Annotated in this window: 46 protein-coding genes, 1 pseudogene and 1 riboswitch (1 of these 48 cut by a window edge); of the genes and pseudogenes, 29 read left to right on the forward strand and 18 right to left on the reverse strand. The window is 68.4% G+C overall.

The window, feature by feature from the left end:
• The 5 genes from G4D83_RS37655 to G4D83_RS37675 all read left to right on the forward strand — a co-directional run.
• Positions 1-3,004 (forward strand): non-ribosomal peptide synthetase (locus G4D83_RS37655; protein ID WP_163869751.1); only part of this gene is annotated, 3,004 nt, incomplete at its 5' end.
• Positions 3,005-3,012: 8 nt separating this feature from the next.
• Complete coding sequence (locus G4D83_RS37660) at positions 3,013-4,227, forward strand: aminotransferase class I/II-fold pyridoxal phosphate-dependent enzyme (RefSeq protein ID WP_163869752.1); 1,215 nt, start codon at positions 3,013-3,015, stop codon at positions 4,225-4,227.
• Between the two features lie 20 nt (positions 4,228-4,247).
• The gene (locus G4D83_RS37665) at positions 4,248-5,138 is read left to right on the forward strand and encodes an aldolase/citrate lyase family protein (RefSeq protein ID WP_205522816.1); all 891 of its coding nucleotides are present in this window, start codon (positions 4,248-4,250) and stop codon (positions 5,136-5,138) included.
• The gene (locus tag G4D83_RS37670) at positions 5,135-5,662 is read left to right on the forward strand and encodes a MaoC/PaaZ C-terminal domain-containing protein (protein WP_163869753.1); all 528 of its coding nucleotides are present in this window, start codon (positions 5,135-5,137) and stop codon (positions 5,660-5,662) included. Before G4D83_RS37665 ends, G4D83_RS37670 begins: the two co-directional genes overlap by 4 nt.
• Positions 5,649-6,647 carry an NAD(P)H-quinone oxidoreductase gene (locus G4D83_RS37675; protein ID WP_163869754.1) on the forward strand — a complete coding sequence of 333 codons (999 nt, stop codon included), beginning with the start codon at positions 5,649-5,651 and terminating at the stop codon, positions 6,645-6,647. Before G4D83_RS37670 ends, G4D83_RS37675 begins: the two co-directional genes overlap by 14 nt.
• Before the next feature lie 3 nt (positions 6,648-6,650).
• Here G4D83_RS37675 and G4D83_RS37680 read toward each other — a convergent pair whose 3' ends face one another.
• Both G4D83_RS37680 and G4D83_RS37685 read right to left on the reverse strand, forming a co-directional pair.
• Positions 6,651-7,721, reverse strand: a complete 1,071-nt coding sequence (locus tag G4D83_RS37680; protein WP_240357045.1) for an ornithine cyclodeaminase family protein — start codon at positions 7,719-7,721, stop codon at positions 6,651-6,653.
• A gap of 187 nt (positions 7,722-7,908) precedes the next feature.
• Positions 7,909-8,943, reverse strand: coding sequence for a formylglycine-generating enzyme family protein (locus tag G4D83_RS37685; RefSeq protein WP_163869756.1), 1,035 nt, complete (start codon positions 8,941-8,943; stop codon positions 7,909-7,911).
• A 275-nt stretch (positions 8,944-9,218) separates the two neighbouring features.
• Here G4D83_RS37685 and aspD point away from each other — a divergent pair, with 275 nt between their 5' ends.
• From aspD to G4D83_RS37705, 4 genes are all read left to right on the forward strand, one after another.
• A complete protein-coding gene (gene aspD, locus G4D83_RS37690) occupies positions 9,219-10,892 on the forward strand; it encodes an aspartate 4-decarboxylase (RefSeq protein ID WP_163869757.1) in 1,674 nt (557 codons plus the stop codon).
• Positions 10,893-10,929: 37 nt separating this feature from the next.
• Positions 10,930-12,078 carry a type II asparaginase gene (locus G4D83_RS37695; RefSeq protein ID WP_163869758.1) on the forward strand — a complete coding sequence of 383 codons (1,149 nt, stop codon included), beginning with the start codon at positions 10,930-10,932 and terminating at the stop codon, positions 12,076-12,078.
• On the forward strand, positions 12,078-13,229 hold the full coding sequence (locus tag G4D83_RS37700; RefSeq protein ID WP_163869759.1) for a hypothetical protein: 1,152 nt from the start codon (positions 12,078-12,080) through the stop codon (positions 13,227-13,229). Before G4D83_RS37695 ends, G4D83_RS37700 begins: the two co-directional genes overlap by 1 nt.
• Before the next feature lie 108 nt (positions 13,230-13,337).
• Positions 13,338-14,228, forward strand: coding sequence for a bile acid:sodium symporter (locus G4D83_RS37705; protein WP_163869760.1), 891 nt, complete (start codon positions 13,338-13,340; stop codon positions 14,226-14,228).
• A 9-nt stretch (positions 14,229-14,237) separates the two neighbouring features.
• Here the strand turns inward: G4D83_RS37705 and G4D83_RS37710 are convergent, their stop codons facing one another.
• Together G4D83_RS37710 and G4D83_RS37715 are read right to left on the reverse strand one after the other, a co-directional pair.
• Entirely contained in the window at positions 14,238-17,150 is a 2,913-nt protein-coding gene (locus G4D83_RS37710) for a patatin-like phospholipase family protein (protein WP_163869761.1), read from the reverse strand.
• A 111-nt stretch (positions 17,151-17,261) separates the two neighbouring features.
• Entirely contained in the window at positions 17,262-19,139 is a 1,878-nt protein-coding gene (locus G4D83_RS37715) for a SulP family inorganic anion transporter (RefSeq protein WP_163869762.1), read from the reverse strand.
• Between the two features lie 269 nt (positions 19,140-19,408).
• Here G4D83_RS37715 and G4D83_RS37720 point away from each other — a divergent pair, with 269 nt between their 5' ends.
• The 3 genes from G4D83_RS37720 (at position 19,409) to G4D83_RS37730 (ending at position 22,353) form a co-directional block, all read left to right on the forward strand.
• The gene (locus G4D83_RS37720; RefSeq protein WP_163869763.1) at positions 19,409-20,737 is read left to right on the forward strand and encodes a DUF1254 domain-containing protein; all 1,329 of its coding nucleotides are present in this window, start codon (positions 19,409-19,411) and stop codon (positions 20,735-20,737) included.
• A gap of 114 nt (positions 20,738-20,851) precedes the next feature.
• Positions 20,852-21,715, forward strand: a complete 864-nt coding sequence (locus G4D83_RS37725) for a transporter family protein (RefSeq protein WP_163869764.1) — start codon at positions 20,852-20,854, stop codon at positions 21,713-21,715.
• An 89-nt stretch (positions 21,716-21,804) separates the two neighbouring features.
• Complete coding sequence (locus G4D83_RS37730) at positions 21,805-22,353, forward strand: alpha/beta fold hydrolase (protein ID WP_163869765.1); 549 nt, start codon at positions 21,805-21,807, stop codon at positions 22,351-22,353.
• Here G4D83_RS37730 and G4D83_RS37735 read toward each other — a convergent pair.
• Positions 22,322-24,154, reverse strand: a complete 1,833-nt coding sequence (locus G4D83_RS37735) for an aspartate:alanine exchanger family transporter (protein WP_163869766.1) — start codon at positions 24,152-24,154, stop codon at positions 22,322-22,324. The genes G4D83_RS37730 and G4D83_RS37735 overlap by 32 nt on opposite strands.
• Positions 24,155-24,263: 109 nt before the next feature.
• Complete coding sequence (locus G4D83_RS37740; RefSeq protein WP_163869767.1) at positions 24,264-24,980, reverse strand: porin family protein; 717 nt, start codon at positions 24,978-24,980, stop codon at positions 24,264-24,266.
• A gap of 212 nt (positions 24,981-25,192) precedes the next feature.
• Between G4D83_RS37740 and G4D83_RS37745 the strand changes: the two genes are divergently transcribed.
• The 6 genes from G4D83_RS37745 (at position 25,193) to sugE (ending at position 31,287) form a co-directional block, all read left to right on the forward strand.
• Entirely contained in the window at positions 25,193-26,944 is a 1,752-nt protein-coding gene (locus tag G4D83_RS37745; protein ID WP_163869768.1) for a SulP family inorganic anion transporter, read from the forward strand.
• 91 nt (positions 26,945-27,035) lie between these two features.
• On the forward strand, positions 27,036-28,106 hold the full coding sequence (locus G4D83_RS37750; RefSeq protein ID WP_163869769.1) for a putative zinc-binding metallopeptidase: 1,071 nt from the start codon (positions 27,036-27,038) through the stop codon (positions 28,104-28,106).
• A 2-nt stretch (positions 28,107-28,108) separates the two neighbouring features.
• On the forward strand, positions 28,109-29,137 hold the full coding sequence (locus G4D83_RS37755; RefSeq protein WP_163869770.1) for a D-alanine--D-alanine ligase family protein: 1,029 nt from the start codon (positions 28,109-28,111) through the stop codon (positions 29,135-29,137).
• A gap of 476 nt (positions 29,138-29,613) precedes the next feature.
• A complete protein-coding gene (locus tag G4D83_RS46570; protein ID WP_240357046.1) occupies positions 29,614-30,027 on the forward strand; it encodes a DUF6310 domain-containing protein in 414 nt (137 codons plus the stop codon).
• Positions 30,024-30,782 (forward strand): DUF5953 family protein, encoded by a 759-nt coding sequence (locus tag G4D83_RS37765; RefSeq protein WP_163869771.1) that lies wholly within the window; start codon positions 30,024-30,026, stop codon positions 30,780-30,782. Before G4D83_RS46570 ends, G4D83_RS37765 begins: the two co-directional genes overlap by 4 nt.
• 102 nt (positions 30,783-30,884) lie before the next feature.
• Positions 30,885-30,942, forward strand: a riboswitch (guanidine-III (ykkC-III) riboswitch).
• Between the two features lie 18 nt (positions 30,943-30,960).
• Entirely contained in the window at positions 30,961-31,287 is a 327-nt protein-coding gene (gene sugE / locus G4D83_RS37770; RefSeq protein ID WP_163869772.1) for a quaternary ammonium compound efflux SMR transporter SugE, read from the forward strand.
• 9 nt (positions 31,288-31,296) lie between these two features.
• Here the strand turns inward: sugE and G4D83_RS37775 are convergent, their stop codons facing one another.
• Positions 31,297-32,358, reverse strand: coding sequence for a hypothetical protein (locus G4D83_RS37775; RefSeq protein ID WP_163869773.1), 1,062 nt, complete (start codon positions 32,356-32,358; stop codon positions 31,297-31,299).
• A 198-nt stretch (positions 32,359-32,556) separates the two neighbouring features.
• Between G4D83_RS37775 and G4D83_RS37780 the strand changes: the two genes are divergently transcribed.
• From G4D83_RS37780 to G4D83_RS37790, 3 genes are all read left to right on the forward strand, one after another.
• Entirely contained in the window at positions 32,557-33,915 is a 1,359-nt protein-coding gene (locus G4D83_RS37780; RefSeq protein WP_163869774.1) for an amidohydrolase, read from the forward strand.
• A 115-nt stretch (positions 33,916-34,030) separates the two neighbouring features.
• Complete coding sequence (locus G4D83_RS37785; RefSeq protein ID WP_163869775.1) at positions 34,031-34,330, forward strand: hypothetical protein; 300 nt, start codon at positions 34,031-34,033, stop codon at positions 34,328-34,330.
• A 281-nt stretch (positions 34,331-34,611) separates the two neighbouring features.
• Positions 34,612-36,144 carry a methyl-accepting chemotaxis protein gene (locus G4D83_RS37790; RefSeq protein ID WP_163869776.1) on the forward strand — a complete coding sequence of 511 codons (1,533 nt, stop codon included), beginning with the start codon at positions 34,612-34,614 and terminating at the stop codon, positions 36,142-36,144.
• Positions 36,145-36,173: 29 nt separating this feature from the next.
• Here the strand turns inward: G4D83_RS37790 and G4D83_RS37795 are convergent, their stop codons facing one another.
• Complete coding sequence (locus G4D83_RS37795; protein ID WP_163869777.1) at positions 36,174-37,673, reverse strand: MFS transporter; 1,500 nt, start codon at positions 37,671-37,673, stop codon at positions 36,174-36,176.
• 186 nt (positions 37,674-37,859) lie between these two features.
• Here G4D83_RS37795 and G4D83_RS37800 point away from each other — a divergent pair, with 186 nt between their 5' ends.
• The 3 genes from G4D83_RS37800 to G4D83_RS37810 are packed head-to-tail and all read left to right on the forward strand — an operon-like array spanning position 37,860 to position 39,983.
• Positions 37,860-38,858: a polyprenyl synthetase family protein gene (locus G4D83_RS37800; RefSeq protein ID WP_163869778.1), complete on the forward strand. Its 999-nt coding sequence runs from the start codon at positions 37,860-37,862 to the stop codon at positions 38,856-38,858.
• Complete coding sequence (locus G4D83_RS37805; protein WP_163869779.1) at positions 38,855-39,448, forward strand: GbsR/MarR family transcriptional regulator; 594 nt, start codon at positions 38,855-38,857, stop codon at positions 39,446-39,448. The genes G4D83_RS37800 and G4D83_RS37805 overlap by 4 nt, the downstream gene beginning before the upstream one ends.
• A gap of 10 nt (positions 39,449-39,458) precedes the next feature.
• Positions 39,459-39,983, forward strand: a complete 525-nt coding sequence (locus tag G4D83_RS37810; protein WP_163869780.1) for a gamma-glutamylcyclotransferase — start codon at positions 39,459-39,461, stop codon at positions 39,981-39,983.
• 43 nt (positions 39,984-40,026) lie between these two features.
• On the opposite strand, the gene G4D83_RS37815 is transcribed toward G4D83_RS37810, so the two are convergent.
• The 7 genes from G4D83_RS37815 to G4D83_RS37845 all read right to left on the reverse strand — a co-directional run bounded on the left by G4D83_RS37815 (position 40,027) and on the right by G4D83_RS37845 (position 50,065).
• Positions 40,027-40,611, reverse strand: coding sequence for an imm11 family protein (locus G4D83_RS37815; protein ID WP_163869781.1), 585 nt, complete (start codon positions 40,609-40,611; stop codon positions 40,027-40,029).
• 6 nt (positions 40,612-40,617) lie between these two features.
• Complete coding sequence (locus tag G4D83_RS37820) at positions 40,618-41,733, reverse strand: PAAR-like domain-containing protein (RefSeq protein ID WP_163869782.1); 1,116 nt, start codon at positions 41,731-41,733, stop codon at positions 40,618-40,620.
• Between the two features lie 357 nt (positions 41,734-42,090).
• Positions 42,091-42,300 carry a hypothetical protein gene (locus G4D83_RS37825; protein WP_163869783.1) on the reverse strand — a complete coding sequence of 70 codons (210 nt, stop codon included), beginning with the start codon at positions 42,298-42,300 and terminating at the stop codon, positions 42,091-42,093.
• A gap of 564 nt (positions 42,301-42,864) precedes the next feature.
• Positions 42,865-45,069 (reverse strand): 1,4-alpha-glucan branching protein GlgB, encoded by a 2,205-nt coding sequence (gene glgB / locus G4D83_RS37830; RefSeq protein WP_163869784.1) that lies wholly within the window; start codon positions 45,067-45,069, stop codon positions 42,865-42,867.
• On the reverse strand, positions 45,066-46,400 hold the full coding sequence (locus G4D83_RS37835) for a maltokinase N-terminal cap-like domain-containing protein (RefSeq protein ID WP_163869785.1): 1,335 nt from the start codon (positions 46,398-46,400) through the stop codon (positions 45,066-45,068). Before G4D83_RS37835 ends, glgB begins: the two co-directional genes overlap by 4 nt.
• Positions 46,397-48,055 carry a maltose alpha-D-glucosyltransferase gene (treS, locus tag G4D83_RS37840; RefSeq protein ID WP_163869786.1) on the reverse strand — a complete coding sequence of 553 codons (1,659 nt, stop codon included), beginning with the start codon at positions 48,053-48,055 and terminating at the stop codon, positions 46,397-46,399. Before treS ends, G4D83_RS37835 begins: the two co-directional genes overlap by 4 nt.
• Positions 48,056-48,070: 15 nt before the next feature.
• Positions 48,071-50,065, reverse strand: a complete 1,995-nt coding sequence (locus G4D83_RS37845) for an alpha-1,4-glucan--maltose-1-phosphate maltosyltransferase (RefSeq protein WP_163869787.1) — start codon at positions 50,063-50,065, stop codon at positions 48,071-48,073.
• A 220-nt stretch (positions 50,066-50,285) separates the two neighbouring features.
• Between G4D83_RS37845 and G4D83_RS37850 the strand changes: the two genes are divergently transcribed.
• From G4D83_RS37850 to G4D83_RS37860, 3 genes are all read left to right on the forward strand, one after another.
• Entirely contained in the window at positions 50,286-50,888 is a 603-nt protein-coding gene (locus G4D83_RS37850; RefSeq protein ID WP_163869788.1) for a sigma-70 family RNA polymerase sigma factor, read from the forward strand.
• Between the two features lie 105 nt (positions 50,889-50,993).
• Positions 50,994-51,668, forward strand: a complete 675-nt coding sequence (locus G4D83_RS37855; protein WP_163869789.1) for a response regulator transcription factor — start codon at positions 50,994-50,996, stop codon at positions 51,666-51,668.
• Positions 51,665-53,353, forward strand: a complete 1,689-nt coding sequence (locus G4D83_RS37860; RefSeq protein ID WP_240357047.1) for a sensor histidine kinase — start codon at positions 51,665-51,667, stop codon at positions 53,351-53,353. Before G4D83_RS37855 ends, G4D83_RS37860 begins: the two co-directional genes overlap by 4 nt.
• Here the strand turns inward: G4D83_RS37860 and G4D83_RS37865 are convergent.
• From G4D83_RS37865 to G4D83_RS37875, 3 genes and pseudogenes are all read right to left on the reverse strand, one after another.
• Positions 53,341-54,201: an SMI1/KNR4 family protein gene (locus G4D83_RS37865; protein WP_420826691.1), complete on the reverse strand. Its 861-nt coding sequence runs from the start codon at positions 54,199-54,201 to the stop codon at positions 53,341-53,343. The genes G4D83_RS37860 and G4D83_RS37865 overlap by 13 nt on opposite strands.
• A gap of 3 nt (positions 54,202-54,204) precedes the next feature.
• Positions 54,205-54,579 (reverse strand): annotated as a pseudogene (locus G4D83_RS47345) (ankyrin repeat domain-containing protein); the annotation flags it as partial.
• A gap of 66 nt (positions 54,580-54,645) precedes the next feature.
• The gene (locus G4D83_RS37875) at positions 54,646-54,999 is read right to left on the reverse strand and encodes a hypothetical protein (protein ID WP_163869792.1); all 354 of its coding nucleotides are present in this window, start codon (positions 54,997-54,999) and stop codon (positions 54,646-54,648) included.
• A 274-nt stretch (positions 55,000-55,273) separates the two neighbouring features.
• Between G4D83_RS37875 and G4D83_RS37880 the strand changes: the two genes are divergently transcribed.
• Both G4D83_RS37880 and G4D83_RS37885 read left to right on the forward strand, forming a co-directional pair.
• On the forward strand, positions 55,274-57,208 hold the full coding sequence (locus tag G4D83_RS37880) for a patatin-like phospholipase family protein (RefSeq protein WP_163869793.1): 1,935 nt from the start codon (positions 55,274-55,276) through the stop codon (positions 57,206-57,208).
• Positions 57,209-57,338: 130 nt separating this feature from the next.
• Positions 57,339-57,406: the beginning of a hypothetical protein gene (locus G4D83_RS37885; RefSeq protein WP_163869794.1), read on the forward strand. 628 nt of this gene lie beyond the right edge of the window; the window shows 68 of its 696 coding nt (coding positions 1-68); its start codon is at positions 57,339-57,341; its stop codon lies off the right edge, out of view.

The following is a 57,406-nucleotide window of genomic DNA, read 5'->3' on the forward strand; positions in this document are numbered from 1 at the left end:
GGGGGACAGGGTGGGGCTGTGCATGGAGCGCTCGCTGGAGCAGATGGTGGGAGTGCTGGGGATATTGAAGGCGGGGGCGGCATACGTGCCGCTGGACACGAAGTACCCGGCGGAGCGGCTGGGGTACATGGTGGGGGATGCGAAGGTGGTGAGGGTGTTGACGAAGGTGCGTCAGCGAGAGGCCCTGCCGAAGTGGGCGCGCGAGTTGGCGCTGTGCGTGGATGAAGAAGCGGGGGAGGTGGCGAAGCGGCCGGACATGACGCCACCGAGGGCGGTGCCACCGGGAGGCACCTGCTACGTGGTGTACACGTCGGGGAGCACGGGGAAGCCGAAGGGCGTGGCGCTGTCACACGCGGCGCTGTGCAACCTGCTGCTGTGGCAGCGGGCGCACTCAGTGAAGGCGGAGGCCACGACGTTGCAGTTCGCGTCGCTGAGCTTCGATGTGTCCTTCCAGGAAATCTTCTCGACGTGGAGCGCGGGAGGGACGCTGGTGGTGCCACCAGCGGCGCTGAGGCAGGACGTGCCGGCGCTGCTGGACTTCATGGTGAGTCACCGGGTGGAGAGACTGTTTCTGCCCTTCGTCGCGCTGCAGGCGCTGGCGGACGCGGTGGCGCACGGGGCGAGCGTGCCGTCGTCGTTGAAGGAGGTGGTGACGGCGGGAGAGCAGTTGCAGGTGACGCCCGCGGTGGTGGCCTTCTTCGAGAAGCTGCCGGGGTGCGTGCTGGAGAACCAGTACGGCCCGTCGGAGACGCACGTGGTGAGCGCGCACCGGTTGAAGGGGCCACCGGCGAGCTGGCCGAGGCTGCCGCCGATTGGAGTGCCGCTGCCGGACACGAAGCTGCTGGTGTTGGACGGGCAGGGGAGGCTGTGTCCGATTGGAGTGGCGGGAGAGCTGTACATCGGCGGGGCGCAGTTGGCGCAGGGGTACCACGAGAGGGCGGAGCTGACGGCGAGGCGCTTCGTGCCGGACGGGTACACGAGGGAGGCGGGGGCGAGGCTGTACCGGACGGGAGACAGGGCGAGGTGGAGAGGGGACGGGGTGGTGGAGTTCCTGGGCCGGCTGGACGCGCAGGTGAAGGTGCGGGGCTTCCGGGTGGAGTTGGGGGAGGTGGAGGCGGCGCTGCGGGAGTTGGCGGGAGTGAGGGACGCGGCGGCGGGGGTGCACGAGGACGCGCCGGGGGACAAGAGGTTGGTGGGGTACGTGGTGTTGAGGGCGGGGGCGGCGTGGGAGCCGGAGGTGCTGAGAGAGGCGCTGGCGAGGAAGCTGCCGGAGCACATGGTGCCGCCAGCGTTGATGAAGCTGGAGGCGCTGCCGCTGACGCCGAGTGGGAAGCTGGCGCGAGGGAAGTTGCCAGCGCCGAACGTGGAGAGTCTGCGCGGCGCGGCGCCCTTCGTGGCTCCACGAGACGAGATGGAGACGCGGTTGGCGGAGGCGTTCGCCTCGGTGCTGAAGCTGCCGCGTGTCAGCGTCACCGACAGCTTCTTCAGCATGGGCGGCCACTCCCTGCTGGCGACGCAGCTGGTGTCCCGCCTCCGCTCCCAGCTCAAGGCGGAGGTGCACCTCAAGACGTTGTTCGAGGCGCCCTCCGTCGCCGCGCTGGCCAGACGACTCGAGTCTTCGCCGCGTGAGCCGCTGAGCGTGCTGCCGCCGCTGGTGCGTGCATCGCGTGATTCACTCCCGCCGCTGTCGTATTCCCAGGAGCGGCTGTGGAGGTTGTTCAAGGCAAACCCCACGTCCACGGCCTACAACCAGCCCGCGGCGTACCGGTTCAAGGGCGCGCTGAAACTGGATGCACTCCGCGCCGCGGTCCAGGGCCTGGTGGACCGCCACGCGTCGCTGCGCACCACGTTCAGCGAGGTGGACGGCAGGCCGGTGCAGAAGGTCGCGGAGTCGATGCGAATCGACCTGCCGCTGGAAGACTTCCGAGGGCGGGAGGACGCGGAGACGGAGTTGCTCCGGCGAATCGCCGAGGACGCACGCCGGCCCTTCGACCTCACCCGTGGGCCGCTCGTGCGCGGCTCGCTCATCCGGCTGGCGGATGACGAACACCTGTTCATCTTCAGCAAGCACCACATCCTCTCGGACGGCTGGTCGGAGAGCATCATCACCCGCGAAGTGGTGCACCTGTACTCCGCCTTCGCGCGGGGCGAGACGCCCAGGCTGCCGCCGCTCGACATCCAGTATCCGGACTACGCGGCCTGGCAGCGCCGATGGCTCTCCGGCGCCGAACTGGAGACGCGGCTGGACTACTGGCGCGGTGCCCTGGCCAAGGCCCCGAAGCTGCTGAACCTCCCTGTCGACAAGCCCCGGCCCGATACCCGCACCTTCAACGGCACGTCGATCTCCGTCTCGCTGGGACGCGCGCGCAGCGACGCCCTCAACCTGCTCTGCCAGCGGGAGCGGGTGACGCCCTTCATGGCGCTCCTGTCGCTCTTCGGCACCCTGCTGTGTCACCGGGCGCGCCAGGAGGAGATCGTCATCGGCTCGCCCATCGCCAACCGGGCGCTGCCGGAGCTGGAGTCGCTCATCGGCCTCTTCGTCAACACCGTGGCCCTGCACGTGGACCTGCGCGGCAACCCGAGCTTCCGTCAGCTCCTGTCGCGGGTCCGCGACGTCACGCTGGGCGCCTACGCGCATCAGGAGGTGCCCGTCGACCAGGTGGTGGACACCCTCGTCCCCCAGCGACAGCTGAACCGGGCGCCGCTCTTCCAGGTGATGTTCGTCCTCCAGAACACGCCCATGGAAGCGCTGGTGCTCCCGGAGCTGACCCTGGTCCCCATGCCCGCGGACCGGGGCGCGTCCATCTACGAACTCACGCTGTCGCTGCAGGAGCGCGCGGATGGCTTCTCCGGCTTGCTGGAGTTCAACACCGACCTCTTCGAGCCCGACACACCCAGACGTCTGCGCGAAGCCTTCACCGTGCTCCTCGAGCGGGTGCTGGCGTCGCCGGACCTGTCGGTGGGAATCGATGCGGTGGTCCCCGGATTCGAAGTGCAGGAGTGAGCGCCGTCATGGAACTCAAGAATCGCTATCGCAACACCGAGTCGATGATTGGCCACGGCAATCCATCCTTCACCGCCGCGAAAGAGGCGGGGCTGCTGGACTTGTCCGTGCACAACACCGGACGCGGCTCGCTCTCACTGCCGGATGGCCGTGAGTTCATCAACACCTGCTCATGTTCGTACCTGGGGCTCGATTCGCACCCGGACGTGCTCCAGGGCGCCATCGACGTCCTCCAGCGCGAGAAGACGATGACCATGTCCATCTCCCGTCTGCGCGTGCGACTGGCGGACCTGGATGCGCTCGAGGAGGAGCTGACCCACCTCTGGCGCGTGAAGACGGTGGTCACCAACTCCGCCAGCTCCGCCAGCGCGGGCCTGCTGCCCCTCATCGCCTCCGGACACCTGCTGCCGGATGGACAGAAGCCCATCCTCGTCTTCGACAAGTCCGCGCACTTCTCGATGAACCTCATCAAGCCCATCTGCGCGGATGAAACCCACGTCGTCACCGCGCCCCACAATGACTTGAACTTCCTGGAGGACCTCTGCCGCAAACACGCGCGCGTCGCGTATGTCGCGGATGGCTTCTACTCGATGGGCGGCGTGGCCATCGTGAAGGACCTGTTCGCCCTCCAGGACAAGTACGGCCTGTTCCTCTACTTCGATGACTCCCACTCGCTCTCCATCTACGGCGGCGCGGGAGAGGGCTACGTGCGCGCGACGATGGAGGGCGAGGTCAACCCTCGCACCATCATCATCGGTTCGCTGGGCAAGGGCTTCGGCACCGCGGGCGGCGCCATCATGCTCGGGCCCAAGCACCACGCGGACCTGGTGGGCCGCTTCGCGGGACCGCTCGGCTGGTCACAGAGCCTGGCGATTCCAGCCATTGGCGCCAGCGTGGCCTCCGCCCGCCTCCACGGCGCCCCCGAACTGGCCGCGCGGCAGAAGGCCCTGCGCGCCAACGTGCGCTACTTCGACGAGCGGGTGCGCACCCGGACCTCGGGCGAGGACTTCCCCATCAAGATCATCGACGTGGGGCCCGAGGCTGTCGCCGTGGAGTACTCGCGCAAGCTGATGGAGCGGGGCTTCTACTCGTCGGCGGTGTTCTTCCCCATCGTCCCGAAGGGGCGGGCGGGGCTGCGCATCATGCTTCGCTCCAACATCTCTTCCGAGGACCTCCAGCGACTCTGTGACGTCGTCCTGGAGCTGACCTCGCCCGGCACCTGAGCCAAGGAGCCACGCGCATCATGACCATGCCCTTGCAGTGCAGGTCCTTCCTGGTGACTCCCGCCATCGACCCCTCGCGCTTCGACAAAGCGCTGGAGGTGGGGGCGGACATGGGATTGCTGGACCTGGAGGATGGCGTCCCCGAAAGCCTCAAGAACGAGGCGCGCCGACTGGCCATCTCCTACCTCTCCACTTCGAGACCGCGCGGGCCCCTGTGCCTGCGCATCAACAGCCTGCGCACCGAGGCGGGCCTTCGCGACGTGCTCGCCCTCCTGGACTCCAACGCCCGGTTGGAGGCCCTGCTGCTGCCGAAAGTCGAATCCCCGTCGGAGATTCATCAAGTGGAGGCGCTGCTCGGCGAGCGCTTCCCGGAAATGTCCCTGCTCGCCATCATCGAGACGGCGCGCGGCGTGGAAGCGGTGGACGCCATCGCCATGTCCACCCCCCGCCTGCGGGGCCTCATCTTCGGCGCCGCGGACCTGTCCGCGCAGCTCGGCGTCCCCCTGGCCTGGGAGCCGCTGCTCTACGCGCGCTCCCGCATCGCCATGGCGGCGACCATCGCCGGGGTGAGCGCCATCGACTCGCCGTTCTTCGACCTGGAGGACCTGGCGGAGCTGGAGGACGAGACGCGCCGGGTCTGCGCGCTGGGCTACACCGGGAAGATTGTCATCCACCCGGACCAGGTGGGCGTCGTCCACGCGGCGCTGCGGCCCACCGCGCAGATGGTGGCCCATGCGCGGCGCGTGCTCGCACAGGCGGGGGACGGAAAAGGCGGCATCCACGTCGTCGGAGGGAGCATGATTGGTCCTCCGCTGGTGACGGTGGCTCGGCGCGTCCTGGCCAGCGTCCAGCTCGAGGAGGCCCTGTCACCCGTCCAACTCCGGGCGGGCTCCAGGAGTGGAGACTCATGAAGAAACTGGTGGCCGCCCACAAGAAGGTGGGCAAGCAGCGCTACCGTGAGACACACGGCCTCTTCTACGAGGACTTCGAGGTGGGGGACGTCTTCGAGCATCGTCCGGGGCGCACCATCACCGACGTGGACAACATGTGGCAGTCCCTGCTGAGCCTCAACACCCACCCGCTCCACATCGACGCCGTCTACGCCAGCAAGACGGAGTGGAAGCAGCCGCTCATCTCCAGCCTCGTCACGCTGGCCATCGTCGGGGGGATGAGTCTGAACAGCACCAGTGCCAAGGGCGTGGCGAACCTCGGGTGGGATCGCATCCGGTTGACGGCCCCCGTCTTCGTGGGGGACACCCTGTACGCGGAGAGCCGTGTGCTGGCGAAGCGGAAGTCCCGCTCCCGCCCGAAGCAGGGAGTCGTCACCGTGGAGACCCAGGGCCTCAAGGCGGACGGCACCGTCGTGATGACCTTCGAGCGCTCCTTCCTCGTGCCCTTGCGGCGCCATGGCGTGGATGTGGATGCGAACTACTGAAGTGATGACGGCGGTGGTGGTTCGGACCCCAGGTGGTCCAGAGCAGCTTCACCTGGAAGAGATGCCCCGCCCCACTCCCGCCCCTGGTCAGCTCCTCGTCAGGGTGCGCGCCTCCGCTCTCAACCGCACCGACACCACGCAGCGCGCGGGCGGCTATGCGCTGCCTCCAGACGTCACCAGTCCGCTGCTCGGCGTGGAGGTCGCCGGTGTCGTGGAGGCCGTGGGGCAGGGCGTCCGCGCCTTCGTGCCCGGCCAGCGCGTCTTCGGCCTCGTGGATGGCGGCGGGTACGCGGAGGCGTGTTTGATGGAAGAGGGCATGGCGGTGCCCATTCCAGAGGGCTGGTCCTTCGTCGAGGCGGCGGCCACGCCGGAGGCGTACTGCACGGCGCACGAGTCCCTGCTGGAGCTGGGCGGGCTCGCCTCGGGTCAGTCCGTGCTCATCCATGCGGGTGGAAGCGGAATCGGCACCGCCTGCATCCAGGTGGCGCGCTCGGTGGGCGCGCGGGTGTTCATCACCGCGGGCACGGAGGAGAAGAAGCGCCGGTGTCTCGCGCTGGGCGCGGACGCGGGCGTGGTGCGCACCCAGGAGGACTTCGCGCCAGCGCTCGCGCGGTGGACGCAAGGGCGCGGCGTGGACCTGGTGGAGGACTTCGTCGGCGGCGCGGCGCTGGAGCGCAACCTGGCCTCACTGCGCCTGGGCGGGTGTCTGCTGCTGGTGGGGCTGATGGATGGAATGCGCGGGGACATCGACTTGAAGCAGGTGGTGCTGCGCCGGCTTCAAATCAAGGGCATGGCCCTGCGTCCGTTGCCGCTGCCCGCCAAGCTGGCCGTCATGCGGCGCTTCCAGGAGCGGTGGCTGCCGGAGCTCGTCGCCGGCAGGGTCCGCCCCGTCATCGACTCCACCTTCCCGCTGGCGCGCGTGGCGGATGCTCACCGCCACATGGAGTCCAACGCGAGCTTCGGAAAGATAGTGCTGGAACTCTGAGGCTCAGCTCCCCGTGGCCAGACGGACGTCCCGCTTCGGCGCGGCCTCCGGCGTGTGCAGCAGCGCGTAGGGGTCCAACGCGTCGCCGCCGACCGTCTCCAGGCCCACGGAGGTTCCCAGGCCCAGCCGCTCCGCGTGCTTGAGGAAGAGCGCGGTGACGACCTGGTCCTCCAGCGCGTAGCCGGTGGAGTCGAACACGGTGGGCTTCTCCCGCCACGGCTCGTACACGTCCGGGTTCTTCACCAGGGTGATGAGGTCCGGGCCCACCTGGTCGGGGCGGATCTGCTGGCACTCGCCCTCCACCAGGCACTGCACCGTGAAGTCGGGGCACACCAGGCTGCGCTCCAGCAGCGACTTCGGCAGCTCCGTCTTGCCGGGCAGGTCGGAGCCCACGGCGTTGATGTGCACGTGCGGCTTGAGCTTCTTCTCGGAGAGGACGGGCCCGCCTCCCACGGCGACGGAGGTGGCCGTGCAGATGATGTCCGAGCGCTCCTCCAGCTCCGCCAGGGGGACAATCTTCACGTTCAGCCCGAGGAACGCCGTGCGGCGCGCGAACGACTCCTGCGCCTCCGGATTCGTGTCGTAACCGAGGACCTCGGTGATGGGGAACAACCGGCTGATGGCGTGGAGCTGCGTCACCGCCTGGGCTCCGCAGCCAATCAAGCCGATGACGCGGCTGTCGGGCGAGGCCAGGCAGCGCGTGGCCACCGCGGAGGCCGCGCCCGTGCGCAGCGCCGTGGCGAAGACGCCGTCCATCAGCGCGATGAGGTGGCCGGAGCGCACGTCATAGAGGCTGTTGGTCGCGATGATGGTGGGCAGCCCCCGCTCCTCGGGGTTGTGAGGGCTGTAGCTCACCATCTTCACCGTCACCGCGTGCCCGCGCTGCATCACCGGCATCCACTCCAGACACCCCGGCTGGCGCGCGGATTCCAACAGGAAGCCGTCCCGTTTGCGGACCTCCGTCTGCTCCCCATCGAAGGTGCGCAGCGCTTCGGTCAGCGCGTGGATGAGTTCGTCCATCAGCGCGTTCGCGCCGACCTCCTCCACGATGCAGCGCAGGTCGGACCGAGTCACCAACAGCGTCCGTGTCGCGTCGCTCTTCACTCGAGATACCCCTGGGCTGAATCACTGTTTCAGCAGCTCACGCGCGAAACAGGGCCTGCTGATAACACAGGTCTGTAGTGGGGGCGCAAACTAGCAGGGCTTTCGTGTTCGCGAACAGGGGGGGCTCAACCCGGCGAAAACTGGAGTATTTGCAGGGTCATCGCTCCGTGACGTGAACGATGCAGCGGAATCCGATGTGTGTGGTTCCGCTGTCAACGGCCTGCGGAGAACGCGCCGCGGGGCGGTAGCGCAGGCAGTAGTTGGACGCGCAGAGGTGGCTTCCGCCCTTGAGGACGCGGCGCGGAATCTTCACCTGCGGCGTGCAGGGGTCGAAGCTCGCGCCGTGCGACGGAGGGCCTCGGGGATTGACGGGGATGCAGCACGCCTTGCCCCCGTTGCCCTGGTGGCGCTCCTGGAACCAGTCCGTGGTCCACTCCCAGACGTTGCCAGCCATGTCGAACAGGCCGTACCCGTTGGGTGGGAAGCTCCCCACTGGCGAGGTCCCCTCGAATCCATCCGTGTTCAAGTTCTGCCAGGGGAACTCTCCCTGCCAGATGTTCGCCATTTGCTGCCCTTCCGGTGAAAACTCGTCTCCCCAGACGTAGACCTTGCGGTCCAGGCCGGCGCGCGCGGCGCGCTCCCATTCGGCCTCGCTGGGGAGGGCCTTGCCGACCCATGCGGCGTAGGCCTCCGCGTCCTCGTAGGCGACGTGGACCACGGGATGTGACTCTCGGCCCTTCCAGGTGGTGCCGTGGCCCTCCGGCTGTTTCCAGCAGGCGCCGGGCGTGTAGGCCCACCAGTTGGACAAGTCCTTCAGGTCCACGCGCTGAGCCGTCTTGCGGAACACGAGGGCGCCGGGCACGAGCAGCTCCGGCGCCGCGCCCGGGAAGTCGTCGGGATTCAGGGGGCGCTCGGCCACGGTGAGGTAGCCCGTCGCGTCCACGAAGCGCGCGTAGTCGGCGTTCGTCACCGGATGGCGGTCCATCCAGAAGCCGCTCACCGTCACCTGGTGCTCGGGCCGCTCCTCCGGATAGTGGCGGTCCGAGCCCATCCAGTACGTGCCCCCGGGGATCCACGCCATGCCGGGGAACGGCGCTTCACCGGGCGCCGCATTCGTGTCGACCTCGTTCTCGGGGCGCGACACTCGCGACTCCAGTTGCGTGGCTCCCTCGACGACATCCGTGCTGCTCATCTGGCGCCTCGTTCCGTGGAGGGGACTCGATGAGTTCCCCAGGCGGCAAGCTGGGTGGCCCCGGCGCGCGCGACAAGCCGGCCCTCCAGGGTGGGGCTCCCGAGGCGACGCACGGAGCAGACGCGGTCCGGGCACCCGGTCCTGCGAGCGCCCGGCGTGGAGCCGCCGCGCGGATTGGCGGCCTGTGCACGCGTGGACAACGTCCTCTCGCCAACGCGGTTCGACCCGAACCGACAGCCCCGCGAGCGGTGGGCGGCGGATGGAGCGCGACGGACATGAGCACCGACACGACGACCGAGACGCAGACGGGCGCACTTCGAGACGACGAGACGCCCGACACGCGAGCGCTGCAAAAGCTCAGCCCGTTCGAGCTGAAGGACACGCTCATGACGCTGGCGGATGAGTCCGCGAAGACGCGCGCGGCGGTGATGCTCAACGCGGGCCGGGGCAATCCCAACTGGATCGCCACCACGCCGCGCGAGGCGTTCTTTCTCTTGGGCCAGTTCGCGCTGCGCGAGTCGCGTCTGACGTGGAACGAGCCGGACGTGGGGCTCGCGGGCATGCCGAGGTCCCCGGGCATCGCCGCGCGACTGCGGCGCTTCCTCGACGAGAGCGACGACAGCGCGGCCATCCGGCTCCTGAGAGACTCGGTCAACTACGGCGTCTCCAAGCTGGGCTTCGACGCGGACAAGTTCGTCTGGGAGCTGACCGACGCGGCCATCGGCGACAACTATCCGGTGCCGGACCGGATGCTCGTCCACGCCGAGAGAATCGTGCGGGCCTACCTGGCCCAGGAGATGTGTGACAACCGTCCGCCGCCGGGGAACTTCGACTTGTTCGCCGTCGAGGGTGGCACCGCGGCGATGACGTACGTCTTCCGTTCTCTGATGGTGAACGGCCTGCTCCAGAAGGGCGACACCATCGCCCTGGGAACGCCCATCTTCACGCCGTATCTGGAGATACCGCGCCTGGAGGAGTTCGACCTGCGCACGGTGGACATCCGCCAGAGCGCGATGACCGAGGAAGGCCGCCACGCGTGGCAGTATCCGGAGTCGGAGCTGCGCAAGCTGGAGGACCCGCGCATCAAGGCGTTCTTCGTCGTGCACCCCGGCAACCCCGGCGCGACGGCCATGCGGCGCGAGTCATTGGACCTGCTGGTGGACCTGGTCCGCACGAAGCGGCCCGACCTGCTGCTGCTCACCGACGATGTGTACGGAACCTTCGTCGAGGGCTTCCGCTCACTCGCCGCCGAGCTGCCGCACAACACGCTCCTGGTCTACTCGTACTCGAAGCACTTCGGGTGCACCGGGTGGCGCCTGGGCGTCGTGGCGCTCCACGAGGACAACATCATCGACTCGATGATTGCCCGGCTGCCGGAGGGCCAGCGGGAGATGCTCAACGAGCGCTATGGCTCAATCACCCTGGAGCCGGAGCGGCTGAAGTTCATCGACCGGATGGTGGCGGACAGCCGCGCCGTCGCCCTGAACCACACCGCGGGCCTGTCCCTGCCGCAGCAGCTCCAGATGAGCCTCTTCTCGCTGTTCGCCCTGCTGGACAAGGACGACGCGTACAAGAAGCGCTGCCGGCGAATCTGCCGCGACAGGCTCGCGGGCTTGTACCAGGGCATGGGAATCGACCTGCCCGAGGACCCGCTGCGCACCGCGTACTACCAGACGTTGGACCTGGACGTGTGGGCGCGAAAGAACGTGGGCCAGGACTTCGTCGAGTACGAGGAGTCGCGGCATGACCCGCTCGACATCGTGCTCTCCCTGGCGCGACGGCACGGCGTGGTGCTGCTCAACGGCAGCGGCTTCGAAGGGCCGGAGTGGTCGGCGCGGGTGTCGCTCGCGAACCTGGATGACGACGAGTACCCCCGCATCGGCCAGAGCCTGAAGGACATCGTCATCCGCGCCATCGCGGAGTGGAAGGGCCGCGACCTGGACTCGTGAGGTTCCGTGACGCCCACCCCGAATCGAGAGGTCCGCCATGAACAGTTCGAAGAACACGGTGCGAGGGCTGCTGTGCGCGCTGGGCTTGCTGCTGACGGGCGCTGGAATCGCGGCGCAGGAGAGCCCGCCGCCGACGAACCCGGGCTCGTCGAAGGACTCGCCGAACACCGAGGAGGCGCGGGCCAAGAGCCCCGAGGAGATGGCCTCCGTGCGCATCCTCGCCACGGGCGGCACCATCGCCGGGGCGCAGGGCAATCCCCAGGGCTACGGCTACAAGTCCGGCGCCTTCAAGGTCGAGGACCTCATCAAGGCCGTCCCCAACCTCGACAAGGTGGCGAAGCTGACCGGTGAGCAGGTGGCGAACATCGGCAGTCAGGACATGAACGACGCGGTGTGGCTGAAGCTGGCGAAGCGGACCAACGAGCTGCTCGCTTCGCCGGACGTGGACGCCGTCGTCGTCACGCACGGCACCGACACGCTGGAGGAGACGGCGTACTTCCTGGACCTGGTCGTCAAGAGCGAAAAGCCCGTCGTGCTCGTGGGCTCCATGCGTCCGGCCACCGCCATCAGCGCGGACGGGCCGGGCAACCTCTACAACGCGGTGTCGGTGGCGGCGTCCCCCGAAGCGAAGGGGCGCGGGGTGCTCATCGTCATCAACGATGAAATCCACACCGCGCGCAACGTCACCAAGACGAACACCACCAACGTGGAGACCTTCCGCAGCCCGAACCGCGGCCCCGCGGGCGTCGTCAACACCGGGGAGGTCCACTGGTTCGAGCGGATGGACAAGAAGCACACCGTGGACTCGGAGTTCTCCGTCACCGGCAAGAACACGCTGCCCCGGGTCGACATCCTGTACGCCCACGCGAACATGAGCCCGGACCTCATCGACTCGGCGGTGAAGAACGGCGCCAAGGGGCTGGTCATCGCGGGGGTGGGGGACGGGAACATGACCCAGCCGGCGCTCGACACGCTGGCCCGGCACGTGAAGAAGGGCGTGGTGGTGGTGCGCAGCACGCGACTGCCCAGCGGGCTGGTGTTGCGCAACAACGAAATCAACGACGACCAGAAGGGCTTCGTGGCCTCCGGTGAGCTGAACCCGGCGAAGTCGCGCGTGCTGTTGCAGCTGGCCCTGCTGGAGACCAAGGACCCGACCCGGGTGCAGCGGATGTTCGAGGAGTACTGATGGCCAGCTCCCGCCTGCTCCCTGACTTCTCCCTGGTGAGGGGAGGACCCCTCTTCGAGCTGGAGCGCGGCCTGCACCTCATCGGGCCGCCCCGGTTCAAGGCCTGGCGGGCCGCGCTGTGCTTCACGCTCGTGAGCTGGGCGCCGCTGGCGCTGCTGACGCTGTTGCAGGGCGCGGGAGCCATGCGTCTGTTCCTCGCCGACTACCAGGTGCATGCGATGCTCCTGCTGTCGCTGCCCGTGCTCGTGGCGGCGGAGCCGTACATCGACAGCCGCGTCGGGGCGGCGGCGCGGCAGTTCCTCCGCGCGGCCCTGGTGGAGGAGAAGGACCGCGCGTCGTACGAGGCCATGGCTCGGGGACTGACGCGGTGGCGCGATGCTCCGCTCGTCGAGCTGCTGTTGCTGGGTCTCGTCATCGCGCTCGCGCTCATCTCCACGCCGGACCCGGCGAGGCAGTGGAGCATGGTGGCGGACCCGACGCCCCGACTGTCGCTGGCGGGCGGGTGGTACGAGTACGTGAGCGAGCCCCTGGCGCGCTTCCTCGTGTTCCGGTGGATATGGCGCGCCTTCGGCTGGGGCGTCTTCCTCCTGCGCGTCTCCCGGCTCCCGCTCCGGCTGGTTCCCACCCATCCGGACCTGGCGGGCGGGCTGGGTTTCCTCGCCATCTGTCAGGCCAGCTTCGCGCCGGTGGTGTTCGCGGTGGCGGTTCCCGTCGCCGCCTATTCGTTCCGGACCAATGCCTCGGCCATCACCGAGTCCCCCCTGGACTACGTGATGCCGCAGGTCCTCTACACCGTCCTCGCCTGCCTCGCGGTGTTCGCCCCGCTGGCGTTCTTCTCCCGGCAGCTCGTGCACGCCAAGCGGCAGGGCGACCCGTGGTTCTCCGCGGTCGCCGCGCACCACTCGCGCCGGTTCGAGGACAAGTGGTTCCGCCGGAATCCAGGCGTGGATCCGCTGAGCTCGGAGGACTTCTCGTCACTGGCGGACCTGGGCACGTCCTTCGTGGTCGCCCGGAGGATGAAGCTGTTTCCCTGGGACCAGCGCTCGCTCATCGCGGTGGCGGCGGCGGGCCTGGCGCCGCTCGCCATCCTCCTGGTGCTCGACAGGCAATTCCTCGCGGTGGTGTCCCAGCTCAAGAAGAGCCTGAGCTGAGCCTTGGCGGGCGCCCGGGTGCCCGGGTGCCGTGGGCTCCCTCGAGGAGGTGGCGGTGAGGATAACTATCCGGGGGCTCCACTGCGCGCCGCCCGCGAGGAGGCGAGCATGCTCAGGTCCGTGATCGCATTCGTGTTGGGCAACATCGTGACCCTGTTCATGTTCACCGAGGGACTGGCGCGCCGTCCCGGGGAGATTCGTCACGTCCTGGAGCGCCCCGCGCTCTACGTGCGCGCCCTGGTGGTGGTGTTGCTGCTGGTGCCCCTGGTCGCCCTGGCGGTGGTCAAGGTCTTCCATCTGCCGACGGTGGTGGCGAGCGCCATCCTGTTGATGGCCGTCTGTCCCGGCGCGCCGCTGCAGGTGAATCAGGCGAAGGCGCTCGGCGCGAATCCCTCTACCTCCATCAACCTGCTGCTCCTGTTCAGCGTGTTCGCGCTCATCACCGTGCCGCTCTGGGTGATGGGCGTGGACCGGTTGCTCGGCGTCGAGTTCAAGGCGAGCCCGGACCTGGTCTTCCGCCTGCTGGCGGTGAAGATCCTCCCGCCGCTCGCGGTGGGCATCGCCGTGCGCCACTACGCCCCGAACGTGGCCAAGGCCCTGGCGCCGTGGTGCGGCAAGGTGTTCAGCGTGCTGTTGCTCGCCGTGTCCGTGGGGGTGCTCTTCATCGTCGGGCCCAGGCTCATCCACATCGCGTGGATCGCCATCTTCGCGTTGGTGGTCATCATCACCGTGTCGGTCCTGCTCGGGCACTGGGCCGGAGCGCCCAGGCTGGAGGACCGCAAGGCGGTGGCGCTGGCCACGGCCTTCGCGAACCCCGTGCTGGCCATGACCATCATCATCCAGAGCTATCCCAACTACCGGGCCCTGGAGGTCGCGGGCGTGGTGGGGGCCTACATCGTCATCCGGTTGCTCGCGCTCACTCCCTACAAGTTCTGGGTGAAGCGTCAGCGCGATTCGGAGCCCTCGCGGCACGCGCCGTCGGATGGCGTCCCGGTGTGACGTGCTCCGTCAGCGCTTGAGGCGGGCGGGGTCCTTGGGGTGGATGCTCACCTTCGCCCAGATGAAGCCCAGATCGCCCCAGTCCTGCACCGCCTTGACGGTGACGTGCTGACCGACGCGCAGCGCGCCCAGGAGCTTGCCGTACGCGGCGGGCTCGCCCTCGGGCGGGTCGTCTCGCAGGAGCGAGGGGGCGGTGCTCTCCAGCGTGCTGCCCACGAAGCGCTGGGGCGGCAGGGACCACTCGGCCTGGGATTGCTTGCAGTAGAAGCAGGTGCGCCAGGTGTTGGTGCCCGACAGGTACTGGCCCAGGTAGACCCAGGCGTCCTTGCTGCCCTCGCCCAGCCGCGTCGCGAGGTCCGGCGCGCTCGCTTCGGCCTGGGAGAAGACCTGCACGGCGGGCGCGTCCCGGTCATAGAGACGGGGCGTGCCTTCCCGTTGCAGGGAGACCTGGTCGGCGGCGATCTTCTGGGTGAGCTGCACGGCGAGCATCCGGGTGATGGGGTCTCTGAGCCGCTCCAGCAACGCCGGATGGGCGTGGATGGAGAGGGGCCCGTAGAAGGAGTCGCTGGCGACGATGCGCTCGGTCTGCGCCGCGCCCTGGAGGTTCTTGATGTGGCTGGCGATGAGGTCGCTGGCGCTCTCCTCCTGCCAGAGGAACTGGCCCAGGAGTCGGCCCTTGTCCTTGGGGCCCAGGGCCCAGGCGGTCATCACCTCGTCCTGGTTCTCCTCCAGGCACTGGCGCTGCGCGTCGCTCGCGTCCACGGCCAGTTCGGCGTCTCCGTAGGCGTAGCTGGTCTGCATCATCGACACCTGCTTGCCCGCGAGAAGTCGGCCGATCTCCGCCTTCTGGTAGTTGGCCATGTCGCGCGCGAAGGCATGGCTGGAGCGGGAGAGGGCGGAGAGGGGCGTGGAGATGGGGCCTGTCGTGTCCTCGCTCGCGTCCAATGACGACGGCTTCGCGCCCGAGTCGATCTCCACGAAGAGCACGCCCCGCGCCTTGAGCTGCTTGAAGAACAGGTCGATGCCCGCCTGCGCCTGGGGGTTCTTCTTCCAGCGCTCCGTGTCCGTGAGCCCTCGCAGCAACAGGACGAAGGTGTCGAGCCCGGTGTTGTCGAAGACGCCTCCGTCGATGAGCGGCTCGCGGTGCCCCTTCGCGTCGATGACTCCGGGCAGGTCGACGACGAAGGGGAAGTTCGCGGACGCGCGGACCGCGTCGGCGAGCGCGATGTCCCCCGTCGTGGTCAGCTCGCTGGTGGAGCGGGCCTGGGCCTCCGGCTGGGTGCCATCACTCACCATGCGCGGGGGCAGGGGAGGCTTGCCGGTGACGACCCGTCCGCCCGTGCGCGCGCTGGCCGTGTTGAGGAAGAGCAGGGGGACGCTGCCATCCTCGGGGAGGCTCGCGGGCCAGCCCAGGTAGTCGGACCAGAAGGACGCCAGGCCTCCGCCACGGCTCACCCCCGGCATCACCACGCCGCGCAGCAGGGGCGCGTTGAAGTCGACGAACATGTCATCGAGCGCATCGCTGCTCAGCGGCCACAGCCGGTCCGCCGTCAGGCCACAGGCGCCGTTCATCAGGTGCGACGCGAGCTCCTCGCGAGGCGCGTGCTTGAGCGGCACGTCGGCCGGGACAATCTCCCCCAGCGTCCCCGCCGCCAGCCGGTGCGAGAAGTGCGCGCTGGCGACGCTGCCGCCGGAGACGCTGCTGATGAAGAGCACGTGGTCCGACAGCGGCTGCGCGCGGCACCGCTCCGAGGTGGCGTCGGGGACGCTCACGTGCATCCGGCTCAGGCTCTCCAACGTGAGCATGGCGAAGATGGCCGCGCGCGAGCCGCCTCCCGCCGCGGAGACGAAGACCACCGGCCCGTCACACATCTGCTCCAGGCGACGGTTCGCCGTGCCGAGCCAGCGGGTGAAGAGGACGTCCTCGCTCGCGGACGCGCCCTCGGCCAGCGGCAGGGGCGTGAGGGACTCCTGCCTGTCCAGCAGGTTGACGACGAGGAACCCGGAGGCCAGCAGCGCGAGGGCGAGCACGGCGCGCTGGACCACGCTCTCCACCAGGTCGAGCGCGCGGGCAGCGCACAGAATCACGAAGAGCAGGTGGTAGATGGCCCAGATGGTGTAGAGCCGGAAGCTCGCCTCGGGAATCGTCGGGATGAAGAAGCCCCAGAGCAACTCCGCGAGGAAGTAGGAGCCCAGCGACATCACCAGGCCTCGGGTGATGACCTCCGTCAGGACGCGCAGCGAGGGCTTCCAGGCAATCACCCGGGTGCCCACCAGTCCGAGCACTCCCACGGCCGCCGCCAGCGTGGCGACGAGGATGGGCCCCGAGTCCCTGGCCTTCCATGGCGCGGGCAGCAGCCCCAGGAAGCCGACGAGGCCCAGCGCCAGTCCCGCCACGATGATGCCGAAGTACAGCAGTCCTCCTGGGGTCCGCGGTCCGTTGGCGGGAAACGCCAGGGGGAAGCGTGCCAGCGTCACCAGCCTTCGGCACACCGCGAGCACCGCCCGACTGACGAAGTTGCGGCGCTCCATCCACCGGGGGACGTCCTCGCGCGGCACGAAGACCCACATCGCGCTCATCAAGAAGAAGGCGCCGAGCAGCAGGACGTACGCCCAGAACGTCACGGCCATCAGCGCGGAGCCGCCCGCTTGCAGCGAGGCCACACCGGGCAGTTGCAGCACGATGTTGTGGATCTGCGGCAGGTTCGTCAGCGCGAGGCCGGCCACCAGCAGCGCGATGATGGTCGCCAGCCGCTTCTCGACATAGCCGACCCAGGCGGGGACTCGCGGTGCTTCCCTCAGCGCGCCCGGCACCGCGTGCACCAGTTGATTGCGTCCGCCAGCATCACCCAGGGGAAGTAGGGGCCCGCCGCGCTGCTCCACCACGTTGGGTCTGCTCCTGCTCTGGCGTCGCTTGCTCACGGGCCCCCCTCGTTGGACAGGCGGAACCGTCCGATGAGTTCTGGCTAGTACGGCTTGTCCAGAATATCACCGTTGCGTCTGTCCATGGGTCCCGGGGGGCGGGGTGGACGCCTACTCGTGTGGCGAGGAGCCGTCGTCGAGCCGGGCCAGCCGATGGCGCAGGGCTTCCAGCCGGCGGCGGTCGTCATCGCCCTCGGCGGCGGGGATGGCCTCCTCCACCAGGGCGTTGAGCCGGTGGAGTCCGTCCTTCACGAGCGACCACTCGGCCTTCGAGTGGTGGGTCCGGTGTGACAGGTACTCCACCACACCGTTCAAGGTCTGCGGGTGGATGTTCTTCGCGCCGATGCGCTCCGTCACTCCAGTCCGGTCCAGCATCTGCTGTGTCTGGCTCAGCACGCGGGAGAGCATCAGCGTGATTTCACGGTGCTCCAGCGAGTCCTTCAGCGCGCCGAGCATGTCCGCGCCGGGCACGTCGAGGTCCGAGGTGACTTCCAGGTCCAACAGCACGACGTGGACGGGGGAGGTAGCGCTGTCCACCCGGCCGATGATGGCGTCCCGGAGGGACGTGGCGTTGGCGAAGAAGATGCCTTCGTTCGGACGAATCATCAGCAAGCCGGGCACGGTGAGGGGCGCGGGCTGGCGACGGACATCCGCGAAGTCCAGCGTGCCCGGCGCGCGGCCCAGCTCACTCACGCGGGGCTGGCTGGCACGCCAGACGAGGAGCGCCACGGACAGACCCACGGAGACCATCAGTCCGGGGAGCACCTCGAGCACGAGCACGCTGAGGAGCGCGCCCGCGGCGAGGAGGAAGTCGGTGCGGCGCAGCTTGAAGAGGCGGCGCATCTCCTTCACGTCCATCATCCCCACGGTGGCGAGGATGACGATGGCGGCCAGCGTGGCCTCCGGCAGCGTGCGGAACAACGGGGTGAAGAAGAGCGCCACCAGCGCGAGGATGGCGGCGGCGAGCAGGCTGGACATCTGCGAGCGCGCCCCGGCCGCGTCATTCGCCGCGGACTTGGACAGGCTGCAGCCCACGGAGAGGCCTCGGAAGAGTCCCGCGCCCAGGTTCGCCGCGCCCAGGCCGATGAGCTCCTGGTTGGGGTCCACTTCATACCGGTGCTTGGATGCGAACACGCGCGCCGGGCCAATGGCCTCCGCGAACGCCACCAGCGCGATGCCGAACGCGCCCGGCAGCAGCTTCAAGAGGTCGCCCATGCCCACGTCCGGAATGGCCGGGCCGGACAGGCCCGAGGGGATGTTTCCCACCACCTTCACGCCGTGCCCCTGGAGGCCGAGCACGCCGACGACGACGGTGCCCAGCACCAGCACGACGAGGGACGCGGGCAGGCGTGGCAGGAGCCGGCCTAGCAGCAGCAATACCGCGACGCTCGCCGCGCCGATGACGAGCGTGAGCGGCTGCGTCTGTCCCAGGTGCGTCACCAGGTGCCACAGGCGCTCGAAGAAGTTGCCGCCCCCGGCCTCGATGCCGAGCAGCTTGGGCACCTGTTTGATGGCGATGACCAGCGCGAGGCCGAAGACGAAGCCGGTGAGGACCGACTCCGAGAAGAACTGGGCGATGCGCCCGAGCTTCAGGACTCCGGCGAGGATGGAGATGGCGCCGGCGAGGATGGCCAGGGTGGCGGTGAGCGCGATGAAGCGAGGCGTGCCCGAGGGCGCGAGCGCGGCCACCGTGGACGCGGAGAGCACGGCCACCGTGGCGGAGATGGCGACCACGAGCTGCCGGGACGTGCCCAGCAAGGCATAGAGGACCAGCGCCACCGGACCCGCGTAGAAGGCGGCCTGTGGTGGCACGCCCGCCAGCTCCGCGTAGGCCATGGCCTCCGGAATCTGGAGCGCGGTGATTGTCAGCGCCGCCGCGATGTCGCGCTTGAGCGAGCTGGGACGCCACTTGGGGAGCCAGGACATGAACGGCAGGAAGCGCGCGACGGAGGGGGCTCCGGGGCTGTGCGGATGGGAGATCTCCGGCATGTGGGTCGCTCCGGCGGTCGTGTCCCTCACACGTTGCTGAGCGCACCCCGGTCCGACAATCGAGCCCGCGCCGATTCGAGCGCTCGCAAGGCCCGGTCCTCCCGGGCCGCGAGGCGGGGCGAGCGAGCGGCGAACGCGGCGGTTCTCGGCGGGCCCTCTCTCGCCGGTCCCCCGGACTGTTGCGTGCAAGTCAGCTCCGGCCCACGTTGCCGGACGTGAGAGCCGGGCAGGTGATTCCGCCGTCCTCGCTCCACGGGAGAGGTGCCACCATGTTGGAGCCATCGACCGCGGGACTGACGGCCCTGGAGATTCAAGACCTGGCGCGCGACGCCTATGTCTTTGGATTGCCGATGGTGGAGCACTACCGGCTCTTCGCGCTGGGCTTCCTGTCGGACTCGCCGCAGGTCCGGCCCGCCAACGTCTTCCTGCACTTCCCCCGGCTCTTCACCCCGAAGGACCGCGATGTCGTCTCCGCGAACAACGACACGCTTTATTCGGAGGCGAACCTGGACCTGCGCGGCGAGCCCGTGGTGCTGGACACGCCCGAGCTGGGGGGACGGTACTTCTGCGTCCAGTTGGTCGACATCACGACGAACAACCTGGAGTACATCGGGACGCGGGCAACGGGAACGGACCCCCGACGCTTCGTCATCGCGGGTCCCGACTGGAAGGGCGAGCTGCCGGAGTCACTGAAGGATGCGCTCGTCATCCGGTCGCCCTCGATGTTCGTGGCGGCGCTGCTGCGCATCGGAGTCCAGGGGCCCGAGGACGTGTCCAAGGCGGCTTCTCTCCAGCAACAGTTCCGCCTGACGCCGCTCCATGTGCTCACGAAGCGCCCCGCGCCGACGCTGCCCGACGTGGTCTGGCCGCCGTACTTCGACGACAAGGCGGACAGCTCGTTGAAGGCGTTCGAGTACGTCAACTTCATGATGCAGTGGCACCGCTTCACGGACGCGGAGCAGCCCTTGCTGGCGCGCTTCGCCCGCATCGGCGTGCGGCCCGGCGCGCGCATGGATGCCCAGGCGTTCGCGCCCGAGGTGCGCGCGGCGATGTTGGAGGGTGTGAAGGATGCGCGCCGGGTCATCCAGAAGCGCCCCGTGCTGAAGCAGGGATGGGAGCTGCCCGACCCGAAGGTGGGTGCGTTCGGGGGCGACTACCCGTTGCGTGCGCATGTCGCGTGGAACTACATCTACGCGAACTCTCCCGTGGAGGCCGTCTATCCCATCACCCACCTGGATGGTGAGGACCGCCTGTTGGATGGGAGCCGGAGTCGCTACGTGCTGCGTTTCCCGGCGGACGCGCTGCCTCCCGCCCGGTTCTTCTGGTCCCTCACGGCGTACGACGCGGACACACGGATGCTGGTGGACAATCCCATCCAGCGCTACTCGGTGGGGGACCGCTCGCGCGACTTGAAGAAGTCGAGCGATGGCTCCATCTCCTTCTTCCTCCAGCACGACGCCCCCGAGCCGCAGCGGGTGGCCAACTGGCTGCCCATCCCCGACGGGCGCTTCTATGTCCTGCTGCGCATCTACGGCCCCACCGGGTCGGCGTTGAGAGGGGCCTACGTCCCTCCGGCCATCGATGCGCTGAGCGATTGACTGACGTCCCGAATGCTCGGAGCCGGGGTTCCCGCCCCCAGGGGAGGGGTCCGTTGACGGGCTGCTCGTCGATGGACATCCCCACCCGGTGCCGCTGCTGGCACAGGGGGATGGATGCGAGCACCGAGCGCGAGGCAATGCGGGTCGTTGGTCCTGGCGATGCTGCTGGTCATCCCGCTGCTCTCGTCCGCTGAAGCGCCGGCTTCCGCGCCGGCTGGAGGCGAGGGCGCGGACCAGCAGGACCTGGCGAAGGCGGTGCAGAATCCGGTGGCCGACCTCATCAGCGTTCCACTTCAAGACAACCTGGACCTGGGCGTGGAGCCTGGGGAGCGGGTGAGGAACACGCTCAACATCCAGCCCGTGGTACCGCTGCCGCTGACGCGGGAATTCAACCTCATCGCGCGGGTCATCCTGCCCATCCTCTATCAACCGGACCTGGCCGACGGGAGTGGCGGGACGTTCGGGTTGGGAGACACATCAGCGACGTTCTTCGTGGCGCCGAAGAAGCCGGGGCTCTTCATCTGGGGCGTGGGCCCGGCGTTCCTGTTGCCGACGGGGACGGCGGACGTATTGGGCACGGGCAAGTGGAGCGTGGGGCCGTCCGTGGTGGTGCTGGTTCAGCCGTCGCCCTGGTCCATCGGCGTGCTGGCCAGCAACGTGTTCTCCGTGTTCGGTGATGATGACCGGGGGACGGTGAACCAGCTGCTGCTCCAGTACTTCATCACCTGCAACCTTCCGAAGGGCTGGTACGTGACGTCGGCGCCCATCCTCACGGCGAACTGGGAGGGGCCCTCTGGAGAGCGGTGGACCGTTCCTTTCGGCCTGGGGGCAGGGAAGGTCTTCACCGTGGGCAAGCAGGCCCTGAATGGCTCCGTGTCGGCCTACTACAACGCGATTCGTCCCGACCTGCCGGGGAGCGCCGAGTGGCAGCTCCGAGTCCAGCTCTCCTTCCTGTTCCCACTGAAGAAGAAGCACTGAGTCCTCCCGGTGAAGGCTGTCACGCCAGCCCGGGTGGATTGCCAGCGCCGCCATCATCGTGCGTCCGCGCCATCTCCAAACACGTCAGCGTGCTGGAGCAGGCGGGGTTGATCACCAAAAGTCGCGACGCGCAGCGGAGGCCCAGTCGGATTTCGCTCGGTCCTCTTCAGCAGGTCGACACGTGGCTGGACGGCTACCGGCGCCTCTGGGAAGGCCGGTTCGACAAGATGGAGAAGATCCTGGCCCGCGTTCAGGCGGTGGCTCGCGAGGTCGAGGATCTCGCGGCGGTGATTGCCGAGGCCGGTGGGAGGGCGATGGCCTACGGGATGTCGTCTGGAGCGGCGCTGGTGCTCGAAGCCGTTGGCGCGGGGCTGCCGATTTCGCGGTTCGCGCGGGACGCGGACGGCGGTGGCCTTCCCGACGCGCTGCTGGCGTCTATCGGTACGCCGGGCCTCGTCGTCGCTGGCGGCGCCAGTCCCGGGTGGATGATGGATGGCGCGAAAGCAGTGGCCGCGAGGCTCCGGGAGGGGACGCTGCAAGTGATTCCGGACCAGACGCACAACGTCTCGATTGCGGCGCTCGCGCCAGTGCTCGAGGCGTACTTCCTCAGCCCATCAGGGCGAACAGGTAGCAGATGAAGGTGAGCAGCAGGTTGGAGATGGCGAACGTCACCGGATATCCAATCGCCGGGACAATGCTCTTCGACGCCTCCTGCGCGGCCCTCATGCCGGCGCTGTTGCAGCGCGCGCCAGCGATGGCCCCCATCAACACCGCGCTGTTCATCTTGAAGATGTACTGACCCACCATCCAACCAATGATGGGAGGAACGAAGGCCGCGATGGAGCCGATGATGAGCGTGGGCCCCAGGAGTCCGCCCGCGATGGCATGCGCCACACCCGCGCCCGAGTTCAGCCCCAGGATGGCGATGAAGACATTCAGCCCGACATCCTCGAGCAACTGCCGCGCGGACTCCGGGAAGGGACCGCCGAACGCCGGATTGCGCGTGCGCAGGATGCTCAGGCCGATGCTGATGATGAGCAGACCCACCGCCGAGCCCAGGCTGAACTGGATGCCGAACAGCGGAACGGTGATGGCGCCGAGGAACGCACCCGCCGCGAGCCCCAGGCCCAACGTGATGATGTCCGTGGACAGGCTGGGCTTCACCGCGGGCCCCAGCACCTTGCGCAGCTCCGCCACCCGCTTGGGACTGCCGGTGATGCGCAGCACGTCGCCCCGGTTGATGGCCTGGTCCCGACTCACCGGGAGCTGATCTCCTGCCCGGAAGAGGGCGTTGAGGTAGATGCCCTGGCCCATCCGCAGCGCCAGTGCCCCCAACGTCTTCCCGATGACGTCCTTGTTGTGGACGATGAACTCCACCGTGTCGAACTTCACGTTCCGCAGCTGCGAGTCGTCCACCTCCGGCCCGATGTGCGGCCCGCCCGCCAGCAGCAGTGACACCGGCCCGAGCATCGCCACCTCGTCACCGCGGTTCAGCACCAGGTCCGGTGGAGGATTGTAGACGCGCCCCTGATGGTAGACGCGCTCGATGGCCACCCGGGGATGCGCATGGTCCAGGTCCGCCACCGTGCGCCCCTCCAGCGCCGGGTTCTCCACGCGGAACACTCGCAAGTCCAACGGCATGTAGCCCCGGATGAACGAGTCCGCGGTTCCCGGCAGCGGCGCGGAGTCCTCGCCCATCAGCTCCTTCTCCATCTCCTTGCCGTCCGCCACCGCGTCCCTGCCGAACATCTTGGGCATCACCGACATCAACACCGTGAAGACCACCATGCTGATGCAGTAGAGGAACGCGTACGACGTGGTGAGATTGCCCGGCGCGTCGCGTGCCGCGTCCCCCGTCAGCGCCGCGGAGCCACTGGCCAAGGCCGCCCGCGCCGCGCCGAAGCCCGGCGTGGCCGTGTTCGCGCCGGAGAGGATACCGGCGAGCAACCCCGGCGCCAGGTGCGTGAAGTAGCGCGAGACATAGACGAGGGCCGACGAGAGCAGCGGTACGATCAGCGAGAGGATGATGAGGTGCTTGCCCTCGCGGTGGATGCCACCGAGGAACTGCGGCCCCACCTTCATTCCGATGGCGAAGATGAAGAGGTTGAAGAACACCGTGCTGGTGAACTCCGGCAGGGAGTACTCAATCTTGTAGGATTCGAAGGCCCAGAAGCTGACGATGAGGGCCAGCAGCAGCGTCGCCGCTGTCGAGCCCATGCCCACGCCCTTCACCTTCACCTCGCCCAGGGCATAGCCCGCGGCCACCACGAGGAACATCAAGATGAAGGGCTGGCGGCGCAGGTAGTCCAGCACCGCGCCAAAGACTCCGTGCGGGTGCGGCTGTACGGGAGGAGGCTGTCCCTGAGCGTAGGCGATGACCGCCAGACCGACGACGGCGGCTCCCACGAGCATGGTGGCGTGGCGCGCTTGGCTTCTCATGCGAGCGTCCCTCCAGGTTCCTGTTCCAGGGTAATGCGTGGCCCCCTCCTCGAAGGAGGAGCCCCGCGGGGAGCGGCGGGCAGCGGAGCCAGCGTCCGCCACCAAGGCGTCAGAAACGCAGGCCCAGGTTGATGGGGAGGTACTGGCCGTTCGCGCGGCGCGAGCCCGTGGGCGTCGAGTACTCAGGACCGAAGATGAAGTGGTAGCGCGCCTCCAGGTAGACGCGCATCGGTCCATAGACGCGGTAGGAGACACCGATGCCACCGTTCAACCCGAAGTCCGTCGTGCTGCGCGAGCCGACGAGGGTGTCCACCGGAACCAGCTCGCTGTCGCAGAAGAGCAGCCACGGGTCGCAGACGGGGACGAACTCCGCGCCGGCGAACTGGGTGACCTCCACCTTGCGGTAGTACAGACCCGGGCCACCGGTGATGTACACGCCGAACCGCCCGCGAGGCGCCAGGCCGAGGATCAGGTTGAGATCTCCGTACTGCATGATGTGGTCGCCGGAGAAGCTGGTGTCCGCGAGGAGGTCGCTCTTCAAGTCGTAATCGCTGTACTGGTACTCCGCGACGACGGCGATCCGCTCGGTGAAGTGATAGCCCGCGCCGAGCAGGAAGCTCCAGCCCGTCTTGAACCGGCTGTTGGTTTCGAAGGTCGGAAAGACGACGCCCAGCCCCAGGTTGAACGTGAAGCTGCCGGCCAGGGGCGGCTCTTCCTCGATGAAGCCCTCCGTGGCTTCGGCCGCCTGTCTCAACGTTCCTCCCAGGGCGGGCGGCGCGGCGAGCAGCATGGCCAACAGCGCGGATATGGCGAAGTAGCGAGACATGGAACCCCCTCCTGTCATGGTCGGCTGAAGCTGGGGACGCGGCGGCGCGTGGGCTCGGAGTGTCCCAGGCTCGCCGGACCCTGCCGGGCTCCTTTCCGTCAGCTCGCGAGCAGTGCTCGCCCGCGTGCCTGTCCCTCCCCGGCGGACCGTGCGGAGGACTCGCGGGCGATGCATCGTCAGCGCGCGGGTTCTCACCGGAGCGATGCCAGACGATGAAGCTCACGGCCACAATCGGATGGCGGAGCGCGCGCCGGTTCATCCCGGGCCTGCGCTGGGTGGAGGGCTACTCCAGGTCCTGGCTGCGTCCGGACCTGCTCTCCGCGGTGACGATTGGCGCCATGCTGGTGCCGCAAGGCCTGGCCTACGCGCAGATTGTCGGCGTCAGGCCCGCCGCCGGACTGTATGCGGGCGTCATCGCCATGCTGGCATATGCGCTGTTCGGTCCCTCCCGGCACCTGATGCTCGGCCCCGAGGCCGGCGCGGCCATCATCGCCGCGAGCGCGCTGGGCGGTGTCGCGGCGGGCGCGGACCCCGCGCGGTATGCCTCGCTCGCGGCGCTGCTGGCGATGATGGTGGGGCTCATCAGCCTCGCGGCGGGCCTGTTCAAGACGGGGGCGCTCGCGGACTTCCTCTCCAAGCCCATCCTCATCGGCTACACCAACGGCGCGGCGCTCATCATCATCGGCAGTCAGCTCGCGCGGATGTTCGGCCTGGAGCGCAAGGCCAATGACTTTCCCGGCCAGTTGGTGGAAGTGGGCCAGGGCTTGAGCCGGACGCATGTGCCCACGCTGCTGCTCGGGCTGGGCATCGTCTTCGTCCTGGTGCTGCTGCGGCGCTTCCTGCCGAAATTGCCCGGGCCGCTCATCCTCGTGGTGCTCACCACCGTGCTCGCCTCGGTGTTCCAGCTCCAGCATGGGGGCGTGAAGGTCGTCGGGCCCATCGCCGCCGCGCCGCCGTCCCTGGGGCTGCCCTCGGTGGGCTTCGCGGATGTCCGGGCGTTGCTCCCGGCCGCGCTGAGCCTCGCGCTGGTCAACTACGCCAGTTCCGTGCTCGCCGGCCGCCTCTACGCGGACAAGCATGGCTATCGCCTGGACGGCAACCAGGAGCTGCTCGGGCAGGCCGCCGCGAACCTGGCCAACGCCTTCACGCAGGGCTTTCCGGTGACGGGCAGCGACTCGCGCACCGCCGTCAATGACGCCATGGGCGGCAAGTCGCAGTTGGTGGGCGTCATCGCCGCCGTGCTGGTCGCCGTGTTCGCGATCTTCTTCACGCCGCTGCTCCAGAGCCTCCCGCTGGTGACGCTCGGGGGCATCGTCATCGTCGCGGCCGTGTACCTGATGGACCTGGGCGCCATCGCCAGGCTGTGGCGGGTGCGGCGCGTGGAGGCGGCGCTCGCGGTGGCGACCACGCTGGGCGTGCTGGTGCTCGGCATCCTGCAGGGCATCCTCATCGCCGTGGCGCTGGCGCTGGGGGACCTCATCCGTCGCGCGGCGCACCCTCACGACGCGGTCCTCGGCGAGCGCGAGGGCATCCCGGGCTGGCACGACGTCTCCCGCCATGCGGGCACGCACACGCTGCCAGGGCTCCTCGTCTATCGCTTCGACGCGCCGATGTTCTTCGCCAATGCCCGCCACCTCCGGGAGCAGCTGCGCGCGTTGGTCGCGGAGGCGTCGCCGCCAGTGCGCGAGGTGGTGCTGGACGCGAGCGCCGTGTTCGACCTGGACATCACCGCCGCGGAGGGACTGGAGAAGCTCCGCCACGAACTGGAAGAGGAGGGCATCGTCCTGGTCATCGCCGATGCGAACGCGCCGCTGCGGGGAATGCTGCGGCGCACGGGGATGATGGAGCGGCTGGGCGAGGAGAACGTCTACCTCACCGTCGAGGCCGCGGTGGCCCGCTTCCAGCGACGTGGCGAAGACGTGCTCCCCAGCGTCGAGCCGCCGTCGTCACCGGCTCCGCATTGACGGGCGACACGGCGGGGCCTTGGCTGGCTGCCCGCTGTGCGGGTGCCCCGGGCTGCCCGCCTGGCGCGGGGCTTCCTATCTAGAAGAGGGCATGTGGACTCCTCCCTCCCATCCCGCCTTTCCCCTGCGCGAGAAGCACCCGGCCCAGCAGGGCGATGGACGTGGCGGACTTCCTGCCCGGCGCGAGCAGCTCCTCCAGGCCCGCATCAAGGATTTGTCGCTGCGGCTGGCGGGGACGCCGTTGGAGCGGCACATCGACCAGCTCCACGCGGAGCTGGAGGCGCGAGGCATCTCCTTCAAGCCCCAGTGCTACCTGTCCGACGAGTGGGGCTGTCCCTCCGGCGTGCCCGTCATCGGCGTGCCGTTCTACCTGGCGGACCCGGACCTGCACTCCATCGAGGCGGAGCTGGGCGGCAGCGTGGAGACGGAGGGGGAGATCCTCATGTACCTGCGCCACGAGGCCGGGCACGCCTTCAACTACGCCTACCAGCTCTACGAGACGGAGGAGTGGCGCAAGGTGTTCGGCGACTACTCGCGGCCATACCGGGACGACTACAAGGCGCGGCCCTTCTCCCGGCGCTACGTCCACCACATCGCGGGCTGGTACGCGCAGAAGCACCCGGACGAGGACTTCGCGGAGACGTTCGCGGTGTGGCTCACGCCTGACAGCGACTGGCGCAAGCGCTACCAGGGCTGGGGGGCGCTGCGGAAGCTCCAGTACGTGGAGGAGACGGTGGCGCGGCTGGGCCGCACGCCGCCGCTCGTGCGGTTGGCGCAGCCGGACCTGACGACGGAGGAGATGGAGGGCACGGTGCTCGACCACTACCGTCAGCGGGAGCTGGACGAGAAGGTGGACCTGGAGCTGCGCGACGCGTTCGACCAGTTCCTGGAGGACATCTTCGAGGGGCCCGGCGTGGCGCCCGTGCGCGCGGAGACGCTGGTGCGCGCCGAGCGGCAGCGGCTCCTGTCGAGCGTGGGCCACTACACGGGCGTCAGCCCGAGCGTGGTGCGCGCGCTGCTGGACCACCTGGGAGACAGGACCGCGTCCCTGGGGCTCACGCTTCATCCCGATGACAGCCGGGAGGCCGCGCTGCGCATCGCCTCGCTCGTGACGGCGCTGGCGATGAACCACCTCTACACCGACCGCTTCTTCGAGGAGTGAACATGGCCCCTGGCCCCTGGCGTATCGCGGTCCTCCATTATCAGCCCAAGGGAGAGCCGCCGGACCCTGTGATGGGGCAGGTGTGCTCGGCGCTCCAGGAGGGGGGACATGAGACGGTGGCCATCGGCGTGGACGAGAGCGTCTCCGACCTGGTCCGCCAGGTGGGCCGCTGCCGCGCCGACCTGGTCTTCAACATCTGCGAGACATTCGCGGATGACTACCGGCTGGAGGTCAACGTCGCGGCGATGCTGGAGCTGGCGCGCGTGCCCTTCACGGGCTCGGGAACGGCGGGGTTGTTGCTGGCGCAGGACAAGATCCTCACCAAGCAGTTGCTCCAGTACCACGGGGTGCTCACGCCAAGGTTCGCCACGTTCGACGGGGCTTCGTTGCAGACGAGTGGGGACTTGCGCTTCCCGGTGGTGGTGAAGCCGGCGCGCTCGGATGCGTCGTTGGGCCTGGGCGTGGAGAAGGACCTGGAGGGGCTGGCGCGGCGGGTGCGGAGGATTCGAGAGGAGTTCGGCGACGAGGCGCTCGCGGAGGAGTTCATCGAGGGGCGCGAGTTGTACGTGGGCGTGCTCGGAGACCCCACGCGGCCGGAAGTCCTGCCGGTGGTGGAGCTGGATTTCGGCAAGAAGTGGAGCCGCAAGCGGATGAAGATCGCCAACCGGGAGGTGAAGTTCGGCCCGGAGACGGCGGGCAGCCCGAGGCTGGTGTTGCCCACGGACTTGTCGGACGAGTTGCTCGGGCGCATCTCCCGCGCCGCCATCACCGCGTTCCGCGCGCTCAAGCTGAGCGACTACGCGCGCATTGATTTCAGGGTGTCCAGTGGGACGAAGGACCCGTTCCTGCTGGAGGTGAATCCGAATCCCTACCTGGAGGCGCAGTGCGAGGTGGCGCTCGGTGCGAGGGAGCGGGGGCTGTCCTATCCGGCGCTCATCCGTCGCATCGCCGACACCGCGATGCAGCGGCAGGTGGCTCCGCGCACGAAGGTGACGCCGGTGACGGAGACGCCGTCCGTGTCACAGGGGTGAGGGGACTCCTGGGCTGCTGCCCATGGTGGATGACGGCAATCGTGATTGGGGCGCACTTTGACTCCTACTTGCCGGGCTACGCCCAAACTGTAGGGAAGGCCCAGTTGGGCACGGCAAGGTGCTATTGAAGGAGCGTCGGCGCGGCTCGGCCCCTTCTTCGATGAAAGCAAGTGGAGTGAACTTCCGACTTCGCAGCGCGCTCGGCCAGGTAGTTGCGGTTGCCGGAGTCGTAGCTGGGTGCGCGACCTCTCAGGAGGCGCCTGCGCCCTACGCTTGGGCGCCTCTGCGCCCACCCGCTGTGCCCGGCACGGGCCTACCCACCCCTGGTCAAGCCGGGGCAGGTTCGCCCCCAACCCCTGCCACAGAGCCCGCACAAGCGCGTGTTGCCACCCACCCAGGAGCCGGGGCTTTGGGCCGGAGACGCTCCTCGGGGCTCACAAGAACCGGAGGCGGACCCTTCGCCGGAGAGGTCCAACGTGAACAGGAAGGGCCCGCCTGCCCCGGTGACGGAGGAGCACCGCCGTTCTGAGTGTGAGCCCAGCCCGGTGCCGCATGCTGGCGAGGATGATCCGCATGACGAATGCGCCGACACGTTTCCGCCCAACCGTTATCCCGGAATGGACGTACGCGTTGGCGGTGTGAGCTTTGATGCGCTTCAAGTGGGCGTGCGTGTGTTGTGGGAGATCAAGACCCACCGATTCGACACGTATAATCATTTCATCCGGCGGATGACGGTCCTGGAGCAATTGCCGTTGCTCAAGGTGGAGCGGGACGTCGCTGAGACATGTGGCTATGGATTCGTCGTTGGGGTGAGCACCCAAGGGCACAAAGACGCGTTGCTCGAACAGGAGCCTACCCTCAATATCGTCGTGACCGGGTGCAAGCGATGACCAAGCAGAGAACCCTCATCCATATCGTCTTCGCGCCTGCGCTCGTGGGCAACGACGGTCGCACGCTCGCAGTCGTCCACGGAATCGAACGGGCGCACTCAGATGTTCGCTTGGAGTGGAAGCTGTCAGAGGCGGGGCGGCCTATCGCGTTGCCGCAACGTAATGAGTGGCTCGCTGAGGCGGCGGTGCGCGGAGAGTTCCCACTGCTGTGCAACGGCGACGAGCGTTATCCGGTGACGGTTTATGGATTGCAGACATCCGGGCGTCAATCGCCGGGCGGCCAGCCGTTGCTCGATATCCACGTGGAGCTGCCGCTAGATGCGGCCAGCATCGAGGCCGCGGCGGATTCGCTGGAAGGCGTTGCGGAAGGCGCACGCGCGTTCTGGGGGCGGGTGTTGCCAGACGGAGTGGCGCCGGAGATAGCGAAACAGTTTCGCCACTCGATGGAGCTGCCGCATGTCCCCCCCCGAGGGCTCCCTGCATTGAACCTTCCCAAGCACCTCCGCTCGCCTGAGATTCCCCATTATCTCGGGTGGCTGAACTACTGGTCGGCGGCCACCGCGGAGGCCATCGGGTTCCCGGACCCAGCCCGCGACGCAGCGCTCCTCTCTCGGGCGCGGCGCACTGCGACGGGCGGGTGGGTCGTTCGGCTGACAGAGACGCCGCTCGACCTCGACAACCCCTTACACCTGGAGGCGCTCTTGCACGCCTACGAACGCTTCCCCGAGATTGGCGGGCGCGTGCCCGCGCGCTGAGTTCGAAGCATCAGCGAGTGAGCGGGAATCGCGGGGGACTCAAGGTCGTTGAAGCCAGAGGGGCGAGGCGCTATAGACCTCGCCGTCCGCGGGACCCAGGGTGGGTTTCCGCGGGCCCGGACGAGGTGCGCCGTACCCGGTCACGACAAGACGACGCTCATCTCAGGAGTCGTACGTCATGGCGTGGATCATTCTCGTCATCGCGGGGCTGCTCGAGGTGTGCTGGGCCATTGGCCTCAAGTACACCGAGGGCTTCACCCGTCTTGTCCCCAGCGTCCTCACGGGCGTGGCCATCGTCGCCAGCATGTTCCTGCTGTCCACTGCCGCGAAGACGTTGCCCATCGGCACGGCCTACGCGGTGTGGGTGGGCATCGGAGCGCTCGGCGCGGCGGTGCTGGGCGTGGTGCTCTTCCATGAGCCCATCTCCCCGCTGCGCATCGTCTTCCTCGCCATGCTGCTGGTCGCCATCATCGGCCTGAAGGCCACCAGCGGCGCGGGGCACTGAGGGCAGTGCTCACCAGATATAGCGGAGGATGATCTCTCCGTAGCTCAGGGACGGCTCGCCGGATTCGAGCTCCCGTCCCCGTGAACCCAGGCCTGGGCGCGGCTCACCGTTGAAGGTCCTCACCGCGCCGAGGCCGAGCTGGAGGTTGGGGCGGCCGGAGTAGTAGATGCCCAGCGCCGCCGTGCTGTCCTTCAGCGTCCGGTTGTCCTGGTCCACCCGTTCCTGGAACCCCGTGCGGAAGACGTACTCGCCCATCACCGCCAGCGGCACCGCCGTCACCGGGTAGATGTCCAATGTCGCGGCGACCGACAGGAAGACCCGGAGCGACTTCGTCTTCTGCTCGAACCGGTCTCCCAGGACGCTGTCGAAGGGGCGGCGCGTCTGCCACGCGTATTCCGCCGCCCCCGAGGCCTGGATCGAGAACATCTTGCCGAAGGACTGCGCCACGTAGAGCCCACCGTGGGCGCTGGACTCCTTCCGGGGCACGAAGAGGAACTGGCCCAGGTCCCCATCGATGATGTTCCCCACCGTCACCTGGGGCGTGCCGACGATGGCGTTGACCAGCGGGAGCAGGGTGATCTCCCGCCCCCGGTTGTAGCCATAGTGCGCTCGGAACGAGAGCTGCGTGCCGCTCGTGTCGCTGCGAAAGATTCTCACCACGCCCCCCAACTGTCCGAGGAGGTCCGCGGTGGCGCCCGAGGCCAGCAACCCATCCGCGTTGGTGCCGGTGATGATCTCCGCCCTGGCGTAGCCCGTGAAACCGAGCCAGTCGGTGATGCCCAGGCTCAGGTCCAGCGTCTGCTGGACGCCAGTGAGCAGGACGTCCAGCGGCTCCAAATCGTTCACCGGGACGTTCGGGACGTCATAGCGCGCGAGGCCTTCCCGGATGCCGACGTTGGTGGTGACGAACGCGCTCTGCTGGAGGATGGGAAACAGGAACGTGTGCCCCTTGAGCTGGCGGGAGCGCGCGCCGCACGGCTGCGTGCACGCCTCGCCCTCCTTGGACTCGGCCAGCGCGGGGCTCGCGAGGAGGCTCAACAACACACCCAGACTCAAGATGGTGGTCTTCATCTGGGGCAACGTGGGGAACTCAGCCACTCGCGACCATTGCCCCCGCGCGCGCGGTGAGCGTCGCGGCGAGGACAGCGAAGCGGCGCACGCACGCAGGCCCGTTGGTCCACGGACATTGGTGTCATGACGCCGCCATCAGCGCCCTCCCGTTGGCCGGGAGAGGGACATCTTCCCCGCCGCTATCGGGGAGGATGTGGAATGGAAGTATCAGAGACCTTGCAACGGACCGAGCCCACGCACGCCTGGCGTCCCAATCTGACGCTCGCACACGAGCAGCTCGCTCCGAGGTTGGAGGCGTTCTATCGGGATCTGCACGCGCACCCCGAGCTGTCCATGCAGGAGCAACAGACCGCGGCCAAGGTGGCGAAGTGGTTGGAGCGCAGCGGCTTCGAAGTGACGACTGGAGTCGGCGAACACGGCGTCGTCGGGGTGCTGAAGAACGGCCCCGGTCCCACCGTGCTGCTGCGCGCGGACATGGACGCGCTGCCCGTGGAGGAGAAGACCGGCCGCCCCGACGCGAGCCACGTGCGCGTGAAGGACGCTCACGGCGGGACGGTGCCGGTGATGCACGCGTGCGGACATGACGTCCACATCACCTGCCTGATGGGCGTGGCGGAGCTGCTGGCCCACTCGCGCCACCACTGGCGCGGCACGCTGATGATGGTGGCCCAGCCCGCGGAGGAGACGCTTCAGGGCGCGCGGGCCATGCTGAAGGACGGGCTCTATGAGCGCTTCGGCAAGCCCGACGTGGCGCTCGCCCAGCATGTGGCTCCGCTGGAGGTCGGACTCGTGGGGCACCATCCCGGTGCCAACATGATGGCCTCCGCCAGCGTGCGCGTGCGCATCTTCGGCAAAGGCGGGCACGGCTCGCAGCCCCACACCGCGGTGGACCCCGTCGTCATCGCCGCGTATCTGGTGACACGGCTGCAGACCATCGTCTCTCGCGAGGTGGACGTCACGCGCGGCGGCGCGGTGATCACCGTGGGCAGCATCCACGCGGGCTCCCGCTCCAATGTCATCCCCGACGAGGCGGTGCTGGAGCTGTCGGTGCGCACCCCGACGGATGCCCTCCAGAAGCAGTTGCTCGAGGCCATCACCCGCATGGCGAAAGCAGAGTGTGAAGCGGGGCGCTCACCCAAGCCGCCCGACATCGAGGTGCTGAACCACACACGGGTGATGGTGAACGACGACTCCTACTTCACCCGGGTCCGTGCCGCGCACGAGGCCTGGTTCGGCGCCGAGCGCATCATCGACACGGGCCTGGCCAGCGGCAGCGAGGACTTTCCCTTCTTCGACGGGCGCACGTCCGCCGAGGACTCGCGGGCCGAGGTGCCGCTCGTCTACTGGTTCTTCGGGGGCACATCTCACGAAGCGTGGAAGCGGGCGTCGGGCAAGACGCTCTGGGACAAGTTCCAGGGCCTGCCGTCGAACCACTCGCCGTACTTCGACCCCTCGGTCGACTGCCTGCGCTTCGGCTGCGAGACGCTGCTGCTCGCCGCCCTGGCGTGCCTGGACGAAGAGCCTGGCAAGGAGTCGAAGCCCGCGGGGCTGCACTGAAAAGAGAAGGGGGGGCCGGCTGACGTTTCTACAGGGACGCAAGCAGTCCCGGCGCCAACCGTCCGGTTTTCTTCAAAGGGGTGGTGGCGCGCGGCCTGCAGTAGGCCACCACCCCATGAGGTCCCAGAGGAACACCCATCGACCCTGCACCGTGGAGATCTCCGCGGCGGCCTGGAACCAGGTCGCCCGGCTCTCCCAGGAATGCTACCGCGCCATCCAGGCCCGGCTGGAATGCGTGGCCTCGCTGGGCGCGACGACCCAGGCAAAGCCCGCCACCTTCCAGGTAGAGGACCTGAGGGTCCACTACGTCGTCGACGCGCGGCGCCGGCTCGTCACGCTGCTGGAGATCACCCGCGAGCGCGGGGCCACCACGAAGGGCGCCTCGCGCCCGACGACGACGCGGGCCCCGGGCTGAAGGGCCCCGTTGCTCACGCGGCGGCGCGCGGCCCTGCTCCACCAGCGCCTCCGTCACATGTGACGGGTCTCCTTGGCCGGCCATGGTTCAAGGGTGATGACGCGGTAGTTTTCTGACAACTCACGCACCCGGCGCTCCCTCGTGAAAAGAGAGGAATTGGGGTGCGGACGGACCCTTGCTTCAAAGTGTGTCGTCATGAGTTCGTCTGTGGGGTTGCGGCTTTTCCTGTCACGTGTCCAGAATGGCCGCGCCGCGTTCGCCCTGCATTCCCTCGTGCTCGGATGCGAATCTCACTCTCCCAAAAAATCATCCTCGCGCCGCTCGTCGTGGCGCTGTTCTTCGCCCTGCTCTCGGTGGGGTACACGATTCCTCGGCTTCGCGAGGCCTTCGAGGAGCAAGGCCATTCGATGAGCGCGGCGGTGCCGACGGCGCTCGCCTCGGCGATGGCGGATCTGCTGCGCAATCGCGAGCAGTCCGAGGTGCAGCCGACGTTGGACGCCGTGGCCCGAGAAGGCTCGCTGGCGTACGTGGCGCTGGTGGACCCGAAGGGCGCGCTGGTGGCCGTGTCGGGACGCCACGCGCAGAGCTTGCGCGACCACGCCTCCGAGCTGGTCGTCACGAAGGAGGGCACGCCCCTTCAGGCCGAGGACGTGGAGCTGCTGGACATGGGCGCGCAGGTGCCCGGCGGACTGGGCTCCGTGCACGTGGGCTTCAATCGCACGGAGGCCCGGGGCCACATCGATGGAATCGTGAGCGGCATGCGCCTCGTGCTGCTGGGGGCGCTGGTGGTGTTGATGGCGCTGGCGTGGCTCATCAGCCGTCGCATCGTCGCTCCGCTCATCGCGCTCACCGGCGCGGTGATGCGCATCGCCGAGCATGGGGACCTGCGTGAGCCGGTGCACATCGCCACGCAGGACGAGGTCGGGGACCTGGCGCGCGCGGTGGGCATCCTGGTGGGCAAGCTCAAGGACCTCCTGCACCAGCTCCACTCGTCCACGGAGCTGCTCAGCGACTCGGTGATGGGACTCAACGAGTCCGCGAACGAGCAGAACCAGATGGTCTCCCGCCAGGCCGCCGCGGTCCAGGAGACGCAGGTGACGGCGCAGGAGATCCGCCAGACGGCGCTCATGGCGTCCAGCTCCGCGCAGTCCGTCATCGAGGTGGCGGAGCGCGCGGAGGCGCTGGGCAAGTCCGGCGAGGACGCCGTCGCCGCGAGCATCGACGGCATGGTGGACCTGCGCTCGCAGGTGGAGCAGATCACCGTGCGCATCATGTCGCTGAGCGAGCGCACGCAGCAGATTGGTGGAATCACGGAGACGGTGAAGGACCTGGCGGACCAGTCGCACCTCCTGGCGGTGAACGCGGCGATTGAAGCGGCGCGCTCCGGTGAGCATGGCAAGGGCTTCGCGGTGGTGGCGCGGGAGATTCGCGCCCTGGCGGACCAGTCCATCCGAGCCACGAACCAGGTGCGGAAGATCCTCTCCGACATCGGCGAGGCCATCGCCGGCACGGTGCAGATCACCGCCGAGGGGACTCAGCGGATGGAGGCGGGACTGATGCAGGCGCGCGCGTCCGGGGACACGCTGCGCCAGCTCACCACCATCGTCCAGGACAGCACCGCGGCCGCGCGTCAGATCGCCCAGACGGTGAACCAGCAGGCCACGGGCATCGAGCAGATCTTCACCGCCGTCAACGAGCTGAACGCATTGATGGGAGACACGGTGAAGCGCATCTCCAACACGAACGACTCCGCGGTGTCCCTGAAGCTGCTCTCCGAAAGGGTGGCCGAGGTCGTTCGAGCCTACCGGGTCTGAGGCCCGGCGGCTCGGGCTCGGCCGGGGCTTCAGCCCGGGCGGTGGCTCTCCGTGCTCGGCGGCGCCAGCACCCGCGTGGCGCGCGGCAGCAGCCGGGACAGGAGCGCGCTGACCGACGTCACGGGGTGCGCACCGGGCTCGGGCAGGCGCGTGGCGAGCATGCCGGCTCCGAGCCGCGCCACCGACGACAGGACGAAGAGGACGTGCAGGTTCACCCAGGGCATGCCGCCGAGGATGAACTGCTCGGGCAGGGCGGAGGCGATGGCGCCTCCCAGCGCGGCGGCGAGGGAGTAGGCAAGGCCTCCCGCCGTGGCGAAGGCGGCGAGGTAGAAGGGCCGGCCCTTGCGCGGCGCCACGCTGAGCGGCAGCGCGAAGATGGCCAGGCCGTGGCCACTCCACAGCGCGCCGGCGAGCAGCACGTCGAAGAGCAGCGGCCATAGCGTTCCCGCCGACGGCAAGAGCCACAGCGCGGGAATCACGCCGATGCCCAGCGAGCACGCCAGCAGCACCGGCTGCGCGCCCACCTTGTCGATGACCTTCCCCCACAGTGGCGCGGTGAGGATGCGCACCCCGGCGACGGCCGCGGCATGCAGCGCCATGATGACGAAGGTCATCTTGAGGTTCTGCAGGCTGTGCAGCGCGAAGAACGGCGCGGACACGCCCACCGCCGCGTTCCAGGCGACCTGGTAGGTGAGCACGCGCCGCGCCAGCGGGTCCTTCAGCGGCACCAGCGCGCCCCTCAACTCCAGCGGGGGCGTGGTGCCCGGTGGCGCGGGGTCATGCTGGCTGGCCATCAGCAGCGTCGTCACCACCCCCATGACGCAGGCGCCCAGCGCCAGCAGGGGCAGGGCCACGCCCAGTCCCTCGGCGGGACGCAGCCGGTCCATCAGCAGCCCCGCGCCGAGTGACGCCAGGGTGCCCGAAAGGGTGGTGAGCGCGGTGCGCCGTCCGAAGAAGCGTCCGCGCACCGCGCGCGGCACCAGCTCCCCCATCCACGCCACCCACGCGTTGTTGCCCACCACGCCCAGCACCGCCGAGGCCCCCGCGACGACGAGCAGCAGGTGCTGCCGCGCCGCCAGCTCCAGGTCCAACCAGGGCAGGAGCGCCAGCGGGAACATCACCAGTCGCGACAGGCACACCGCCGTGAGCGCCACGCGCCGGTGGCCGAAGGCGGACGTCAGCCACGCGGCCGGGAACTGCACGAACTGGGCGAGGAACGGCAGCGCCGTCATCACTCCCACCAGCAGCGGGCCCAGCCCCAGGGCGATGGCCCACGCCGTCAGCACGGTGGCGCCCGCGCAGGCGGTGAAGACCTCCGTGAACATGCCCTCCACCACGGATGCGCCCAGCGTCGCGCGCAGCCTCTTGGCGGGCATGTGCGAGGGGACGTCCGGGCTGTCCGCCGGGGGCGCACCCAGGAGGGGCGCGGCCGAGCCGGGCAGCGACGAGCCCGGACGGAAGAGGGGCACGGCGGAGGCGAGCGAGGCGAAGCTGCTCAGGACGTAGCGACGAAAGGCAGCGGTGCTCATCGAGGGGCGCTTTCGTCTGTCGCACGGCTCCCCCAGGGGCCTCAATCCGACCTCGTCCCCCCTCTGGCCGCCTGCTCGGACCCCGGGCGAGTCCGGCCGCCCGCCCCCCTGGCCGGAGGGGGCGCTGGATTCAGGTGCAGTTCAAGCGGTCTTGAACTATATGAACGTCCGAGGAGAACGGCGCACATGGAACTGGCTCGGGAGCTCACGGACTTTCTGGCGGCGGTGGAGCAGCGGCTCGACAGCACGCTGGTGGATGGCAACGCCGGTCCGGACGTGAAGGGCGACACGCTGATGGAAGCGGCCCGGCACCTCTGCGTGGGCACTGGCGGCAAGCGCGCGCGTCCCATGCTGGTGCGGTTGTTCGGCGGCGCGGTGGGTGTGGCGCCGGAGCGGCTGGTGGACGTGGCGGTGGCGGCGGAGCTCATCCACTCGGCGAGCCTGCTGCATGACGACGTGGTGGACGCGGGCATGTTCCGCCGGGGCCGCCCGACAGTGAATGCGCGCTGGGGCAACATCGTGGCGGTGATGAGCGGCGACCTCATCCTGTCCACCGGCCTTCACCACCTGGCGCAGCTCGACTCCCGGTTGACCTTGTCGGCGCTGTCGGTCGTCTCCGAGATGACCCGCGCGGCCATCGCCGAGGTGGAGGCGCGCGGGGATTTGGACCTTCCGATGAACCGGCTGCGCTTCATCGCCGAGGGCAAGACGGGCTCGCTGTTCGGCTGGTGCGGGCACGCGGCGGCGACGCTGGCGAACCTTCCGGAGGCGGTGGACCGCTTCGACGGCTTCGGCCGTCACCTGGGCGTGGCGTTCCAGATCGCCGACGACATCCGCGACATCCTGGGCACGGACGTGGGCAAGCCGCGGTACGCGGACGTGCACTCGCGCACCCCGTCGATGCCCATCCTGCTGGCGGTGGCCAAGGACGAGAGCCTGCGGCGCAAGCTGAAGGACGCGTGGGCCTTCTCCACGATCACTCCCGACCGCACGAAGGAGATTGGCGCCGCGATTGAAGCCACCGGCGCGGTGGAGGCGTCCATGGCGCGGATGAACGTGGAGATTGAAGCGGCGTTGGACAAGCTGGGCCACTTCGCCCACGAGCCCGCGGGTGCGGAGCTGGTGGGCTGGGCGCGCAAGCTGTCGGCGGGAATCGCGGAGCAAGTCCAGGGGCGGGCCGCATGAAGGGCTACCTGTGGACGGGGGGACACGGGAGTCCGAGCAACCCGGATGCGCCGGTCATCGAGGGCCGGCTCGCGCCGTGGGAAGCCATCGCGGTGGACGCGGTGGGCAATGTCATCGAGTTCTGGGGCTTCAAGCGCAACCAGGGCCGGGTGTGGGCGCTCCTGTACCTGCGGGGCGAGCCGCTGACGGCGGGTGAAATCGAGCGCGAGCTGGATTTGTCCAAGGGCGGCGTCTCCATGCTGCTGCGCGACTTGGAGCGCTGGGGCGTCATCCAGCGGGTGCGGCTGCCGCAGGACACGGTCTGGCGCTACGGCGCGGAGACGGACCTGGTGCGGATGGTGCGGCACGTCATCGAGGAGCGCGAGGCGGGCTTCGTGGCGCGCATCCGCGCGGACCTGTCCGAGGCGAGGCGGCTGGCGGAGGTGGCGGGCACGGTTCCAAGCGAGCGGCTGGAGCGGCTGGAGAAGATGGCCACGCTGGCGGAGCACGTGGAGCGGGCGCTGCGGCTGTTCATCAAGACGTCGCGGCTGGACGTGTCCGGGGTGCTGGCGGTGTTCCGGGACGGCGCCTCGCGGCGGAACGAGCGGTAGGGGAAGTCACATGGATTCGCATTACGACATGGTGATGAAGGCCCGTGAGGGCGCGGACCCGAACGCGAAGCGGCTGTACTTCGCGTACTCCACCATCCTGGACCGGGCGGCGTTCGACGAGTGGAAGCAGCAGCACTCGTATGGGTTCTTCGAGCTGCCGGAAGGGCGGCTGGCGGAGGCGGTGGACGTGGACCTGGTCTACGACTTCCCGTCGCGCTGGTGGGGCGGGCGGGTGGCGGGGCTGGCGGATGCGACGGGAGGCCAGGTGTTCGGGCGCCTCTTCGAGATCCAGGGCCAGGACTGGCCCATCGTCCAGCACAAGGAAGGCTTCGTGACGGGCATGTGCGTGGAGCGCACGGTGAAGGTGCTCGTGGACGGGCAGGAGGTGGAGGCCACGGCCTTCGTCACCAACCCGAGGCGCGCGGCGCAGGACGGCCCGGTGAGCCCTCGCTTCGTGGAGGCGCTCGTGCGGGGCGCCCAGGCGGCCGGACTGCCCCCGGACTACGTGGAGCGGCTGAAGCGCGGCGGGGCCTGAGGGTGAGGGCCTCTTTCGTGGGGCTCGCCTCCATGGAGCAGGCTCAAGGCCGGAAGTCGGCTGAGTCATCCCAGTCCGCCACAGGGAAGAAGCGGACGCCCTCCGGTGGTGGCTGGACACCCAGCACCGCCTCGACGACAGAGCGGTGAAAGAGCCGCACGCCGAGGTCTTCCTTCAGGGCGAAGACCAGGCGCGCTCTCTCCGGGACGGCCCTCAACACATTCGAATCGAGGACGAGCTTCTCGATTCCCAGCACCTCGCCATCGGGGTCGATGGAGAACCGCGACAGGCCGCGGTCCATGCACGCAATCTCTTGATGGGTGTGCAGGAGCCAGTAGCGGAGCACGGCGCCGTTCGGCATGCGGACATCCGCCGGCACGAGCTGTGAGCCGGAAATCGCGAGACGTTCCAGGACCTCCTTCACGCGGCCAGAGAAGACAGGGTCCGGCAGGCTGTGATGGTCCACCATGGAAGGAGAAGCGGGCACCGGATCGCCCAGTCTCAACCGGACGGGCTGCGTCGCGGCAACGGGAGTCCCCCGACGGAACTCCCACGGGTCCTGGTCCCACTCGAGTAACGGGTGGGCGGGGGTGTTCGCGCGGCTGATGACGAAGTAGTCGCCTTGCATCGGGGTTCATCCTCCGGGAGATAGCGTGCGCGACGTCAAGACGTGCCTTTGACTGGGGTGTCGGATGTCGTGGCGCCGGCCCCTGCTGCACGCTCTTCGCGCCTCCTTGGCCGGAATACTGGTGGCGTCCCCACAGCCGACGCCACTGGGCGCGTAGTCTCGCCCGTCGGCGGTCAGCGCCCACTCGAATGCAGCCACCTTCTTCAGAATCTCGGCACTGGTCGCATCGAGTTGCTCGGCGAGCTTCGTGGGTTCCTTGCAGTAGGCCCCGCGCGCGGCTTTGCTCTCGTAGCGGATGAGCATCTTCTTGACCGCGCCGACATAGGCGAGGTCGGCGCTGCCATCGACCATGCCGAGAGAGTGGTTGGAGCGGTGGAGTGGCGCCATCACCTGACACGCCACATTCATCCGAGCCGGCAGCATGACCCCATTCTGCTTGCGGTCGATGTCATAGCCAAAGAGTCGGCAGAGCTTCGCCCAGGTGACGGTGTTCATCGCTTCGCAGCAGATGATGTGATGGGCTTGAAGTGATGACTCACCCGTGTACCAGGGATGAGCATGCTTTGAACCCCCTTTGAAGATGTTCTTGCCGAGCGTCCGGGAGTTGCCGATGTTCTTGCCCATCTTCGGGGTGACGCCTGGATGGGTTGTTGCCTGGCAGTGCGGGCATTTCGGCAAGTCAGGATCAGCCGCTTGTCCGGGGGATGGGACGCTCGCAACGTCTTGGACTATCGGAAAGGGCGGGACGTTCCTGTCGTTGAGGGTGAAGAGGTCAAAGTTCCGAACGACGTTTGCACCATTGATGCGAACATCGAATGAGAAGTTCACAGGCTGGGCCGCACCCTTGTTGGTGCCCGACGCAACGCCACCCAGGGTCCCCGCCTCGTTGCCAGTGGAAGATGCTAGCGAGGAGTTGGAAAGGCACACCGGAGCGTCGCCAATGGTGACGCTGGTCGAACCCTTCGCCAGGTCGCTGGCCTCGGCCGTATTGGTGAACGGGGTCAACTGAGGTCCCGCGGGAGTCGGGACCTGGCAGAAGTCGGGCATGCCCATGACCCTGCCGCCACTCTTCGCGGTGACCACGGTCATCCCGTTGACCAGGACCTTGTTCTTGCCAGCCACCCGAGCACCTCTACGTTCATCCTTCGAGAGGGCTGCCTTGGGTACCGTGCCATTTCGGGCGAGGGTGCCTAGGTTGTTCCGCCCATGTTCTTCTTCTTCTCGAACCGGCTGGGCTGCCTGGGCAGCATCCTCGTTTCCGTGGTGCTGAGTGCGCTGCTCTATTTCCTCTTCATGCGTGCCTAGCCCGGGGCGTTCGCATGGCGAATGGTTGCCATGCGCATGCCCTCGCCTCCAGCGACTCTCATCCGACCGTTTCCCGGTTGACGTGGGAAGCATCGACGGGTGAGCACAGCGGAGCGGTGTCTCGCCCGCTGAACCGAGGACGAGGTCTGCTCGCTGACACCCGTCTCGCGGCGGTCACGGCTTGCCGTGCCAGAGGTCCGTCTCGTCCTCGTCCTCCAGCGGATGGACGGTGACGACAGTCCCGTCCTTGTCAGGAGTGCTCCGGGTGGCCTCGGCTTCGGCCGGGGTGTGAGGGGCACGTTCCGAAAAGCTGTCGCCCTGGAGCTGCCGCTGGCGTTGCTCGCTGGTGCTGCCATATCCCTCGGCGATCTTCTTTCGGGCCATCGCGCTTTCCTCTCGCTGGGGTGTCGTCCCATACGGTGGGGGCCGCCGAGGAGGTCCGCAATGCATGCTCCCGTCGCCGCGTCAGACCCGTCACGGGTGGCCTGGAGGGGGAGCGAGCGCCGGGCTCCATCGTTCAGATCTCCCTGCGATCTCAGAGGTCGTGCCTACATGAACGAAACATCAGCGCTTTTCACCCCCCGGCTCGGTCCAGATTGTCCAAAAATCATCAGGGGTTGAGCCCATTTCGGCCTGATAACGCGGGCTTGAAGATGACTGAACGCCTCATCAGTGAGTCGGAAAGCGCCTCCAGGACTCGAGGCCAGTCGATCACTCGGCGATCGGCCTTGCGAGAAATCCCGTGCCCACATGCTCCGATGATCAGTGGTTTTTCGCCCCTGGAACCCAGGCGTTTCGCCCTTGGGCACAGGAGCGCACGAGGCCCATGCCTACATGGCTGGATGTTCAGTGGTTTTCAGGGGTGGCCGCGACGGCTCGCGACGAAAAACCAACACAATCACAGACATTTCGAGGCGCCTGTGATTGTGTCTCATGTCTTGTTTGTCTTCAGCCCGGCGTGAACCACAATACAGACAGCGGGGGCAGGGTGACCAGCGCGGAAGCCGGCTGTCCATCCCAGCCCGTGGCCTCCGTGTGGAGCTGACCCATGTTCCCCGCGTTGGAGCCGCCATACTCGCCTGCGTCGGAGTTGAGGATCTCCACGTAGTGGGTGTGCAGCGGGAAGCCCACGCGGTAGTTCTCGCGCACGGTGGGGGAGAGGTTGGCCACGCAGACGACGTGGCGCCCCGGCTGCCGTGAGCGCCGGATGAAGGCCAGCACGTTCGACGACGCGGAGTCCGGCTGGAGCCACTGGAAGCCCACCGGCTCGCTGTCCGCGTCGTGCAGCGCGGGCAGTTCCTTGTAGACGTGGTTCAGCTTCGCCACGAGGCGCTGGATGCCCTGATGTCCCGGGTCCTGCGTCAGATGCCAGTCCAGGCTCTTGTCGTGGTTCCACTCGGACGGCTGGCCGAACTCACCGCCCATGAAGAGCAGCTTCTTGCCCGGGTGCGCCCACATCCACGCGAACAGCGAGCGCAGGTTCGCGCGCTTCTGCCACGGGTCTCCCGGCATGCGCCCGTACAAGCTGCCCTTGCCGTGCACCACCTCGTCATGGCTCAGCGGCAACATGAAGTGCTCGCTGAACGCGTACAGCAGGCCGAACGTGAGCTGGTTGTGGTGGTACTGCCGGTAGATGGGGTCCTTGGAGAAGTACGACAGCGTGTCGTGCATCCACCCCATGTTCCACTTGAAGTGGAAGCCCAGGCCGCCCTCGCTCACGGGCGAGGAGACCTTGGGCCACGCGGTGGACTCCTCGGCGATGACCACGACGCCCGGATGCTTGCGGCGCACCGTCTCATTCAGCTCGCGCAGGAACTGGATGGCCTCCTCGTTCTCCCGGCCACCCCAGCGGTTGGGAATCCACTCGCCCTGCTTGCGGCTGTAGTCGAGGTAGAGCATCGACGCCACCGCGTCCACGCGCAGGCCATCGATGTGGTACTCCTCAATCCAGAACAGCGCGTTGGCGATGAGGAAGTTGCGGACCTCGTTGCGGCCGAAGTTGAAGACCAGCGTGCCCCAGTCCGGCTGCGCGCCCTTGCGAGGGTCCGCATGCTCATACAACGCCGTTCCGTCGAACTCGCCCAGCGCGGCGGAATCCCGGGGGAAGTGGCCGGGCACCCAGTCGACGATGACGCCGATGCCCTCCTGGTGCAGGTGGTCCACCAGGAAGCGGAAGTCGTCCGGATGGCCGAAGCGCGCGGTGGGCGCGTAGTAGCCACTGACCTGGTAACCCCACGAACCACCGTAGGGATGCTCCGACACGGGCAGAAGCTCCACGTGCGTGAAGCCCATGTGCTTGACGTACTCGGCCAGCGCGGGCCCCAGCTCGCGGTACGTCATGGGGCGATCGCCGTCCTCCACCACGCGGCGCCAACTCCCCAGGTGCACCTCGTACACGCTCCATGGCTGGTGCGTGACGTCGGACTTCTTCGTGCGCGTCTCCAGCCACGCGCCATCACCCCAGCCGTAGCGTCCCAGGTCATGCACCACGGACGCGGTGGCCGGGGGCACTTCGGTGCGGAAGGCGAACGGGTCCGACTTCAGCACGCGAGGACCGCCCTGGCCGGGGCGAATCTCGAACTTGTAGCGCGCGCCTTCGCCCACCTCCGGAACGAACAGCTCCCAGATGCCCGACGCGCCCATGCGCCGCATCGAGTGCAGCCGGCCATCCCAGCTGTTGAAGTCGCCGACGACGGAGACTCCCGCCGCCGTGGGCGCCCACACCGCGAAGGACACGCCTCGCGTGCCGTTGTGGTGGAGGAGGTGCGCGCCCATGCGCTCCCAGAGCCGCTCGTGGCGTCCCTCACCCGCGTAGTACAGGTCCATCTCCCCGAGCGTGGGAAGGAAGCTGTACGGGTCTCTCAGCGTGAAGACGCGCTTGCCGGGGTACTCCACCTCCAAGAGATATCCGAAGGTCTTGTCCCGTCCGTTGATGCGGGCCTCGAAGACGCCGTCCTGGCGGTGCGTCATCGGGACGCGGCCTCCGAACTCGGGGAGGACGTGGATGGCCACGGCGTCAGGACGGAAGGCGCGGACCACCACGCCGTCGCCGTCCGGATGGATGCCGAGCACGGAGTGGGGCTCCGGGTGCCGCAGCTCCACCACGCGCCGCAGCTCCGCGTCGACCTGCATCTTTTCCGCGGGCTTCCTCACTGGGACTCCTCCATCCGCAAGAGGGCCTCGACGGGGATGCGCACCCAGTCAGGCCGGTTCTGCATCTCATACCTCACTTCGTACAGGAGCTTCTCCAGCTCGAACGCGCGCAACATCGTGTCGAATGCCGCGGCGTCCGTGGGAAGGAAGGCCGCCCCCTGGGTCGCCTTGCGATATCCCTCCAGGAATGCCGCCCGGCTGGGCCCCACGCGCCCGCGCGGCGTGCCGCCCTCCAGCGCCACCGTGGCCTCCGCGTAGTCGAACGAGCGAATCATCCCCGCCACGTCTCGCAGCGGGCTGTACTTCTCCCGCCGCGACGTGAAGCTGCGCGCCGGCTCACCCTCGAAGTCGAAGATGAGCCATTGGTTGTTGGCCCGCAGCACCTGGCCCAGGTGCAGGTCGCCGTGGATGCGGATCTTCTGTCCGGACGGCGCCACCTGGGCCAGCCGCTTCGCGTACTCGATGAGCCCCTCGCGGCGCCCCTCCAGGTCCGGATGGAGCCGGCCCGCCTCCGCCAGCGTCACCCCCAGCTCGCCGACGATGGACGCGCTCCAGCGCTGGAGGTCCTCCTGCAGCAACGGCTCCGGCGCGAAGGCCGCGTCGTCCATGGGCGCCGAGCCGAAGGCCAGGTGCAGGTCTCCCAGCCGCCCGCCCAACTCCTCCATCTCCTCCAGGAAGCGGTCGCCCACCGGCCGCGCCTGGCGCAGCCTGTCCAACGTGTACTTCCACCCATCCACCGCGTCGGGGATGAAGCGGTGCGCCAGCGCGAGCGTCGCTCCGGCGGCGCCCTCCAGCCTCAGCGCGCCCAGCAGGGCGGGGGTGGCCCGGAACGTCGTCCGCGTGGCCAGGAAGCGCCCCACCTCGTGCTCGGGGTTCACCCCGGCCTCCAGCTTGCGGATGATCTTCACGATGACCTTCTCGCCCAGCACGATGGAGGTGTTGCTCTGCTCCACCATCAACCGGCGCACCGTGAGCGGCGAGGGCAGGCCCAAGAGGCCCTCGGGCCCGGCGATCCATTCCCCCACGATGCGGCCCGAAGCGGAGGGGAGCTGGGCGCCGTCACGGATGAGGTCGAACAGGGCGCGAATGCAGCCGTCGTCCTCCAGCGCGTCCCGGATTCCATCCGACGAGGGCTTCACCGGCAGCAGGTAGCGCTCGGGTTGGCCCAGCTCGTAGGCGACCTCCACCACGGCCAGCGACAGGTTGCACGGCGAGGCGTCCAGGTTGGCGTGGTCCACCACGCTGACCTGTTTGATGGGCCAGGCCTTCCCGGCGAACCAGCGCTGACTCTTGAGGTACTCCGGCAGCTTCGTCAGGTCCAAGGTCGTCACGCGCGGCTTCCTCCTCCCGGCAGCGGCTTGTCCAGCCGAAACCACAAGAACATGTAGGGGCCCATCGACAGTTGATAGGGCAGGTCACTGATTCGAGGGAAGGGCGTCTCGCCAATCATCTCGACGGGCACCATGCCCTCCCAGTCTCGCAAGTCCATCACCGCGGGCTGCGCGAAGCGGGACAGGTTGCATACCACCAGCACCGTCTGGCCTTCCCACTCCCGCACGAAGGCCATCACCTTGCGGTTCTCCATGGGAAGGAAGCGCTGCGTTCCCAAGGAGAAGACGGGGTAGCGCTGGCGGATGCGAATCATCCGCTTCACCCAGTGCAGGAGGCTGGACTTCACCCGCTCCTGCGCCTCCACGTTGATGGACTGGTAGCCATAGACGGGGTCCGCGATGACGGGCGCGTACAGGCGCGCGTAGTCCGCCCGGCTGAAGCCCGCGTTGCGGTCTCCCGTCCACTGCATGGGCGTGCGCACGCCGTTGCGGTCGCCCAGGTAGATGTTGTCCCCCATGCCAATCTCGTCGCCGTAGTACAGGACGGGCGTGCCGGGCAGGGTGAAGAGCAGGCTGTGCATCAGCTCGATTCGCCGGCGCCCGTTGTCCATCAGCGGCGCGAGCCGGCGACGGATGCCCAGGTTGATGCGCATCCGAGGGTCCGTGGCGTACTCCCGGTACATGTAGTCCCGGTCCTCGTCCGTCACCATCTCCAGCGTCAGCTCATCGTGATTGCGCAGGAAGAGGGCCCACTGACACGTGTCGGGGATATCCGGCGTCTGCTGCATGATTTCGACGATGGGCGTGCGGTCCTCGCGGCGGATGGCCATGAACAGGCGCGGCATCACCGGGAAGTGGAAGCCCATGTTGAACTCGTCGCCGTCGCCGAAATAGACGCGCACGTCGGCGGGCCACTGGTTGGCCTCCGCCAGCAGCATCTTCCCGGGGTACTCGGCGTCGATGGTCTTCCGCAGGCGCTTGAGGAAGGCGTGCGTCTCCGGAAGGTTCTCGCAGTTGGTGCCCTCGCGCTCGAACAGGTACGGCACCGCGTCGCAGCGGAAGCCGTCCACGCCCATGTTCAGCCAGAAGCGCATGGCGTCCAGCATCGCCTCCTGCACCTGAGGGTTGTCGTAGTTCAGGTCCGGCTGGTGGCTGAAGAAGCGGTGCCAGAAGTACTGCTTGGCCACCGGATCCCACGTCCAGTTGGAGCGCTCGGTGTCCGTGAAGATGATGCGCGCGCCCTTGTACTTCTCGTCCGTGTCGCTCCAGACGTACCAGTCGCGCTTGGGGCTCTTCGGATCGCTCCGCGCCTCCTGGAACCAGGGGTGCTGGTCGCTGGTGTGGTTGACCACCAGCTCGGTGATGATGCGGATGCCGCGCTTGTGGGCCTCCTCCACCATCCGCTGGAAGTCGGCCAGCGTGCCGTAGTCCGGGTGGACGCCGTAGTAGTCCGCGATGTCGTAGCCGTCATCGCGCAGCGGAGAAGGGTAGTGGGGGAGGATCCACAGGCAGTCGACGCCCAGGTCCTGGAGGTATGGGAGCTTTTCAATCAGGCCCGGGATGTCGCCATGCCCGTCGCCGTTGGCGTCGTGGAACGCTCGGAGGTGCAGCTCGTAGATGAGGGCCTTCTTGTACCAGAGGGGATCCAGGTCCATACGCCTCTCGGGTTGTCACTCGTAGTAGTCGAACGCGTGCTCGGTACGGCGGAAGCGGTAGACGGCCCACACGGCCGCGGGCTGCTCGGGAGTCAGGCGCACCTGGACGTCGGAGCCCTGCCACAACGAGCGCTCGTCCTTCATCAGCTCGTGCACCTGATAGGTCTCATCGGCGTTCGCGCCAAGCCATTCCAGCGGAAGTCGCAACAGCGCCTCCTGCGGCGAGTATGGATCCAGACTCACCGCCACCAGCACCGTGCTGGTGCCGTCCGGAGTGCGCTTGCCGTAGAAGAGGACCCGCTCGTTGTCCGACTCGAAGAAACGCAGCGTGTCGTAGGTGTGGAACGCGGGCTGGGTGAGGCGCGCGTTGTTGAGGCGAGCAATCCAGTCCCGGATGTTCCCCGGTCGGTCCGGGTCCCACGCGACGAGCTGGTACTTCTCCGAGTCCAGGTACTCCTCCTTGCCGGGCAACGGGCGGCCCTCGCACAGCTCGAAGCCGCAATACATCCCGTAGACCGAGGAGAGCGTCGCGGCAAGCGCCGCGCGCAGCCGGAACGCACCGGGCCCCGCGTTCTGCAAGAGCTCCGGAAGAATGTCCGGCGTGTTGGGCCAGAGGTTGCCGCGGAAGTAGTCGGACACCGGCGGAGTGGTGATCTCCTCCAGGTACTCCTGGAGCTCGCCCTTGAAGTTGCGCCACGTGAAGTACGTGTACGACTGGGTGAAGCCCACCTTCGCCAGCGCCTTCATCACCTTGGGGCGGGTGAAGGCCTCGGAGAGGAAGAGCACGTCGGGGTGGCGGTCCTGCACGCGGCGGATGAGCCACTCCCAGAACTGGATGGGCTTGGTGTGGGGATTGTCCACGCGGAAGGTCCGCACGCCCTGCTGCACCCAGTGCAACACGACGGACTCCAGCTCCGTCCACAGCGCCTCTCGCGCGGGGCCCATCCAGTCGAAGTTGACGATGTCCTCGTAGCGCTTGGGCGGGTTCTCCGCCGTCTTGATGGTTCCATCCGGACGGCGCTGGAACCACTCCGGATGCTCCTTCACATAAGGGTGGTCCGGAGAGCACTGGTACGCGAGGTCCAACGCCACCTCGATGCCGTACGACTGCGCGGCCTGCACGAAGTGACGGAAGTCCGCCAGCGTGCCCAGGCTCGGGTGCACCGCCTTGTGTCCACCCTCCGCGGCGCCGATGGCCCACGGGCTGCCCACGTCCTCCGGGCCCGCCTTGAGGCTGTTGTTCTTCCCCTTGCGCGCGGTGCGGCCAATGGGGTGGATGGGAGGCAGGTAGATGACGTCGAAGCCCAGGCCCTGGACGTAGGGCAGCCACGCCTCCGAGTCCTGGAACGTCCCATGCGTGCGGCCATCGCGCTTCGCGGAGCGGGGGAAGAACTCGTACCACGCGCCGAAGCGCGCCTTGGGCCGGTCCGCGAAGACCTCCAGCGCCGGCTCGTGCCGCCGCGCCAGCGCGCGGTCCGGATACGTGGAGGCCACCGTCGCCAGCTCCGGCGCCAGCGCCACGGCCAGCAGGTCCGGCGTCGGAGGCTGACGCATCCGCACCGCGGCCTCGGTGAGCACTCGCGCGTCGTCCGCGTCCACCGTTCGAGCACGGGCCGCCGCGCCCTCCAGCAGCGCCGCGCCCTCCAGCAGCTCGCTGCGCACATCCCGGCCCGCGTCGACCTTGCGCTTCAGCTCCGATGTCCACGTCCGGAAGAGATCCGGCCAGGCTTCAATCGTGTACTGGTAGCGGCCATTCCGGGCGAGGGGGAACTCCGCCTCCCAGACGTCGTTGCCGAGCGGGCGCATGGGGACTTCGCGCCAGTCGGTCTGCTGCTCCTGTGGGGAAGCCTGACGCCAGCGGACGACGGCGACCAGGACGTCATGGCCCTCCTTGAAGATGTCGGCGCGGACGGTGAGGCTCTCTCCGGCGACGCGCTTGACGGCGTGGCGCCCGCCGTCGAGCTGGGGCTTGATTCCCTCGATGAACACGCTCCCGATTCGGTCTTTCATATCGGCTCGCGGCCCTTATAGGTCTGAGGTGGGGTGAAGCTGGGCGGCGTGTCGCGGGGTGCGTTGATGAAGGACGACTTGCGCGTCGGCCGCGTTGGCTCGTGAACGTTAGGGATGGCGTTCGGGGACGCCCACCCATTGGCCTCAAAGGGGCTGACTGCCCGGCTGCCCATACATGAAGCTGGGATCCGCACCTCGGATTGCGGTATCCGGGAAGGACATGGCGCTTCCTCCACCCTCTGCTCAGCGGGCGAGCGACCCCGCCGCCGACAGGGCCCTGCTCCAGCAGGTCGCCCTGGGCAGCGGCGTGGCCATGCGCCAGGTCTATGCGCGGTGCGCGGCCAGGGCCTTCGCGGTGATGCTGCGGCTGCTGCCCTCGCGAGCGGACGCGGAGGAGGTGCTCCAGGAGGCGTTCCTCGAGGTCTGGCGGCGCGCTCGCGACTTCGACCCGGACCGCGGCGGGCTGGAGACCTGGGTGTCGACCATCGCCCGGACGCGCGCCATCGACCGGCTGCGCTCCATGGGCACCGCCGCGCGCGTCGCCGAGGGCGCGGCCCACCACCCGCCGCCGGAGAGCGCGACGCCTCCCGCTCCGGACGAAGCGACGTCGCATGGACAGGACCGCGTGCGGGTGCGCCGGGCGATGATGACGTTGCCCCCCGAGCAGCGCGAAGTCGTCGAGCTGGCCTACTTCGAGGGCCTGTCGCAGCGGGAGATCGCCGCGCGCACGGGAGACCCGCTCGGAACGGTGAAGACCCGGGCGAGGCTCGCGTTGGAGAAGCTCGCCGCCTTGCTCCGCGACAGGCAGGCCGGCCCGGACTGAGCCGCTCCTGTTAAGGGAGTCTTAAGACTTTCGGGATACCGTCGGCTTTCATTCATCCATTCATGACGGCACCTCGGTGTCCGGGTGGGAGGAGGCGAGCGGGACATGGGGGAGCGAATCCTGCTGGTGGAGGACGACGCTCGGCTCGGCGCGCAGCTCGTCGAGCAGTTGAGGGGCGCGGGCTTCGAGGCGCTGTGGTGGACGGAGGGGCGCACCCTGCTGCCCGGGGAGCTTCCCGACGTGGGCCTGGTGGTGTTGGACCTGATGCTGCCAGGGACATACGGGCTGGACATGCTCAAGGCGCTCCGGAGCTTCTCGGAGGTGCCGGTGCTCATCCTGAGCGCGCGCAACGACACGCTGGACAAGGTGCGTGCGTTGAAGCTCGGCGCGGATGACTACCTGACGAAACCCTTCTGGCCTGAAGAGCTCATCGAGCGGGTGCGCGCGCGGCTGCGGAGGCCGGTGCTCCAGAAGGCGGATGCGGCGCTGGAGCTGGGGCCGCTGCGCGTCGATCTCCAGGCGAGAGAGGTGCGCGTGGAGGGGCGGGTGGTGGAGCTGACGCGGGTGGAGTTCGAGGTGCTCGCGGCGCTGGCGCGCAGGCCTCGTGAGGCGGTGACGCGGCAGTGGCTGGTGGAGCACGTGTTGGATCCGGAGCGTGAGGGGACGGAGCGGACGCTGGACGTGCACGTGTCGCGGCTGCGGCGGAAGCTGGCGCCGGCGCAGTGCGTGGAGACGGTGTGGGGCGTGGGCTACCGGTTGGTGGCGGGGGATGGTTCGTGAAGCTCCGCTTGCGGCTGGCGCTCACGGCGATGGCGGCGGTGCTGCCCGTCGTGGTGGCGATGGCGTACTTCCAGCAATCGTTGCGCGACAGCTCGCAGGAAGAGGTGCTGGAGGCCTCAACGCTCGCGCAGATGCAGGTGGAGCGCACCCGCTGTGAGGCCGCGCCCGAGACGTGGCGGCCGAGGCCCTCCGAGCGCCCCGCGCCTCCCGGTCGTCCACCCGGGCCCGATGATGGGCGACCTCCGCCGCCTCCGAGGAGGTCGGGGGATGGCGATGCGCGGCCACCTCGCGGGGAACCTCCGCCGAGAGCGTCGGACCTGGGCGAGGGACGTCCGCCACGCCCTGGCGGACCCGATACGTTCGACGGTCTACCACCGCCCGGACGAGGCGGTGGCCCCGACACCTTCAACGGTCCACCCCCGCCTCGCGCGGGCGGCACCGAGGACTTCGGCGGCCCACCTCCGTTGGGGCCGGATGGGCGCGCGCCGCCTCGGGTGATCTTCTTTCCCTATGACGCACAGCTCGCTTCCCGGAACCCCCGTGCACCCGCGCTGACGAAGGACATGCGGGAGGACGCACTCGAAGGGGTGACGGTCGCGCGGCGCTCGGAGCAGGACGGGCGTCGGGTCCTCGAGTTGCTCGTGCGCATGCCCTGGAACGACGGGCCCTGTGCCTATGTCCTCGCCCGTCGCATGGAGCCCCCCGGCCCCTCGTCGTCCTTCCTTCCACCGCTCAAGGACTGGAGCCTGCTCGTGTCCATCGTCGTCGCGGCGGTGGTGCTGGCCCTGGGCCCCGTGGTGCGACGCATCCGGATGCTCACCGAGGACGTGCGTGCCTCCGCGCGCAGTGGCTACGAGCAGCCCGTGTCCGTGCGCGGCGACGATGAGGTCGCCGACCTGGCCCGTGCCTTCCAGGAGGCACGCGCGGAGATTCAATCGCGGATGGCGCAGCAGGAGGCCCGTGAGCAGGGGCTGCGGGACTTCCTCGCCAACACGACGCACGACGTGATGACGCCGCTCACCGTGCTCCAGGGCAACCTGTCCGCGATGCAGCAGCGCGTCTCCCGAGGCGAGCCCGTGAACGCGGCCGAGGTGGCCTCCGCCATGAGCGAGGCGCATTACATGGCCTCACTGGTCCACAACCTCACCGCGGCGACTCGCCTGGAGGCCGGAGCGCCACACGTCCAGCGCGCGCCCGTGGACCTCAATGACGTGATTGCCCGGGTCCTCGGCAGACACCAGCCCATCGCCCGACAGCAGCGCATCTCCTTGGAGAGCGGTGTGCCCGCGACGCCCGTGCGCGTCCTCGGTGACGTGACGCTCATCGAGCAGGCCGTGAGCAACGTCGTGGGCAATGGCGTGCGCTACGGCCGCGAGGACGGACATGTCGCCGTCGTCCTGGAGAGCACTCGCGCGGGCCGCTTCGCGCTCCGGGTCATCGACGATGGGCCCGGCATCCCCGACGAGGAGCGGGCGCGCATCCTGGAGCGGGGTGTCCGAGGCAACATCGCTCGGACTCGCGCTCCGGAAGGACAGGGACTGGGCCTCCACATCGCCCACCACGTCGCGCAGGTGCACGGCTGGGCGCTGACGTTGAGCCCGTCCGAGTACGGCGGGCTCGAGGTGTGCTTCTCGGGCGAGACGCTGGCCGCCGAGAACCCACCGGAGACGGCTCAGTCCTCTTGAAGCTCGATGCGTCCGGTCTCAAGGTCTTCCAGATAGTGCTCCAGGAACTCCTCCATGGAGGGCGCGTAGGGACGCAGCGGTCCGCCGCGAATCTCCCAGCCAATCACCTGGCCACGGGTTCCCTCGGGGCCCGGCTCCAGGTCCACGCATTTGAGATTGCCCCCGCCATCCTCCACGAACGGGACCCAGCCCGGATGCCACCAGGTCCACTTCACCTTCTTCTGTGACTTGGACAGCTCATGGGGCGTGGCCTTCTTGAAGGTGCCTTTCTGCACCAGGTCCCGGAGCCCCTCCCAGCGGCTCAGGATCCGCTCCACGGGTAGCACCGCGTACTCGGCGATGGACACGCCGGGCTTTCCCGGGGGAGTCCCCCCTCCGAATCGGAGGAGGAACGCGCGGAAGTCCGACGGCAGCTCCGCCCCGAGCGCCTTCTCCAGGGCCGCGACGCGCGCCTCGGTCGCGGGGCGGGTGTTCTCGAGGCCCTGCGCATAGGTCTTGTCGCGTCGGGCGGCCCACGCGCCAATGCGCTTCCAGACGCTTTCGGCGCGATTCTCCGTGGCCTGCGCCAGCGTGGGGCTTCCTCCGGCCAGCAGGCGCTTCATCACCCGGGTGTTCCCGCGAAAGCTCGCGGTGTCGATGGGGTAGTAGCCCCGCTGACTCGTGGCCTTCGGGTCCGCCCCCGCGGCAAGGAGCAGCGTGACGGACTTCGGGTCCTCGAGATGGGCCGCGAGGTGAAGGGGATACCAGCCGCGCGCATTGGGCTTGTTCGGATTCGCTCCCGCGCGGAGCAGCGCGCCCAACACCTTCGCGGAGGGCTCTCCGAAGACTTCGTCCAGGTCGAGCGCCATGGTCAGCGCCGTGTTTCCATCCGAATCCGTGGTGGTGAGGTGGACGTCCGCGCCCTTGGCGATGAGCCGCTCGAACGCCCTGACGTTTCCGTAACGCACGGCCTGCATCAACGCGGACGAGCCATGGGAGTCGACCGCGTCCACCCGCGCGCCATGCTCCAGCCAGCCCCTTCACGTCCGCGCCGCGTCGAGCAGCAGGCGGACGATGTCGACGTCATTCTCGGAGCACGCCGTGTGGAGCACGGAGTCGCCCTTGGCATCGCGCGTGTCGGGGCTGGCCCCGTCCGCCAGGTGCCTGGCCACCGCCTTGGCGTTCGACTTCTCGACGGCGGACAGCAGCGCCACATCCAGCTTCGACCACTTCTTCTTGGGTGACATGGAGCGCTCCGGAGCCGTCGTCCTCCTCAACGGAGGCCGGCTGGAAATGTCGCGGAGGAAACGGCGTCAGGAGAAGCGCGCGAGGAACGCGGCGAGCACCGGTCCACCCCGACGTGCTTCCTCCGGGGAGCCTGGACCGCCTTCGCGGAGCTGGGCGCGCAGGTCCTCGAGCGCCGGCTTCATGGCCTCGAATTCGGACAGGGCCTGCTCGGCGTTGTCGAAGAAGCGGTGGTGGAGGAGCCAGCCCGTCACGGAGCAGGTGAGGGCGTGGAAGGAGCGCGAGTCATCCACCTCGTAGGTGAGGCGGAGCTGGCCCTCCTGCTCTTCATCCCGAGCGATGGTGCCGCCCTGCGAGCCCATCCACCCCAGGGACGTGCCACCGTCATAGGCCGTCCAGTTCGAGCCTGGCTGTCGCGACATGGGGTCTCCTCGGGTGCCTGGGTTGTTGCTCCAGCGCCCAGTGTTTCATGACCCGAGTGGCCGAGGTGGCGCTTCGCGGGTGAATCGAGGCCCGGACAGAAGGCCCGTCGCTGGCATTCGCGACCCGCGCGTGGGTTGCGCGTCCCCGGACGCTGGCCCACGTTTTCGGAAGGTTCCCCTGGCTGACGCCGTGCCGCCGGAGGGGGCGGGTCTCGCGTTCAATCCGTCACGAGCGTGAGGCACCTGGTCGAGTCGAGACGAGGGGGCCCGCGTCATGCCAGTCGAACCGTCCAATCCATCCGGGCGCCGGGCGCTCGCCATCCTCTCCGCGATTCTCATCGCGGTCGCGGCGGAGCTGTACCTGTCCGTGCTGGTGGGACAACGCTTGTCCCCGCTGCTCGTCCTCGCGCTCGTGTGCCTGGTCGGTGGGGTGCTGGTGTTCGGCTACCTCCTGCTCACGGAGCGGGGGGCCTGGGAGGTGTCGAGCCGCAAGGCCCCCTGGAAGTGGCGGCGTGAGGACGGCCTGCGGCCAGAGCAGCGCGCTCTCGAACCGCCGCCCCCCGAAGACATCACCGCGCGGGCCTCCGACACGGAGCTGGAACGCGCGTCCCATTCGGAAGTGGTTGATGCGACGGAGGAGCGGAGGGGTGGGCCGGTGGACACGCTCGGCCCACGGAAGCGCGCGCTCATCCTCGTGGGCGGTGGACTGCGCGCGGCCTGGCAGGCGGGAGCGATTCGCGCACTGGAGGATGCGGACCTCGGCTTCCATTTCGCGGATGCGACGTCCGCGGGCTCCCTCAACCTGGCGATGTTGTTGTCCGGCGTGTCACCCGGCGAGGCGTGCGCGCGGTGGCGGACCTTGTCAGTGGAGGACTTCCTGTCCCATGCGGCCCCGAGGAAGTCACTGGACGTGCTCCATGTCGAGCCGCTGGGGGACCCGGAGAAGGTCCTCCAACGCGTCTTCCCCCACCTGGGAATCGACTTGTCGGCCATCCGCGCCAGCTCACTCGTGGAGGGCACGTTCCACGTCTGTGACTTCGCGCGGAAGACAGACATGGCCATCCCCCATCGGGAGCTGGACAAGGAGCTGCTTCTGGCGGCCATCTCGCCGCCCATCCTCATGCCCCCGGTGGAGCGGGAGGGCAGGCTCTATACGGATGCGCTGTGGACGCAGGAGACGCACCTGCTCGAGGCCGTGCGCCGGGGAGCGAACGAGCTGTGGGTGTTGTGGTGCGTGGGCAACACGCCCGTCCGTGACGATGGCCTCTTCGAGCAGTACGCCTATCTCGTGGAGATGAGCGCCAACGGCGCGCTGTTCGCACAGCTTCGTGTCATCGAGGACATCAACGCGCGAATCGAAGCGGGCGAAGTCGTGCTGGGCCACCGGCGCCCCATCGCCGTGCATCTCATCAAGCCCGAGCGTCCGCTCGCGCTCGACCCGGACCTCCACGCGGGTCGTGCCACCGCCGCGGCCCTCATCGACATGGGGTACTCGGACACGTGGCGCTATCTCGACGTGTGTGGCGCTCGAGGCCTGCCGCTCACCCCGGAGATGACCCGGACCACGGAGCCCTCACCCGACCTGACCTTCGTCGAGTCGCTCACGGGGCGGTTCACGCTCGGCGTCACGGACCCGACGGAGGGCGCGCTGCATCCGGAGGCCCAGACGATGACGGTCCACTGCACCATCAGCGTCAGCGGCCTGGACGCCTTTGTCAGTGACGTGAAGTGTTCGGCGAGGCTGGTGGCGCGGCTGAGCTTCGCGCCGTTCGGCGAGGACCTGCCGGTGCGGCGTGGAAGCTTCAACATCTTCCGGCCCCCGGAGACACCCGGCACGCGGGTGATGGCCTATGGACTGCGGTTTCCGCATCAAGGGCGCGACTACTTCCTGGCGGGGACGAAGGTCGTCGTCGACCGGAAAGAAGAGGATGCGTGGAAGGGCTCGACGCGGCTTTTGTGCCAGCTCCATGAGGGCATGAATGCCCAGGGGCCGGTGGTGGGCGCCGGTGTGCTGACGCTGGGAGTGGGCCAGTTCCTCTCGCTCATCTCCAGCATGCAGCCCGCTCGACGAGAGGGCGCGGGGACGTTGGCAATGGACCGCTTCGGCCGGTTCTTCCTGGGGCCGCTGTGGGAACAGTACGCACCACGCGCTCAATGGGGAACATCCCGCGAGATGGTGCTGGAATCGCACTCTCGGGCCCAGGCTTGAGGACGTGGGCATGTTCGACCCAGGTGGGGGAGGGTGCCCGGGAGCGGACAACTGGATGGCGATATGCGCCATCCGAGAACAGTGCATGGAAGCACCGTTTGTGTGTCGCTCACCAACGGCCTAACCTCCCATGTCCATGAAGGCGATCCTCGTCTCCCTCTTCCTGTTGGGCTCCACTCCCGAAGCCACTCCTCCGGT

Origin of the sequence: Myxococcus eversor (assembly GCF_010894455.1) — a bacterium.
Lineage (GTDB): Bacteria > Myxococcota > Myxococcia > Myxococcales > Myxococcaceae > Myxococcus > Myxococcus eversor.

Excerpts from the sequence above, each read along its gene's own strand:
- G4D83_RS37800 (WP_163869778.1), top strand. The coding sequence starts at position 37,860 with ATGGAACTGGCTCGGGAGCTCACGGACTTTCTGGCGGCGGTGGAGCAG.
- sugE (WP_163869772.1), top strand. The coding sequence starts at position 30,961 with ATGGCGTGGATCATTCTCGTCATCGCGGGGCTGCTCGAGGTGTGCTGG.
- G4D83_RS37815 (WP_163869781.1), bottom strand. The coding sequence starts at position 40,611 with ATGCAAGGCGACTACTTCGTCATCAGCCGCGCGAACACCCCCGCCCAC.
- G4D83_RS37845 (WP_163869787.1), bottom strand. The coding sequence starts at position 50,065 with ATGAAAGACCGAATCGGGAGCGTGTTCATCGAGGGAATCAAGCCCCAG.
- G4D83_RS37865 (WP_420826691.1), bottom strand. The coding sequence starts at position 54,201 with ATGGCGCTCGACCTGGACGAAGTCTTCGGAGAGCCCTCCGCGAAGGTG.
- G4D83_RS37715 (WP_163869762.1), bottom strand. The coding sequence starts at position 19,139 with ATGCCGGAGATCTCCCATCCGCACAGCCCCGGAGCCCCCTCCGTCGCG.
- G4D83_RS37775 (WP_163869773.1), bottom strand. The coding sequence starts at position 32,358 with ATGAAGACCACCATCTTGAGTCTGGGTGTGTTGTTGAGCCTCCTCGCG.
- G4D83_RS37735 (WP_163869766.1), bottom strand. The coding sequence starts at position 24,154 with ATGAGAAGCCAAGCGCGCCACGCCACCATGCTCGTGGGAGCCGCCGTC.
- G4D83_RS37745 (WP_163869768.1), top strand. The coding sequence starts at position 25,193 with ATGAAGCTCACGGCCACAATCGGATGGCGGAGCGCGCGCCGGTTCATC.
- treS (WP_163869786.1), bottom strand. The coding sequence starts at position 48,055 with ATGGACCTGGATCCCCTCTGGTACAAGAAGGCCCTCATCTACGAGCTG.
- G4D83_RS37750 (WP_163869769.1), top strand. The coding sequence starts at position 27,036 with ATGTGGACTCCTCCCTCCCATCCCGCCTTTCCCCTGCGCGAGAAGCAC.
- G4D83_RS37880 (WP_163869793.1), top strand. The coding sequence starts at position 55,274 with ATGCCAGTCGAACCGTCCAATCCATCCGGGCGCCGGGCGCTCGCCATC.
- G4D83_RS37700 (WP_163869759.1), top strand. The coding sequence starts at position 12,078 with ATGGCCAGCTCCCGCCTGCTCCCTGACTTCTCCCTGGTGAGGGGAGGA.
- G4D83_RS37855 (WP_163869789.1), top strand. The coding sequence starts at position 50,994 with ATGGGGGAGCGAATCCTGCTGGTGGAGGACGACGCTCGGCTCGGCGCG.
- aspD (WP_163869757.1), top strand. The coding sequence starts at position 9,219 with ATGAGCACCGACACGACGACCGAGACGCAGACGGGCGCACTTCGAGAC.
- G4D83_RS37705 (WP_163869760.1), top strand. The coding sequence starts at position 13,338 with ATGCTCAGGTCCGTGATCGCATTCGTGTTGGGCAACATCGTGACCCTG.
- G4D83_RS37740 (WP_163869767.1), bottom strand. The coding sequence starts at position 24,980 with ATGTCTCGCTACTTCGCCATATCCGCGCTGTTGGCCATGCTGCTCGCC.
- G4D83_RS37685 (WP_163869756.1), bottom strand. The coding sequence starts at position 8,943 with ATGAGCAGCACGGATGTCGTCGAGGGAGCCACGCAACTGGAGTCGCGA.
- G4D83_RS37785 (WP_163869775.1), top strand. The coding sequence starts at position 34,031 with ATGAGGTCCCAGAGGAACACCCATCGACCCTGCACCGTGGAGATCTCC.
- G4D83_RS37790 (WP_163869776.1), top strand. The coding sequence starts at position 34,612 with ATGCGAATCTCACTCTCCCAAAAAATCATCCTCGCGCCGCTCGTCGTG.
- G4D83_RS37795 (WP_163869777.1), bottom strand. The coding sequence starts at position 37,673 with ATGAGCACCGCTGCCTTTCGTCGCTACGTCCTGAGCAGCTTCGCCTCG.
- G4D83_RS37720 (WP_163869763.1), top strand. The coding sequence starts at position 19,409 with ATGTTGGAGCCATCGACCGCGGGACTGACGGCCCTGGAGATTCAAGAC.
- G4D83_RS37755 (WP_163869770.1), top strand. The coding sequence starts at position 28,109 with ATGGCCCCTGGCCCCTGGCGTATCGCGGTCCTCCATTATCAGCCCAAG.
- G4D83_RS37695 (WP_163869758.1), top strand. The coding sequence starts at position 10,930 with ATGAACAGTTCGAAGAACACGGTGCGAGGGCTGCTGTGCGCGCTGGGC.
- G4D83_RS37670 (WP_163869753.1), top strand. The coding sequence starts at position 5,135 with ATGAAGAAACTGGTGGCCGCCCACAAGAAGGTGGGCAAGCAGCGCTAC.
- G4D83_RS37805 (WP_163869779.1), top strand. The coding sequence starts at position 38,855 with ATGAAGGGCTACCTGTGGACGGGGGGACACGGGAGTCCGAGCAACCCG.
- G4D83_RS37810 (WP_163869780.1), top strand. The coding sequence starts at position 39,459 with ATGGATTCGCATTACGACATGGTGATGAAGGCCCGTGAGGGCGCGGAC.
- G4D83_RS37825 (WP_163869783.1), bottom strand. The coding sequence starts at position 42,300 with ATGGCCCGAAAGAAGATCGCCGAGGGATATGGCAGCACCAGCGAGCAA.
- G4D83_RS37765 (WP_163869771.1), top strand. The coding sequence starts at position 30,024 with ATGACCAAGCAGAGAACCCTCATCCATATCGTCTTCGCGCCTGCGCTC.
- G4D83_RS37660 (WP_163869752.1), top strand. The coding sequence starts at position 3,013 with ATGGAACTCAAGAATCGCTATCGCAACACCGAGTCGATGATTGGCCAC.
- G4D83_RS37780 (WP_163869774.1), top strand. The coding sequence starts at position 32,557 with ATGGAAGTATCAGAGACCTTGCAACGGACCGAGCCCACGCACGCCTGG.
- G4D83_RS37725 (WP_163869764.1), top strand. The coding sequence starts at position 20,852 with ATGCGAGCACCGAGCGCGAGGCAATGCGGGTCGTTGGTCCTGGCGATG.
- G4D83_RS37875 (WP_163869792.1), bottom strand. The coding sequence starts at position 54,999 with ATGTCGCGACAGCCAGGCTCGAACTGGACGGCCTATGACGGTGGCACG.
- G4D83_RS37850 (WP_163869788.1), top strand. The coding sequence starts at position 50,286 with ATGGCGCTTCCTCCACCCTCTGCTCAGCGGGCGAGCGACCCCGCCGCC.
- G4D83_RS37675 (WP_163869754.1), top strand. The coding sequence starts at position 5,649 with ATGCGAACTACTGAAGTGATGACGGCGGTGGTGGTTCGGACCCCAGGT.
- G4D83_RS37665 (WP_205522816.1), top strand. The coding sequence starts at position 4,248 with ATGACCATGCCCTTGCAGTGCAGGTCCTTCCTGGTGACTCCCGCCATC.